At 67.3% G+C, this 57,671-nt stretch carries 41 protein-coding genes and 3 pseudogenes (1 of these 44 running past the window's edge); 22 read left to right on the top strand and 22 right to left on the bottom strand.

Annotation, left to right across the window (positions count from 1 at the left end; translation table 11 throughout):
- Positions 1–559: the 5' portion of a class I SAM-dependent methyltransferase gene (locus PSH25_RS04395; protein ID WP_238657775.1), read on the bottom strand. Its footprint begins 380 nt before the window's first position; only the first 559 of its 939 coding nucleotides appear in the window; the start codon lies at positions 557–559; its stop codon lies off the left edge, out of view.
- 34 nt (positions 560–593) lie between these two features.
- On the bottom strand, positions 594–1,586 hold the full coding sequence (locus PSH25_RS04390; protein ID WP_372492716.1) for a hypothetical protein: 993 nt from the start codon (positions 1,584–1,586) through the stop codon (positions 594–596).
- A 197-nt stretch (positions 1,587–1,783) separates the two neighbouring features.
- On the opposite strand from PSH25_RS04390, the gene PSH25_RS04385 reads away from it, so the two are divergent.
- Both PSH25_RS04385 and PSH25_RS04380 read left to right on the top strand, forming a co-directional pair.
- Positions 1,784–2,551: an AraC family transcriptional regulator gene (locus PSH25_RS04385; protein WP_238657773.1), complete on the top strand. Its 768-nt coding sequence runs from the start codon at positions 1,784–1,786 to the stop codon at positions 2,549–2,551.
- Between the two features lie 154 nt (positions 2,552–2,705).
- Complete coding sequence (locus PSH25_RS04380) at positions 2,706–3,461, top strand: pentapeptide repeat-containing protein (RefSeq protein WP_238657772.1); 756 nt, start codon at positions 2,706–2,708, stop codon at positions 3,459–3,461.
- Between the two features lie 257 nt (positions 3,462–3,718).
- On the opposite strand, the gene PSH25_RS04375 is transcribed toward PSH25_RS04380, so the two are convergent.
- Positions 3,719–4,693 carry a GlxA family transcriptional regulator gene (locus tag PSH25_RS04375; protein WP_238657771.1) on the bottom strand — a complete coding sequence of 325 codons (975 nt, stop codon included), beginning with the start codon at positions 4,691–4,693 and terminating at the stop codon, positions 3,719–3,721.
- 146 nt (positions 4,694–4,839) lie between these two features.
- On the opposite strand from PSH25_RS04375, the gene PSH25_RS04370 reads away from it, so the two are divergent.
- Positions 4,840–5,478, top strand: coding sequence for an HD domain-containing protein (locus PSH25_RS04370; RefSeq protein WP_238657770.1), 639 nt, complete (start codon positions 4,840–4,842; stop codon positions 5,476–5,478).
- A gap of 328 nt (positions 5,479–5,806) precedes the next feature.
- Here PSH25_RS04370 and PSH25_RS04365 read toward each other — a convergent pair whose 3' ends face one another.
- The 3 genes from PSH25_RS04365 to PSH25_RS04355 all read right to left on the bottom strand — a co-directional run bounded on the left by PSH25_RS04365 (position 5,807) and on the right by PSH25_RS04355 (position 10,673).
- The gene (locus PSH25_RS04365; RefSeq protein ID WP_238657769.1) at positions 5,807–8,356 is read right to left on the bottom strand and encodes an excinuclease ABC subunit UvrA; all 2,550 of its coding nucleotides are present in this window, start codon (positions 8,354–8,356) and stop codon (positions 5,807–5,809) included.
- A 197-nt stretch (positions 8,357–8,553) separates the two neighbouring features.
- On the bottom strand, positions 8,554–9,159 hold the full coding sequence (locus PSH25_RS04360) for a pyridoxamine 5'-phosphate oxidase family protein (RefSeq protein WP_238657768.1): 606 nt from the start codon (positions 9,157–9,159) through the stop codon (positions 8,554–8,556).
- A 959-nt stretch (positions 9,160–10,118) separates the two neighbouring features.
- Complete coding sequence (locus PSH25_RS04355) at positions 10,119–10,673, bottom strand: hypothetical protein (protein WP_238657767.1); 555 nt, start codon at positions 10,671–10,673, stop codon at positions 10,119–10,121.
- A 358-nt stretch (positions 10,674–11,031) separates the two neighbouring features.
- On the opposite strand from PSH25_RS04355, the pseudogene PSH25_RS04350 reads away from it, so the two are divergent.
- The 4 genes and pseudogenes from PSH25_RS04350 to PSH25_RS04335 form a co-directional block, all read left to right on the top strand.
- Positions 11,032–11,278 (top strand): annotated as a pseudogene (locus PSH25_RS04350) (transposase family protein); the annotation flags it as partial.
- 194 nt (positions 11,279–11,472) lie between these two features.
- Positions 11,473–12,303 (top strand): annotated as a pseudogene (locus PSH25_RS04345) (IS481 family transposase); the annotation flags it as partial.
- Positions 12,304–12,518: 215 nt separating this feature from the next.
- On the top strand, positions 12,519–13,589 hold the full coding sequence (locus tag PSH25_RS04340; protein WP_238657765.1) for an IS110 family RNA-guided transposase: 1,071 nt from the start codon (positions 12,519–12,521) through the stop codon (positions 13,587–13,589).
- 10 nt (positions 13,590–13,599) lie between these two features.
- Positions 13,600–13,788 (top strand): annotated as a pseudogene (locus PSH25_RS04335) (integrase core domain-containing protein); the annotation flags it as partial.
- An 85-nt stretch (positions 13,789–13,873) separates the two neighbouring features.
- Here the strand turns inward: PSH25_RS04335 and PSH25_RS04330 are convergent.
- Positions 13,874–15,169, bottom strand: coding sequence for a nucleoside monophosphate kinase (locus PSH25_RS04330; RefSeq protein ID WP_238657764.1), 1,296 nt, complete (start codon positions 15,167–15,169; stop codon positions 13,874–13,876).
- A 283-nt stretch (positions 15,170–15,452) separates the two neighbouring features.
- On the opposite strand from PSH25_RS04330, the gene PSH25_RS04325 reads away from it, so the two are divergent.
- Positions 15,453–16,226 carry a gamma-glutamyl-gamma-aminobutyrate hydrolase family protein gene (locus tag PSH25_RS04325; RefSeq protein WP_238657763.1) on the top strand — a complete coding sequence of 258 codons (774 nt, stop codon included), beginning with the start codon at positions 15,453–15,455 and terminating at the stop codon, positions 16,224–16,226.
- Between the two features lie 193 nt (positions 16,227–16,419).
- Positions 16,420–19,989 carry an nSTAND1 domain-containing NTPase gene (locus PSH25_RS33880; RefSeq protein ID WP_238657762.1) on the top strand — a complete coding sequence of 1,190 codons (3,570 nt, stop codon included), beginning with the start codon at positions 16,420–16,422 and terminating at the stop codon, positions 19,987–19,989.
- Positions 19,990–19,993: 4 nt separating this feature from the next.
- On the opposite strand, the gene PSH25_RS04315 is transcribed toward PSH25_RS33880, so the two are convergent.
- Positions 19,994–21,061, bottom strand: a complete 1,068-nt coding sequence (locus PSH25_RS04315) for a DUF1611 domain-containing protein (protein WP_238657761.1) — start codon at positions 21,059–21,061, stop codon at positions 19,994–19,996.
- Positions 21,062–21,240: 179 nt separating this feature from the next.
- On the opposite strand from PSH25_RS04315, the gene PSH25_RS04310 reads away from it, so the two are divergent.
- Positions 21,241–22,083 carry an aminotransferase class IV gene (locus PSH25_RS04310; protein WP_238657760.1) on the top strand — a complete coding sequence of 281 codons (843 nt, stop codon included), beginning with the start codon at positions 21,241–21,243 and terminating at the stop codon, positions 22,081–22,083.
- Between the two features lie 14 nt (positions 22,084–22,097).
- Here PSH25_RS04310 and PSH25_RS04305 read toward each other — a convergent pair whose 3' ends face one another.
- The gene (locus PSH25_RS04305; RefSeq protein ID WP_238657759.1) at positions 22,098–22,391 is read right to left on the bottom strand and encodes an NIPSNAP family protein; all 294 of its coding nucleotides are present in this window, start codon (positions 22,389–22,391) and stop codon (positions 22,098–22,100) included.
- Between the two features lie 440 nt (positions 22,392–22,831).
- On the opposite strand from PSH25_RS04305, the gene PSH25_RS33555 reads away from it, so the two are divergent.
- On the top strand, positions 22,832–22,966 hold the full coding sequence (locus PSH25_RS33555; protein ID WP_274526974.1) for a hypothetical protein: 135 nt from the start codon (positions 22,832–22,834) through the stop codon (positions 22,964–22,966).
- Between the two features lie 1,449 nt (positions 22,967–24,415).
- Here the strand turns inward: PSH25_RS33555 and PSH25_RS04300 are convergent.
- The 7 genes from PSH25_RS04300 to PSH25_RS04275 form a co-directional block, all read right to left on the bottom strand.
- On the bottom strand, positions 24,416–25,798 hold the full coding sequence (locus PSH25_RS04300; RefSeq protein WP_238657758.1) for an SAVED domain-containing protein: 1,383 nt from the start codon (positions 25,796–25,798) through the stop codon (positions 24,416–24,418).
- Between the two features lie 92 nt (positions 25,799–25,890).
- A complete protein-coding gene (locus PSH25_RS04295) occupies positions 25,891–26,403 on the bottom strand; it encodes a Mov34/MPN/PAD-1 family protein (RefSeq protein WP_238657757.1) in 513 nt (170 codons plus the stop codon).
- A complete protein-coding gene (locus PSH25_RS04290) occupies positions 26,400–27,683 on the bottom strand; it encodes a HesA/MoeB/ThiF family protein (protein WP_238657756.1) in 1,284 nt (427 codons plus the stop codon). The genes PSH25_RS04295 and PSH25_RS04290 overlap by 4 nt, the downstream gene beginning before the upstream one ends.
- Positions 27,680–28,249, bottom strand: a complete 570-nt coding sequence (locus PSH25_RS04285) for a hypothetical protein (protein WP_238657755.1) — start codon at positions 28,247–28,249, stop codon at positions 27,680–27,682. The genes PSH25_RS04290 and PSH25_RS04285 overlap by 4 nt, the downstream gene beginning before the upstream one ends.
- A 3-nt stretch (positions 28,250–28,252) precedes the next feature.
- On the bottom strand, positions 28,253–29,224 hold the full coding sequence (locus PSH25_RS04280) for a nucleotidyltransferase domain-containing protein (protein WP_238657754.1): 972 nt from the start codon (positions 29,222–29,224) through the stop codon (positions 28,253–28,255).
- Between the two features lie 216 nt (positions 29,225–29,440).
- Entirely contained in the window at positions 29,441–29,893 is a 453-nt protein-coding gene (locus PSH25_RS34150) for an NUDIX domain-containing protein (protein ID WP_372492711.1), read from the bottom strand.
- 54 nt (positions 29,894–29,947) lie between these two features.
- Positions 29,948–31,018, bottom strand: coding sequence for a restriction endonuclease (locus PSH25_RS04275; protein WP_238657753.1), 1,071 nt, complete (start codon positions 31,016–31,018; stop codon positions 29,948–29,950).
- A 475-nt stretch (positions 31,019–31,493) separates the two neighbouring features.
- Between PSH25_RS04275 and PSH25_RS04270 the strand changes: the two genes are divergently transcribed.
- Positions 31,494–31,967 carry a hypothetical protein gene (locus tag PSH25_RS04270; RefSeq protein WP_238657752.1) on the top strand — a complete coding sequence of 158 codons (474 nt, stop codon included), beginning with the start codon at positions 31,494–31,496 and terminating at the stop codon, positions 31,965–31,967.
- Positions 31,968–32,621: 654 nt separating this feature from the next.
- Positions 32,622–33,155 carry a GntR family transcriptional regulator gene (locus PSH25_RS04265; RefSeq protein ID WP_238657791.1) on the top strand — a complete coding sequence of 178 codons (534 nt, stop codon included), beginning with the start codon at positions 32,622–32,624 and terminating at the stop codon, positions 33,153–33,155.
- Between the two features lie 319 nt (positions 33,156–33,474).
- Here the strand turns inward: PSH25_RS04265 and PSH25_RS04260 are convergent, their stop codons facing one another.
- The 3 genes from PSH25_RS04260 to PSH25_RS04250 form a co-directional block, all read right to left on the bottom strand.
- Positions 33,475–34,761 carry an IS256 family transposase gene (locus tag PSH25_RS04260; RefSeq protein ID WP_238657751.1) on the bottom strand — a complete coding sequence of 429 codons (1,287 nt, stop codon included), beginning with the start codon at positions 34,759–34,761 and terminating at the stop codon, positions 33,475–33,477.
- A 709-nt stretch (positions 34,762–35,470) separates the two neighbouring features.
- Entirely contained in the window at positions 35,471–42,289 is a 6,819-nt protein-coding gene (locus PSH25_RS04255) for a polymorphic toxin-type HINT domain-containing protein (RefSeq protein ID WP_238657750.1), read from the bottom strand.
- Between the two features lie 243 nt (positions 42,290–42,532).
- Positions 42,533–42,889, bottom strand: coding sequence for a hypothetical protein (locus tag PSH25_RS04250; protein WP_238657749.1), 357 nt, complete (start codon positions 42,887–42,889; stop codon positions 42,533–42,535).
- 961 nt (positions 42,890–43,850) lie between these two features.
- Here PSH25_RS04250 and PSH25_RS04245 point away from each other — a divergent pair.
- The gene (locus tag PSH25_RS04245; protein ID WP_238657748.1) at positions 43,851–44,405 is read left to right on the top strand and encodes a DUF4352 domain-containing protein; all 555 of its coding nucleotides are present in this window, start codon (positions 43,851–43,853) and stop codon (positions 44,403–44,405) included.
- 828 nt (positions 44,406–45,233) lie between these two features.
- Entirely contained in the window at positions 45,234–45,557 is a 324-nt protein-coding gene (locus tag PSH25_RS04240; RefSeq protein ID WP_238657747.1) for a hypothetical protein, read from the top strand.
- Between the two features lie 313 nt (positions 45,558–45,870).
- On the opposite strand, the gene PSH25_RS04235 is transcribed toward PSH25_RS04240, so the two are convergent.
- Together PSH25_RS04235 and PSH25_RS34145 are read right to left on the bottom strand one after the other, a co-directional pair.
- A complete protein-coding gene (locus tag PSH25_RS04235; RefSeq protein ID WP_238657746.1) occupies positions 45,871–46,215 on the bottom strand; it encodes a DUF1801 domain-containing protein in 345 nt (114 codons plus the stop codon).
- An 11-nt stretch (positions 46,216–46,226) separates the two neighbouring features.
- Positions 46,227–46,586 carry a dihydrofolate reductase family protein gene (locus tag PSH25_RS34145; RefSeq protein ID WP_372492715.1) on the bottom strand — a complete coding sequence of 120 codons (360 nt, stop codon included), beginning with the start codon at positions 46,584–46,586 and terminating at the stop codon, positions 46,227–46,229.
- Positions 46,587–47,485: 899 nt separating this feature from the next.
- Here PSH25_RS34145 and PSH25_RS04230 point away from each other — a divergent pair.
- Positions 47,486–48,700: a S8 family peptidase gene (locus tag PSH25_RS04230; protein WP_238657745.1), complete on the top strand. Its 1,215-nt coding sequence runs from the start codon at positions 47,486–47,488 to the stop codon at positions 48,698–48,700.
- Between the two features lie 299 nt (positions 48,701–48,999).
- Here PSH25_RS04230 and PSH25_RS04225 read toward each other — a convergent pair whose 3' ends face one another.
- Entirely contained in the window at positions 49,000–50,511 is a 1,512-nt protein-coding gene (locus PSH25_RS04225; protein WP_238657744.1) for a sialidase family protein, read from the bottom strand.
- 774 nt (positions 50,512–51,285) lie between these two features.
- Between PSH25_RS04225 and PSH25_RS04220 the strand changes: the two genes are divergently transcribed.
- The 6 genes from PSH25_RS04220 to PSH25_RS04195 all read left to right on the top strand — a co-directional run.
- Positions 51,286–52,050, top strand: coding sequence for a hypothetical protein (locus PSH25_RS04220; RefSeq protein WP_238657743.1), 765 nt, complete (start codon positions 51,286–51,288; stop codon positions 52,048–52,050).
- Between the two features lie 333 nt (positions 52,051–52,383).
- A complete protein-coding gene (locus PSH25_RS04215; RefSeq protein WP_238657742.1) occupies positions 52,384–52,839 on the top strand; it encodes an SRPBCC family protein in 456 nt (151 codons plus the stop codon).
- Between the two features lie 657 nt (positions 52,840–53,496).
- A complete protein-coding gene (locus tag PSH25_RS04210) occupies positions 53,497–54,891 on the top strand; it encodes a tannase/feruloyl esterase family alpha/beta hydrolase (protein ID WP_238657741.1) in 1,395 nt (464 codons plus the stop codon).
- Positions 54,892–55,050: 159 nt separating this feature from the next.
- Entirely contained in the window at positions 55,051–55,323 is a 273-nt protein-coding gene (locus PSH25_RS04205) for a hypothetical protein (RefSeq protein ID WP_238657740.1), read from the top strand.
- Between the two features lie 109 nt (positions 55,324–55,432).
- Complete coding sequence (locus PSH25_RS04200; RefSeq protein WP_238657739.1) at positions 55,433–56,035, top strand: VOC family protein; 603 nt, start codon at positions 55,433–55,435, stop codon at positions 56,033–56,035.
- A 110-nt stretch (positions 56,036–56,145) separates the two neighbouring features.
- Positions 56,146–57,671: BREX system ATP-binding domain-containing protein (locus PSH25_RS04195; protein ID WP_238657738.1), on the top strand; the 1,526-nt coding region annotated here is incomplete at its 3' end.

Below are 57,671 nucleotides of genomic sequence, written 5' to 3'. Positions count from 1 at the left end.
CCAGGTTCAGCGGTGGTGCCGGCACGGGATCAAAGGCGTCAACCAGGTCCACGCCGACGAGGACCGTCCGCTCGGACAACCCTGCCAGCCGCAGCTCCTCGGCAGCTTGGATCAGCGCTCGACCAGTGCCGCAGCACAGATCCAACCAGCCAGCGGCTGCCACAGACTCGGCCCGGCCGGCGCCAACAGGGATGGCGGTGAGAACGTCAAGAGGGCTGAACCCCAACTCCCGGGTGTAGCTGTTGACCCCGGACAGCTGCCGCTCACGGTTCATGGCGCAGTTCGCCACCACCGCGGACCGCTCCAAGGCGTCGCTGCCAAGCAACTCGAGACTGGCGCGTTCGTCAACCACACCAACATCATCCCAGGAACAGCTCTTCAGGCCGGACCCTCGGTCAGCGGCATGAAGTGCGTTGTGTCCTGAGTGTGGGTGGTTGGCGTAAGCGCGCCTGCGATGATCGTCGGGTTGGCGCGGGAGGTCGGTCAAGGCATCGAGCTCGCCGGCCAGAGCGATCCGCCTCAGCTGGGCCTGGCCGTCATCGGTCTCGGCAGTGGTCACAGGTCGGCATGAGGCCAGCGCCGGCCTGCTGCTGCTAGAACCGTGCGGGTCGCCAGGACGGCCCCGCGATCTTCGGCGGTTTGGTGAGCGTGGGGATGATGGCGTGCCAGCTGGCGCGCCAGGCGCTGGGAGGAAGTGCCAAGGTGGAACACACCTCGCCCGCCAATTCCTCGGGGCTGCGGCCACGCCACGGGGTGTCGACGAAGATCTGGTAGTCACCGTCGAGCTGAAGGGCAACCCGGAACAACTCCTGATCGCGGTAGTCGTTGGCGGCCCAACTGGGCCTGAGGCCGTAGGAGAGCAACCGTTCGCGGTCCACGTCCGTCAGGACACGTCGTCCGGCCGCACGCTCGGACGTCTCCCACGAATGATCCGCGGCCATCCGTGCGACTTCCACGTCGTACTCCGCAGCTACGAACGACACGCCCCGCGTCATGGGCACCTCGAGCGACCAGTCCCAGTGCACCAGATCGCCATCCCGCGCGATGGTGACGTCTGTGGATCCACAGCCGTACACACCGCACTCGCATCGGGCGATCGCAACGGTGCACGGCTGGGAGGCGGCCACGAGACGATTGGTCGGAACAAGGATGTCGTACGGGTCCATCCCGAGACCCGCTCCGGCAGAGGTCATCTCCGTACCGTTGACGTAGACCTGCACCTGGAATCCGCCACCTGCGTCGCCGGGCAGCGGCGAGACCTCCAGACGGAGAGAGTCGGCTCCTGGCCGGCGGGCGACTCCTCCACCTGCTGCAAGGGCGAAGCCTGAAGGAACAGTACCCGGATGGGGAACCCCTAGTTCCCCAAGTGACTTGCCCACGAGTTCGCCGATATCCCAGGACGAGTCATGTACCGAAGCACCGGCGAGCTCACGCAACGTCGGCGAGTCCAGCCCGTCGATCAGCGCCTGACAAGCGGCATGGATCAGGTCGGCCAAGCCGTACCCGGTGTCGGTGTTCCAATGCGCCACAGCGTCGTACAGGCGTTGCTCCGCGGACCCGTTGCCCTCCTCTGTCACACCAACCATCATCCACAGCCCTTACGAGGACCGCACCACCGTTTCGCTCCGCCTCTGGTCAGCCGCACATCGGCGAGTCGACCGCGCGGCCGGTTTCTGGCGCTGGCGGGAAACCCACACGGGCTTCGGTGTCGCTGGTGATGCTTCGGCAGCTGACACCCCTTCCCCGTGCCGACCTAACCTGTTGAAGGCTCGTGAGACGTCGTTTGGAGGTGACGGTGGAAGTGGCGCTCACGCAAACCCACGGGATGCTCGGCCTGCCCGGCGTGCGGACCCAACGGTCGAGCGCCGGGTTGGGCTGGCCCGATCTCCTCGTCTCCACTCAGGTCGAGTCGCCGTTCGCGGAGAGTTTCGACGGCACGGACTCCCACCTGCTGGTCCTGCACCTCGACGGTCCGGTCACCGTGGGTCGGCGGGTCGGCGGGTCGTATCTCCGCCGACAGGTCCCCGCCGGAGGCCTGTTCCTGCATCCGGCGGGTCAGAACCTCACGGTCGAGCTGGGTGGCGAGCTGAACAGCGTCCACGTCTACCTGGCCGACGAGGCCCTGCGCGGTGTCGAGGCGACGGAGTTCCGGCTCACCGAGGAATACGGTCTGGTCGACCCACTCGTCGGACAGTTGGTGCTGGCGCTGGACAGCTTGATCAGGGAATGGACGCCGAGTGCCCGTACCTTCCTCGATCATCTGACCGGGTGCCTGGCCTCCCACCTGGCCCGTCGGTACGGCGATGGCCCGTCGGAAGGCTCGGGGCCTCCCCCGACCGCACGCGGACTTGCCGATCGCCAGTTCGCCGCTGTCCGGGAGCTGATGAATGCTCGGCTTGCCGGTCCGCTGCCGCTAGAAGTGTCCGAGCCAGCACCGGCACCGCCAACCGCTCGTGAATTAGAGGGATTAGAACCCACGACAACCTCATGTCAAACCTCCTCCACGTCGCCGCCGCCATGGTTCGAATTGCGTGGTGCTGGGTTCGTATAGTGACTGCGTGCGGTCTCAACGTCACATCGGTGATTGGCCCCCACGTCTCCCTGCGAGCGAGCAAGATGCCCGGAACGCCACAGTTCATGCCACAAGCATCGCTGAAGAGGCCCTGGGCCTCTCCCGGCGGCAGGCTCTACTTAGCGTTGCCGGTTTGGCCGTCGCGATCGGCACCGGCTACCTCGGCGTCGCCGCGACCAAGAACTACTGGCCGTTCGGGGATTCGTCGTCCGGAGATTCCATACGGGACCTCGCCGGGCAGCTTGAAGAGGCCAACAGCAGTGAGCAGCGCTTGGCGGTCTTGCAAGCCATTGGCGCCAAGGCGCGGATTGGGCACACGGACCGAGAGGCTGCGGTCAACGTGCTGACATCGTTCCTCCGAAATCAGGACGGCGTCGAAAAGCGTCCCCGTGACGCCGCTACGCGTGGCCACAAAGCGCCCGCTGAGGTCAGCCTGGCCTTCACGCTGCTTGGCAAGTCTGGCAACACCTACCTGGAGGCTGATCTCCGTGACGCCGACTTGTCGGGCATCGATGTAAAAGATCTTGATTTCTCGCGTGGCGTCACCCTCTACGGCGCGAACCTGACGGGAGCTGTGATCGTCCACTCAAACTTCGGCTCTTGCAACGCGGGGACAGCGAACTTGACCCGGGCATGGTTCGGGGGCTGCTTCCTCAGCGGACTCAACCTGATCGACGCAAAGCTTAGCGATGCCACGTTCCCCGGCACCCGGTTGTCTGGTTGCCAGTTCGCGGGCGCGGAGATCAGCGGTGTCGACTTCACAAAAGCGCAGCTTGACGAATGCGACTTCGCCGGCGATCGTCTCATAAGTTCAGGTCGCCGTAATGCCCGATGGAACTCCGGCAGCCCACCCAAGTGGCCAGCAGGATTCCGTCCGAACCTCAATTGACATCGCTAGACGCGGTATCAATTCCACCAACTCCACCAGCTCCCTTCCGCCCACCGCCCGGGGCTCGACGTGCGCGGGGTGGCCGCCTCCGGCACCGACGACGTACGCGGCAGCCGCCGTGCCGACGACGCCTCGGCGGTCTTCACGGTCGGCTCCGGCACGTACCGGTTCCGCCGGGGTTGACCGGCTGCCGAGCGCCTGGTCGTCGGTGGGTCGATCCGACCGGGCCCGACCCAGCGGGACCCGGGTCTGCGGAATCACCAGGCGGTGGTGGTTGTGGTCCGGAACCGGCGCTGGTAGACCGACGGCGGGATGCCGTACGACGCGGTGAAGGCCCGCCGCAGCGTTTCGTCGCTGCCGAACCCACTGCGCCGGGCCGCCTCGGTGACTGTGCCGCCCCGCTCCAGCAGCGCGCGGGCCGCCTCGACCCGGGCAAGTTCCAGGTAGCGCGCCGGGGTGAGCCCGAACTCCTGTTGGAAGAGCCGGCGCAGGTGGCGGGGGGTCATCGTCGCGTCGTGCGCCATCGCCTCGATCGGGTACGCCCGGGCCGGGTCGGTGGCGACCCGGTCGGCGACCCGGCGTAGCCGCTGGTCGAGGGTCGGCGGCAGGTCCTGGCGGACGGAGAACTGGGACTGCCCACCCGGCCGCTGCATGAACACCACGAGTTCCCGGGCGACCTCGCGGGCCAGGTCGGCACCGTGGTCCTCCTCGACCAGTGCGAGGGCGAGGTCGATCCCGGCGGTGACCCCGGCGCTGGTGGCGAACCGGCCGGAGCGGACGTGGATGGCGTCCGACCGGACCTCGATCTCCGGGAATTCGGCCTGTAGGCGGCCGGCGTGCCGCCAGTGGGTAGTGGCCGGGTGGCCGGCGAGCCAACCGGTCCGGGCCAGCACGAACGCGCCGGTACAGACCGCGGCGAGCCGGGTCGGCGGCCCGATCAGTGGACCCAGTCGGGCACGTAGGTCCTCGGCATCGGGCAGCGCGGTCAGGTCTTCGGCTCCGGTCAGCACGAGCGTGTCCAGCGGCGTGGACTCGGCCACGGTGGTGTCGGCGGACAAGCGGACCCCGGACGCGGTACGCACCGAATCCGACCGCCAGCCGAGCAGGGCCACCGCATAGTCGGCGCCGCGCCGGGTAGCTCCGGTGAAGACGTCCACCGGTCCGGAGACGTCGAGTAGCTGCACCCCGTCGAAGACGAGGACGCCGACCCGGTGTGACCGCCCTCGGCTCATCCGACCCGCTCCCTCCAGCCGATCCGATGTCCGCATCTGTGGGATGGCTGTCCTTCTGGACATGGTCCGGCCGAGTCTAGCCCGGCAGCATCGGTGGCGAACCTCAGCACCAGTAGGAACCTCCGTCGGAACAGGATGAGCACACCATGGCCGAAACCATCGCCGGGATCACCATCCCGGACACCCCGCTCGTGGCTGCCGCGACCGACCTCGTCCGGGCAGCCACCAACGACCTGTTGTTCCGGCACAGCCGCCGGGTGTTCCTGTTCGGCGCGCTCCAGGGTGAGCGGCGTGGTCTGAGCCCCGACCTCGAACTGCTGTACGTCGGTGCCATGTTCCACGATCTCGGCCTGACCGAGCGGTACGGCAGCACCGACCTGCGGTTCGAGGTCGATGGAGCACATGCCGCCGAGCGGTTCCTGCTCGACCATGGCCGACCTGCTACGCAGGCCCGCAAGGTCTGGCTGGCCATCGCGTTGCACACCACGCCGGGGGTGCCGGAGTTCCTCGACCCGGAGATCGCACTGGTCACCGCGGGAGTGGAGACCGACGTGCTGGGCATCGGCTACCGCGACCTCGATCCGGAACGGGTCGCCGAGGTCACCGCCGCCCATCCGCGCCCCGACTTCAAGCGGCAGATCCTGGCCGCCTTCAACCAGGGCAACAGGCACCGCCCGCAGACGACGTTCGGCAACGTCAACGCGGACGTGCTCGCCCACTTCGACCCGAACTTCGTCCGGGACGACTTCGTGGAGATCATCCTGCGCAACGACTGGCCGGAGTGACGGTCCGCTCGGAGGGAACGTCCGCTCGGGCCTGCCGACCTGTCCGGTGTCGGACGTTCGGCGACCGCCGGGGCGTTCCGGCTCGATTCGCGGCTCGGGCCGGCGTCCCATAGGTCCAGCGTGCTCGCCGATGCGGTCGACGACCAGGGTGCTGTTGCCAAGAAGCACCTATGAGGGGGTGAAAGGCCGGCCGCCGCGTAGCGTCGCGCACTGGGCCGTAGACCACGCGGCCGACTTCGGTCAGCGGCGGGGCCAGCGGCGATACGGCGGCGAACCCTTGGCCCTGCTGTGCGGCGGCGGCCGAAGGGCGCACGCTTCCGCACTGACCTCAGGTGTGGACGCTCCTCTTCGACTGGTACCTGGACAGGGGGGCAGGGTCCGCCTGGGCCTCTGGGCGCAGGTCTTCTCGTATCTCCAGGAGCGGTAGGCCGGCCGCGTACCGCCGGAAGAAGCTGGCGGTCGGGGTGTCGGCTGCCGCGACGGCCTCCGGGGTGCCCGCCGCGACCACCGCGCCCCCATCCGGCCCGGCTCCCGACCCCAGGTCGATCACCCAGTCCGCGGACGCGGCGACGGGGATGTCATGTTCGGCCACGACGACGGTGTTTCCCGAGTCCAGCAGCACGTCGAGCGCGTCCACCACACGCTGGATGTCAGACGGGTGCAGGCCCGAGACGGGCTCGTCGAGAACGACGAGACCAGCCTTGCGGCTCGCAGCACCTCGCTGGATCGCGGACGCCAGCTTCAGCCGCTGCGCCTCGCCGCCGGACAACTCTGTGGCGCTCTGCCCGAGTTGGAGATAGCCGAGCCCGACCTGGTTCAGAGCTCCCAGCGTCTCTGCGAGCTGCCGAGGCTCGGAGAACTGCTCCACGGCCTCGGCGACGGTGAGCTCCAGCACCTGATCGATGGCCAGTCCCCGGTACGTAACCTCCAACGCATCCGGCTTGTAGCGCCGGCCCTCGCACCCGTCGCACACCACCCACACGTCCGGCAGGAAGTGCATGTCGACCAGCTTGCGGCCATAACCGGTGCAGGTCGCGCAGCGGCCACCGCCTGCGGTGTTGAAGCTGAACCAGGAGGCGTCGACCCCCCGTCCGCGCGCCACGTCGGTCTCGGCGAACAGCTTGCGGACGATGTCGAACGCCTTGCTGTACGTAGCCGGGTTGGATCGCGGCGTCCGTCCGAGCGGTTCTTGATCGACGACGGCGACCCAGCTGAACCCCTCGATGCCGGTCACCTCCCGCACCGCGTCGGTCGCCGTTCCGTCCAGGGCGGCCCCCACGCTCGCCCCGAGCGCGGCGAGGAGGCTGCTCTTGCCGCTGCCGCTCACGCCGGTCAGGCAGGTGAGCCGACCGGCGGGGAACCGCACCCGGTTCGCGGTCACGTTGTGCGCACGCAGGCCGTGCAGCTCCACCCAGCCGGTGTCATTCCCTACCGGGCGGCGGGTCCGGTGCAGCCGCGGCCCCTCGCCGGCCAGATAGCGCCCGGTCAGCGACGTGGGATGAGCGGCCACGTCGGCGGGAGGCCCGGACACGAGGATCTCGCCGCCGAATCGGCCCGCGCCGGGCCCCATGTCGATCACCCAATCGGCTCGGGCGATCAGCTCAGGGTCGTGCTCGACGAGGAGCACGGTGTTGCCGGCCTCGCGCAGCTCCAGGGCGATGTCGAGCAGGTGTGCCTTGTCCGCCGGATGCAGCCCGGTGCCGGGCTCGTCCAGGACGAAGATGATGCCGCTCAGTTCGGTGCTGAGCTGCGCGGCGAGTCGGGTGCGCTGCAACTCACCCCCGGACAGCGTCGCTGCGCTCCGGGACAGTTGGAGATGAGCCAGGCCGAGCCGGTCAAGGATTCCGAGCCTTCGGCCGAGGTCCTGCAGCAGCGGGTCGCCCACCTCACGCTGTCGGGCGTCCAGCTCGTCCGCCACGCGTTTGGCCCAGTCGCGTACCTCCCGCACCTCCACCTCGAGCAGGTCGGGGTAGGTCAGCCCGCCGAGCTGCACGGACCGGGCCACCTGGTCGTATCCGCTGCCGCCGCAGGTGCCGCAGGGCTGCTTGCGCATGTACGGCAGGTAGCGCTGCTTGGCGCTGGACGTCTGGGCGTTCACGAACACCCGCTCCACCTCGGCGAGCGCGCCGCGCAGCGGCTGGCTCGAGGTGTATGTCACCAGGGCCCGCTCATTCCTGTTCGACATGTCGACGGTCGCCTCGATCTTCTCGTCACCAGTGCCATGGAGCACGCAGTGACGAAACTCCTCAGGCAGCGACTGCCACGACCGGCCGAGGTCCACGCCCCGCTTCTCGGCAAGCGCCGGCACGAACGCGTGTTCGCCGGAGCGCCACTTGGCATACCAGGGTGAGGCCCCCTCGAAGAGCGGAAGCTCCGGATGGGTGATGACCAGGTCCTCCTGCGCCTGCCAGCGCCCGCCCACCCCGTGGCAGTCCGCACAGCTCCCTTCGGGCGTATTGCGGTCGAAGTGAGCGGTCGTCAGATACTCGTTCCCACTCTCCCCCGCCGGATCTGCGCCGATCCCTGGAAGGCGCGAGTACAGCAGCCCCAGGTGCCCGTCAATGGCGGTGATCGTCGCGACGGTGGAACGGGGGTTACGGTTCAGGCGGCGCTGGTCGACCGCGAGCGTCGCGCCCAGGCCCAGGATACGGTCGACCTTCGGCCGATTGCGCTGCGTAATGTACTGCCGTACGAACGGCGAAAGCCCTTCCAGATACCGCAACTGGGCTTCGTTGTGCAGGGTGTCGATGGCCAGCGAGGTCTTGCCGCTGCCGCTCACTCCGGTGAAGGCGACGAGCTGCCCTTTGGGAATGCTCACGGACACGTCCCGCAAATTGTTGGTACGAGCTCCCACCACGTCGATGGTGTCGCGTCCCATCCTGGCGACACCCGATCCGATTTCAGTCAACCTTCGTCCACCCTCTCGCACACGAGGCAGGGCACGGGCGTGCAGCCCCTGCCCTGCCGAACGAACCGAACACGCGCTTCACCGCAGGTCACCGTTTAGGGACCTGCGCGGATGCCTCACCGATCTCTCAGGACGTGGCTGGTCCTGATCCGGCCGCTGCCGCCGGATCAGGACTGGGACAGCCCAGGAAGCTTCGCGATGTCCGGCGCGTAGGCGGCCATCCAGTGCGGTTGCAGTCGGTAGTAGACAACGTCGTTGTCCCAGTCGAAGGGGTCTTCGCCGTAGAAGTCCTTGAGGTACGCCAGCAGGTCCGGCCAGTCCTCGGCTGGCTCGCCGTCCTGTGGGTTGAGGATCTCGGCCCTGCCGTGCGTGAACACGCCCAGATCCTCACCGCGCATGTGCGCGGCGCTCACGGCGGGCCGCGCCGAGAGATGGCGCGCCTTGGCCGAGCCGCGCGCCGTGCCGAAGAGCCACCTGCCGTGCAGGAAATGCCCGTCCACACCGCTGATCCGTGGCTCTCCCTTCGCCGTCACGGTGGACAGGGCGAGGGTGCACATGCCGCCGAGGACGTGGGTGAGCTGCTGCGCGGTCAGGGTGCGCTCGGTGCTGATGATCGAGCGGAGGTGCGAGGTGGAACGCGACAGGGAGGCATCGAGGAGAGCCTGAAGCTCTGTGAGGTCTTCCGAAGTTTCTCGCACGAAGGTCCTTATCTGTTTGTATCTATCCGAATTCTCGGCGCACGTCGCACCATCGACGCCGGCCAGCAAACCCATGCTCGACCCAAAACCTGACACCTTGTGTCTTGTTTTCTTTCTCGGTTTTGCGGACACACTCGGACGGCACGGCCGGACGAACGACGCTCGCAGGAGTCCTGGCGGTGGAACCATCCACGTCGCAGCCCGCCCGAGGCACCGACGACGCTCGCCAGGCGGTGGCGGACGAGACGTCACGGCGGGCATCGGCCACCCCTTCTGACGGATCGTCGTGGTTGCCGTCGTCGGCTACTTGGCGGTTGAGGAGCTCCCGCACGGCGGCCGGGTATTGAGGTTGGTTGGGTGTGGTACGGCAAGTGACGTTCGACCGGTGGTGGCACGGTGTCCGCCGGATCGATGGTCATGGCGCGGGGATCGCGCAGCCGGACATCGACCGCCTCGACCGCCTCGACCGCCTCGGTCGCGCAGGGAAACGGCGCCTCGCGGTGGCGGCCGAAGACAGGTGCCCCGATCGCGTCGGTGTCCCGCCAGAGGTCGCGCCACCGCCAGTCGAGCCGTTCACCGAGTTCGCACAGCGTCTGCTGGCCGAAGTAGGCCGGGTAGAGGCGGGCGTAGATGCGCTGCAGCGGGCAGCCGGGCGTCTCTGGCCCCCAGCTAGGCCGTGTTTCCAAAGTTGGCGGGAGTGACGGGTCGCGGGGTTGAGCAGCAGCCTCACGTGTCGGTGATCGATACGCGGCGAGGTCTCCGGTAGATGGGTTATCGACCAAGACACTCGAGCAACACCGCGCCCTGGCAACCCGCTACGACAAGCTCGCGGTGCGATACGAGGTTGCTGCCAGCATCAGCATGGTCGACGTCTGGCTCCGACGCCTCGAGCGGCACTTGTGACGGCTCTTCGAAGTTAAGCGGGGTTGAGGTGTCCGCGGTGGCGGTGGTTGATCTCGGTGCGGGTGTGTAGGCGCTGATTCTCCGGGTTGCGGAAGCCGTGGGCGTCGGCCGGATCGAGCACGTAACTTTCGCTACGAGCAGTCGCAGAACGCGGTCGCCTGGACGATGCCCGCGACTTTCACGGTGACCGTCGGCGTCTCCGCGACGAGTCCGACGGCTTTCGCCATGTCGTCGGACCAGACGATGAGGTCATCGGCGCCGGGCGTCGGCCGGACGGCGGAGGTCGTGAGAATCGCCTTGATCTGGAACGTAGCGTTGACGGGCGGCTTTTGGACGTAGGCCAGAGCGACCCAGTCTCCACCGGGGACCTCTTTCGTGGAATCCCACTGGACGTAGTACTGCGGCGTGTCTCCGGGGCAGCATTCGCGCGCGATCAGCACATACGAATGCAGCCCAGTCGCAGCGCGCGTCTTGCCGCGCACCTCGACGGCGCAGGCGTCTTTCACACACTTCACGGTTGCGCCATCTGTTGACGTTGGCGTGAGGATCATGACAGGCGGTGGAGGGCTGGGCGACGGCGCAGGCGCCGAGGGCGACGCCGGGGGCGCGGACGCCGGGAGGCGGTCGGACTCGGCAGACTTGTCCGACAAAAGACTCGGCAGGCCGACGGCGAGCGCCACGATCACCCCGGCAGCGGTAGAGACTCCGGCCACGGCTTCCCACAGCCGCGACGGAGAGCGGGGCTGCCGCCCTTCGCTACCTCCTATGGCCGGGGGCGACGCGTCTTTGTCGAAGACACCATCTGAGCTGCCAGGTGGAGTACTCTCCTGGGCCTCTTCCTCGTTCACCCCATATCCCCCATACCATCTCAACGGTCGTCGCCAGAATATCGTGAATTCCACTATCGGCGATGGGGTCAATTGTCAGCTCGTCGAAGTAGAGCAGGATTCGTGGCCTAAGCCGACCCGAGTGTGAAAAGCTCTGTGGCCCATCGTGATCATTTGAGTGTCTAGGTCGGATAGTCCCAGGCAAACAGCTGCGGGCATGGTCGACGATACGACTCGGCTGCTGGGCCTGGCGGGGCCTGGTCGCCGTGAAGTTCGAACTGGACGCCGTGGGCGTCCCAGTGGTGAATCTGTCCACCGGTTGTGAGCAGACACGATGCTGTCCTGAGTGCGGTCAGTGGGCGGTGCGGGTGACGCAGTGGGCCACGACCCGGCCACGGGATCTGCCGGTCGCGGGTCGGCCGGTGAGGCTGCGGTGGTGTAAACGACGCTGGTACTGCCCGACGACTCTCCGCCGCCACCGCGGGCACCTCAACCCCGCTTAACTTCGAAGAGCCCTTATGACACATGGCCTAGCTGTGCTGTCCAGGGAGGTTGGTTGAGGTTGTGTGACGACACGGTTTGATGTCGTAGGTAGGTGAAGGCCTCCGGTTGTGGAGTGGAGCTGTCGAGGAACCGCTCCGCCAACCAGGAGGCCTTCATGTCCCACGCTAACGCTGCTTTGACTCCTCGCGCGCGTCTGCGCCTGGCGCGTCTGATCGTGGATGAGCGTTGGTCGGTCGCTGCGGCGGCGCGTCCTTTCGAGGTGTCCTGGCGCACTGCGGACCGGTGGGCTCAGCGATATCGGCAGCAGGGCGTCGAGGGCATGCAGGACCGTGCGTCGCGGCCGCACCGGAGTCCGGCGCGGACTCCGCGTCCGCTGGTGCGCAAGATCGTGCACTTGCGGTGGAAACAACGCCTCGGACCCGTGCAGATCGGCGGGCTGCTGGGCATGCCGGCCTCAACCGTGCACGCGGTGCTGACCCGCTGCCGGTTGCATCGGCTGTCACACATCGACCGGATCACCGGGGAACCGGTCCGCCGCTATGAGCACCCGCATCCGGGCGCGATGCTGCACGTGGATGTCACCAAGTACGGCAACATTCCCGACGGCGGCGGCTGGCGTTTCGTCGGCCGCCAGCAAGGCAAGCGCAACCGCCAGGCCACCGCTGGGCGCACCGGGGCACGCAACAGCGTCTACGAACCTCAGATAGGTACCGCGTTCGTGCACACCGTCATCGATGATCACTCCCGGGTCGCCTACGCCGAGATCCGTGACGACGAGAAAGCCACGACGGCTATCGAGGTGTTACGCAACGCGGTTGGCTGGTTCGCCGCCCGCGGCGTCACAGTCGAACGCGTCCTGTCCGACAACGGCTCGGCCTACAAGTCGCATGCCTGGCGTGACGCCTGCGCCGAGCTGGGGATCAGGCCGAAGAAGACCCGCCCCTACCGGCCACAGACCAACGGCAAGGTCTGTGAGTATCGACGCCGGTGCCGCGTCCTGCCGGTCTGACCCAGGCAAAGTCTGACCCTCGGTGTCTTTCGTTCGATTTGTCGACCGGCTGGGACGCGGCCCCGCTGGCATACCGACCGGGTGGCGCGTGACCTGATAGGAGCTTGGCAGAGCCCCGTCACAGGCTTGTCCGCCCACCCGGCCGGGATGTCGTCTCTCCGCCACCGGTCGACGACGGGAGCACGACCAGCATGACGACCAGTTCAGTCGATGTCATCCTCGGCGTCGACACGCACAAGCACACACATCACGCAGCGACGATTGACGCGCACGGACGCCTGCTCGACCATCGCGAGTTCGTCGCCACCGAACAGGGCCAACTCGAGCTTTTAGACTGGGCTGTCGGACAAGGGCAGGTCCGCGTTGCAGGTGTCGAGGGCCCAGGCAGTTACGGGGCCGGCCTGGCGCGTCTTCTGCGCCGCCGAGGCATCAAGGTGATCGACGTCAACCGGCCCAACCGGCAGGCACGACACCTCGCGGGCAAGAACGACGAACTCGATGCCGAGCAAGCCGCTCGCAGCGTGCTATCCGAAGTCGCCACTGCACAGCCGAAAACTCAGGATGGAGCCGTTGAGGTGATCCGCATGCTGCGGATCACGCGAAGCACCGCGATCAAAGCTCGCACTCAATCCATGAACGCCCTTCAGGCGATCATTGTCACCGCTCCGGACCCCCTCCGCGAACAGCTACGCACCCTCAGCGGCCGGAACCTGATCAAACGCTGCGCCAGCCTACGTCCGGAGGCCAGTGACTTGGTCCAACTCGTCGCGGCACCACAGCACCTGCTCCTGGCGGGAGCAAAGACAGCCTTACGTGAACTGGCTCAACGATGGACTGCTCTGGACCAGCAGATCAAGGCCCTGGACAAGCAACTCGTCGCCCTGGTCGAGCAGGCAGCGCCTCAGCTGCTGGCCCTGCCTGGAGTGGGTCCCGACAGCGCCGGACAGATGCTAGTAACCGCAGGAGACAACCCCGAGCGACTCAAGCACGAAGCTGCCTTCGCCCGCCTTTGCGGTGTCGCGCCGCAGCCAGCCAGCAGCGGCCGGACCACCGGACGGCACCGTCTCAGCCGAGGAGGCGACCGCGAAGCGAACCGAGCTCTCTACATGATCATCATCACGCGACTTCGCCGGCACGCTCCGACCAAGGCATATCTTGCACGTCGCACCAGCGAAGGACTCAGCAAGCGAGAGATCATCCGATGCTTGAAGCGCTACTTAGCCCGCGAGATTTATGCCGCACTGACCCGCACAACGACTTGACGAACATAGGAGCATCGAACGGTTCCACCGGACCCTGACCGACGGCTGGGCCATCGCCCGGTTCTACAGCTGCGAACAAGCCCGAAGGAAAGCCTTGCCGGCCTTCCTACATCACTACAATCACCACCGACCCCACACCGCCACCGGCGGCCTACCACCCATCACCAGGTTGACCAACGTCCCTGGACAGCACACCTAGCTCGACCACTGCCGGCGGGCCCTGGCCACCCCGGTGTACGGCCCGCCGATCCTGGCGCAGGCCGACAACGTGCTCATCGAACTGCTCAAGAGGTAGCCGGGCCAGCTTCAGCGTCTTCTGCGAGCAACAGCGCGGCGGTGCCGTCCGCCACCGAGCGGGACAGGTCTGCCAGGCGGTGCCGGGCCGTTTCGGCGCTGTCCGCGAGCACCACGATGTCGGCGCGCCCGGACGCCGCGAGATGACCGACGTTGTGCACGAGCAGATCACCACGCCCGGTGGACGGATTCCAGAGCCTGCCTTCCAGACGATCGATCAGGACGTCGAACGGAATCGAACGCAGCTGCGGATGCCGCAGGGCGCCGAAGGCGTACGGCCGTGATCTGTTGGGAAAGAGGCGGTCCAACATGGCTCCCAGCACCGAGCCGCCGCTCCACCTGGCATTGCAGTCGACGACCCGAACGTCCGCGTCCGCGAAGGACCGGCCGGTGACGATGAAGTCGAACGACAGACGTCCGAGATATCCCAGTGCTTGCAGGAGCACCGCGATCGTCGAAGCGTGGGAGCGCAGGCGGCGCACGATCTCGGGCGGAAGCGCGCCGGCGACGCCGCCGCCGAACTGGGACCGGTCGGCGTCGGTGAAGATCTGATCGATGACCCGGCCGCAGATCGGTGCCGCCCCCTCCCCCGGCGCTATCGTCACCTCGATGCTCGGTGCGGCGATTGTCTCCTCCCAGCTGGTCACCAGCACGGCCGAGTCATCTTGGAGACCGAGATCGCGGTAGACGTCAGCGGCCCAGGCAATGAGGGCCTGCCAATCGAGTCGACGCAGGACGTCAGTGGCGAAGACGCGCATGCCCAGACCGCCGGCGGAATCCGGTATCCGTACGGCGAGTTTGGGCGAGTGTCGGGAGATCTCCTCGATTGCGGCCGGGACGTCGGCGAGGCGGCGCGTCACCCGCAGCCGGGGGATGGCCTCGGCGCCGAGCAGGTCCGCGACCGTACTGAGGAACCAGGACTTGTCATTCGCCAACTGACACAAGCGGGCCGGCGGCCCGAGCACTGGCACCGACACATGGGCGGCACGGGACAGGCGATCAGCGAGCTGCCACGCCGCCTCGGACGCGTGGTAAGGATGCAGATAAGCGCCGCCGCGAGCGGCCTCGACCAGGGCCGCCGATATACGGCTGTCGCTCCACGCCGCCGAACACAGGTCGGTCGCGGAGTCGGGATGCAACCAGACCGGATCACCCAGCCCGAGGCGCCCTGAGTAGTACTCGTCGAATCCCGCTGGTGGCCGTGGCCGACAGACGATGATGTCGTCGCCTCCGGCGCGCAGCCGGGCTCTGAGTTGAAACCCGTCCGGATACGGGATCTGATTCATGAGTCGGATTGCGCTGTAGTCGTCGAACAGGACAGCCCGCCGAGCGATGGTCCACGCCCCGTGATCCTTCGTCGCTTCCTTCTGCGCGTGTAGTTCCGAGTCGCCGTGGAGAATGTCCGCCGCCAGCCGCTGCGGACCTGGTCCTTTCCGGGATTGCGATGATCGCATCTGTATTCCCATCTGCTCCCGTCGCCTCGAGGATAGAGGGGTCATCGATGGCAGTGAACCGCCCGCCGCCGCGTGGTCACCGCCGTTTGTCGCGTCAGGGCGAGAGGCTGACCACGTGAGATCACCAACAGGTAGCGCACCCGTCGTCGGCGTGCTTGCCTGTAGCAGTCAGAGCGCCACCGGCACCACCTACTCACACGTCAACAGGACGGTCGTACGTCAACTCGCTCGGCATGCCGACGTTGCCGCCGTTCTGATCCCGGCCACCGAGCCGGACAATGCCGGCGCCATCCTGTCGGTCCTCGACGGCCTCGTACTGCCCGGTGGTCCGTCCTTCCTGCACCCGGCCAGTTTCGACACCACCACACCGATCCAGCCGGACCGCGCCTACGACCCTGCGCGCGATGCCGTCGCCGGCGCGCTGCTCGCCGCCGCGGCCCACCTGCCCGACCTACCGGTGCTGGGCAGCTGCCGGGGGATGCAGGAGATCGCCGTGCACAGCGGCGGGCTGCTGCGCGAGACCGATCCCACCGGTAGCCACCGTCGGCTACCCGATGAGAACGACGACCGGTGGGGCCCGGCCCACCCGGTCACCCTCATCCCCGACGGCCACCTCGCCAATCTGCTCGGCCAGCCGCCCGACGCGGAGTTCATGGTCAACTCCCAACACTCGCAGATCGTCGACCGGCTGCCGACCAGCGTCGGCATCGAAGCGGTCGCGCCCGACGGCGTGATCGAAGCCATCGCCGTCGACCGGCCACACCGGTTCGTGCTCGGCGTTCAATGGCACTTCGAACAGCACACCGCCCGCAGCCCGCTGGACCTGGCTCTCCTGGCCGAGTTTGGCCGGCGCTGCCGGATCCGACACAACGGCGGGACCGCTCGCTGACACGGTCTGCCGCCCACCGGGTGCCGTGTCGGCCAGGGCGCCCAGGACGGCTTGGCGACACATGTCGCCTTGCGCCGCTGGCACATCGAAGCGATACCATGAGCGAGGCGTACGCATTCTCGGCTCCCGGTGCACTGACGACGGCGGCACGGGGTTCGCCTCTGGGGCACGTCCTGTTGGACTCGGAGTCGGCGTGAAGAGACAACGTGCACTCGCGCTGTATCTCAATGTCGCGCTGATTCTGGCCACGAGCCTGCTCGGTCTGATCGGCAACTATCTGACGAACCTGAGCGAACCGCCCACCTATTTGCGGGTCCTGCAGTCTGTGGCGATTCCGGCGTTCGTCGTGATCGTGGTTCTCCTCGTCGTCGGGCAGGTCGTTCTCCACGTGGCGGCGAATCCCAAGGCGAAACGCTCCGACTGGGACCCGCGCCGGCCGCCGTACCCGGGGTTGGAGCCCTTCCGGGAGGAGGACTCGGCCGTCTTCTTCGGTCGGGACCAGCAGATCTCGGACATCGTCCGGCGGATGCTCGCCGCTTCGGCGGACCCTCGGGAGCGGCTGCTGGTGGTGGTTGGCGCGTCCGGCGGCGGGAAGTCCTCGCTCGTGCAGGCAGGTGTCGTTCCGACGCTCAAGACCCGGCGGTGGATCAACCTGCCCACGATCAATCCGGGCAGCGCACCGGTGACGAATCTGGCCAAGGCCATCACCGAGGCGCTCCCGGAGCCGGTCGCCATACCGGTCATTGTCCGGGCGATACGCGAAAACCCGGTCAGCGCGGCGAACTACGTCGCCGAGATCCGCCGAGGAATGGGACGCCGGTTCGGCCACGTGCTCTTGGTGATCGACCAGTTGGAGGAGCTGTTCACGCTCTCCGGCGAGAGCGATCGGCACCTGTTCCTCGAGATCGTCGAGCGCCTGTTGGCCGCCGACTCCCGGTTGTCGGTGATCGCCAGCATGCGCATCGAATACCTCGCGCAGTTCCTCGACAGCGACATGGCGGCGCTGTTTCAGAACCCCGTCGCGATCGGTGCCATCAAGACGGAGTACCTCACTGCCATCATCGAGGAGCCGGCCCGGATCGCCGGCATGACGTTCGAGCCGTTGGTCGTCAACCGGATCATCGCCGACGTCGGCACGACCGACGCGCTGCCGCTGTTGGCGTACCTGTTGCAGGAGCTCTTCTTCGAGGTCCGGCCCGGAGCCGCGGTGAGCCTGAAGGCCTACCTCGCCACCGGCGGGGTCGGTGGCGCACTCACCCGGCAGGCCGACCAGGTCGTCACCGAGCTACGCGGGGAAGGCGGCATCGCCCCGATCCTGACGACCCTGCTGCGGTTCGTCTCGCTCGACTCGAGCGAGGCGACCAAACGACCGGTAGCTCTTCGGGAGCTGAGCTCCGAGCAGCGCCGTATCGTCGCCGCTTTCGTCGACGCGAGGCTGCTGGTCAGCAAGGTCCAGGACGGCGAACCGGTCGTGGAGGTGGCGCACGAGTCGCTGTTCCGACTCTGGGCGCCGCTGCGGCAGGAGGTCGAGACGCGCGCCGAGCACCTCCGTCGGCGCTCCGAGTTGGAGCGGTGGGCCGCCGACTGGCAGCACTCCGGGCGCAGCGACGACTACCTCCTGACCGGGCAGCGGCTGGTGCTGGCCGAGCAGTGGCTCACCGGCCTGGAGGCACTCGGCCAGGCGAGCGAGGTGGTCCGGGCCCTGATCGAGCAGTCGAAGCGCCGGGACCTGGCCTTCCTGCGTCGCGTGTCGGAGAACATCGGCCGGTACGTCCTCGCCAATGCCGAACGGTTCCCGGAGCTGTCGATCCTGCTTTCCATCGCGGCGATCGCCGAGGCGCCCATCACGCCGCTGATCGAACGCGCCCTCATGTCCGCGCTCGCCTTCAGCCACCTGCGACGGGTGCTCTCCGGGCACACCGACACCGTACGGTCGATCGCCTGGTCCCCGGACGGCCGCCTGATCGCCACCGGCTCCCGGGACAACTCCATCCGCGTGTGGGACCCCGACTCCGGCCGGACGATCGCCGAGTTCACCGGTCACGACGCCATGGTGGAGGCCATCGCCTGGGCACCCGACTCGCGCCGCGTCGCGAGCGGTTCCCGGGACCGTACGGTCAAGTTGTGGCGGGTGGGCGCGGACGACCCGCCGCCGACCCTCTACGGCGCCGACGACCTGATCCGTGGCATGGCCTGGTCGCCGGACGGCGAGCACGTCGCCGCAGGCGCACAGGACCACCACATCCACGTGTGGCGGACGGACACCGGCGACCACACGGCGACCCTGCGCGGGCACACCGGCGACGTCTACGGTCTCGCCTGGTCACCGGACGGCACGCTGCTCGCCTCAACGTCGCACGACCGCACCGCCGTCGTGTGGGACTTCGCCACCGGTGAGCAGCAGACCGTGCTGCGGGGGCACACCGACTTCATCGAGGGCCTGTCGTGGTGCCCGGACGGGCGACGGCTCGCCACGGCCTCGGGCGACCAGACGATCCGGATCTGGGATGTCACCGACGGCCGTCAACTGCTGCTGATCCGTGGGCACACCGATTTCGTCTGGGACGTGTCCTGGTCACCCGACGGACGGTCGCTGGCCTCCGCCTCCAGCGACCGCACCGTACGGATCTGGGACGTCAGCGACGCCCGGGAGGTCGCCGCGCTGCGCGGTCACGAGGACGCCGTGTGGGGCGTGGCCTGGTCACCCGACGGCACCGCGCTCGCCTCGGCCTCCAGCGATCACACCGCGCGGGTCTGGTCGATACTGCCCCGCGGCGCCGAACGACAGGCGTTCACCGGGCACACCGGCGGGGTCCGCGCGGCGGCGTGGGCCGCGGACGGGTCCCGGGTCGCGACCGCCTCGGACGACGGGTCGGTCCGGGTCTGGAACGTGGCGTCCGGGGTCGGCAGCACCTTCACCGGGCACGCCGGCACCGTCTGGGGGGTGGCGTGGGCACCCGACGGGCAGCGCCTCGGCTCGTGCTCGAACGACGGCTCGGTGCAACTGTGGCGCCCGGACAGCCTCCAGCCATACCGCCGGCTGGACGAAGAGACGATCTGCGAGGGCCTCATGTGGGCTCCGGACAACACGCGGATCGCCACGGCCTGCCGGGACGGCACGGCCTCGATCTGGAACGCCACGACCGGCCGTCGACTGCTGCAACTGCGCGGCCACAGCGACTGGGTGGTCCGCGTCGCCTGGTCGCCGAGTGGGCGGATGATCGCCACGACCTCGGACGACCGTACCGCCCGGGTCTGGGACAGCTCCACCGGCGAGGAACTCGCCGTCCTTCGCGGCCACCACAACTGGGTGGACGGCGTGGCCTGGTCGCCGGACGAACAGTTCGTCGTCACCTGCTCCGCGGACTGGACCTCCCGGATTTGGGCACCCCGCACCGGCCGGCACATCCGGACCCTGGAAGGCCACGAAGGGCGGGTACGAACGGTCGCCTGGTCGCCGTCCGGCGACCAGATCGCCACCGGCTCCTACGACCGCACCGTCCGGGTCTGGAGCGCGCTGGACGACGCGGAGCCGCGGGTGGTCGGCGTACACGTGGATCGGGTGACGTCGGTCGCCTGGTCGGCCGACGGGCAGACGCTGCTCACCGCCTCGCTGGACAAGTCGGCCCGACTCTGGCCGGTTCAGCCCGACATTGACGACCTTCGGAGCCGAGCCCGGCACCGGGTGTTCCGAAATCTGTCCGCGGGCGAACGTCAGTCGCACATGCTCTCTCTGCCGGACGAATCGCCCGGGCAGCAGTGACCCCTCATCGTCGGTCGCGCTCGGTGTGCCGAGTCAGCCGCAGGACGGAGTCCAGCAGGATGGCGGCGGCACCGGAGGCCCGGGTGTCGACCACCGGCACGGGATAGCGATCCCCCTCGTGGAACGGGCTGCCACCGAAGACCGAGAACCCGGCCAGCGTGGCGGCAATGCCGACTCGGCGACAAAGGTCCGCGATCGTCTGGAGTTCGTCGGTCACCGGCGGGACCGGCAGCCCGGGGAACATCGCCCGGACCTGACGATCGGTGTCGTGGCACATGATGATCGCGTCTGGCGCCGCTCCATAGAGGAGGTTGACCGAGTTGCCACCGTAGACGCGGTGCAGCGTCGCCGCCTGCCCCTCGACGACAACCAGTTCGTGCCCCGCGTCGGCCAGGCGGTGGACGGCACGCTGCACGGAGCCGGTGATGAAGTCCGCGAAGATGCGGTCGACCTGCACCACCGCGTCCGCGCCACACATGGCCGCGATCTGCCCGGTCGCCAAAACGGCGCTACGCATGCCCCGGGAGAGCGCCTCGCGGTGTACCGCGAGGGCCGTCGTCATCTTTCCGACGGCGCAGTCGGTGCCGGTCGTCAGCAGCACCGTCGCGTCAACCGACAGGTCGGCCGAGAGCGTTTCCCGGGGGCCGTCGCCCCGCACGTCGACCAATTCGACACCGGCCGCAGTGGCCAAGGCGACCAGGTCCGGATCGTCGTTCAGCCGGGCGTGTGTGCTGCAGATGACGTTGAGCCCGTGCCGGACCACGTCGACGGCCACGGCCTTCAGCCGGGCGGGGACGACCGTGTGCGCGTCCATCGAGTTGACGCCGATCACCACGCTACGGGCACCGGCTCGCGAAGCGGCGGCGAGATCCGGCACCACGGGCACGCCAAGCGGCCCGACGCCGAGGACCACGCCGGCATCGGCGCCGGCGTGGCGTGCGTCCACCACGCAGGCGACCGTCCACCGCGTGCCGGTCAGGATCAGGCCGGACGCCGTCTTGGTGCCAGGCAGACCCAGCCGACCATCGGTCCAGACGGCAACGGGATCCAGAGCGGAGGAAGTCGCTTCCATGTTCCCAGTGGGTGCTTCCATCAGTCACCAATTTGCTGAGCGCGAAGTGGCTGGGGCCTGTCATAGCATAGGCCAGCGGCAATGCGGCCGAGCGGCGCACTCGGCGGCGGCGGCGCTCCGATCGAGGGCATGTCAGGGCTGTACGCACACTCCTGGCAGTGGCGAAGGAGTGGTCGGCAATGGACCGGCTTGTGGCAGTTTTCGGCATCGGCCTGGTCGAGCCGGCCGCGCCGATCGTCCATGCCGACGACCCGGGGCTGCTGCGTGGCGACGGGGCGTTCGAGGCGTGGCTCCTGGCTGCTGGCGAGCCCGTACTGCTACCCGCCCACCTGAACCGGATGTCCCGATCGGCGCTCAGCCTGGCGCTGCCGCTACCGGAGCTGGACGCGCTGCGCACCTTCGTCCTCGACGTCGCGGCGGCCTGGCCCCGCGATGTCGAGGCGGTCCAACGCCTGGTGTGCACCCGGGGGCGAGCCGGCACTGGCCGGCCCACCATCTTCACCACCGTGGAGCCCGTGCCGCCCTGGACGTCGGTCAACCGGAAGCGCGGCCTTCGTCTCGTCACGGGCACCGTCGGGTTCCCGGTCCGCGAACGCGCGAAGGCCCCGTGGCTGTTGGGCGGCGTGAAGTCCCTGTCGTACGCCGTGCACACCGCCAGCCAGCGGTGGGCCGCCAGCCGGGGCGCTCAGGAAATGCTCTGGCTCAGTTCCGATGGCTACGCGCTGGAGTGCCCCAGCTTCAACCTGGTCTGGATCCGGTCCTCGACCATGTTCACCGTGCCGGACTGGTCGGGCATCATCGCCGGCACCACATCGGGCGCGCTCATCGGGCAGGCGGCCGCACTCGGCTTGGGCACCGACGAGGCCCTGGTGACCCCCGACGAGTTGGTGCACGCGGACGGCGTGTGGCTGACCGGGTCACTGAGCGGGATCCTGGCCGCCACCGAAATCGACGGGCGTCCGCTGACGCGATCCCCGCTCCTGGGCGAGGCCAGACGGTTGATCGGCTATCCCGAGATCTGACGGGCCGCCCGCCGTCACAGCACCGGGTCGACCGTGCGGATCTCCTCGCTCAGCAGGTAATCCTGGGGGTCCAGGCCCATCGCGACACGCTCCGGCGAGCGCCAGTAATCGACGTTGGCCTCCTCGAACGACTGCGGACCGGGGTGCGACACGAGCCAGATGTGCTGCTGACGCTCGACATCGACCCAGGACCCCGAGATCTCGAAGCCGAAGCGCCGGCGCAGTGGCACGACGAGCGTCCGCCAAGCCGCCACCCACGCGTCGAGCCGCCCCGGCCGGACGGTGTAGATCCGCAATTGCGTCGTCACGTCCCACCGCCACCTCGGCACACCTCGACACCCGCGAGCCCTGACGATACGCCGTCCCCAACGTCCCCGATTCCGGCTCGGCGGTCAGTCGGCGAGGATGACGCTGTGGAGGTTGGCGATTCCGGAAGCGGCGTTGGCCAATGTCCGGGCGGCGCTGCGGTCGTCGCGCATGATCTTGAAGCATTTCACCCTGGACAGGGGTGTGCTCGATCCCTGCGCGGACCGTACCGCCGGCATGGGGGGTACGAGTCGGTGAGCGACACGAACCATTGCCCCACCGCCGGCGATGCACTTCCAAACATCGGCAAGAGCTGGAACAGCGTAGAGTTGGCGTGCAGTGAAGATCCCGCGCACGCCGCGCGGGTCATCCGTCACCTGCAGGCCGCGATCAGGCGAGTAACACGCTGCACGTTCACCGACCTGCTCCAGGAGGTTCGATCATGTCCAAGGACTCGACGACCAAGGCGAACGTCAAGAAGAAGGGTAAGACGATCAAGGAGAAGCAGACTGCGAAGCGCCTGAAGCGCGACGAGCAGAGCGGCCGTTCCTCAAACATCGTGCCCACCGGGCGCTGACGCTGGCAGCATCGCTCAATTGCCCGAATGCGGCGATGAAGTTGAGGGCTGAACGATCGTCGGATTCTCACCTGCAGCTGCGGCGTAGAGCTGCGGCAGGGCCGCTCAGTGGTGCACAGGGGACAGGGTTCCCGGCACGGACCTGCACGGTACGGGCGTGAGCGTGACAAGCCATGAACTGCAGCGCATGGATGACAAACGTGGTTGCCGACCCCCGTAAATGAGGTTTCGGGGCGGTTCAAAACCCCATAGACAAACTCCAAGCCCTGACCAGCGTTTCCGCTGGTCAGGGCTCTTGCGTGTCGGGACGGCCGGATTCGAACCGACGACCCCTTGTTACCACCCGTAACGAAATCGAGCTTGTCATTGATTGTCAAAAATAGGCGTTGAGCTGCACAGACACGATCAAACGCTGGCCGCTTCTTGTCACTGATTGTCAACGGCAGACGGGGGTTTTCGGGGGGTAAACGGGGGGCCGGCATACATGACAGTGCTGGGTCCCACCGCGCCCCGCTCCCCCACCATCGGGGACGTGCCGTCACCAGGAAACAGCGTGCGCCCGCCCGTCGCGACTCGCCTACCCCGGGCAAGGAGTTCGTGTCGGTGGACCGCCACGGACCGATGCCCGACGTGGGATACGCCTTATCGGCGCCATCCGCTCAGCTGAAGATCAGCCCACCTTGACGGGTCCCGAGGCAGGCGTTCGGGACCCGTCTTTATCACGAGCCCTCTCAGCCAGACGCGCCTCCACGACTCGACGCGGTGCGCGCGCATAGCCGAAAAGAGTGTGTTGCCGCGAATTTCCCATGGCCGACATCCGCTATCCCGACTCACGGCGTAGCGGGCAACCCGGCCCGGCACAGCTCAAGAGCGTCTCGAGCACCGCGCAGGGCTGCGATCACATTGGGCGAGGGCCACACGTGCACTTCAGGAAAGTTGAGACCGGCCGATCCGTTGGTGATCGGGTAGGCCAGTTGCTCACTCGCGCTCGTCCATGGAATAGCGGCTCATCAGAACTCTCCCCTTCGGGCGGAGCCCACACGCTCCGGCTGTGAACGTGATCTTGCCGATTTAGGCACGAGCGTGGCCACCGAAGATCATCGGGTCTGTGAAGACAACGAATGACCAAACGGCGGCCGCAGGTCACAGCGTAGATGCGGAACGATGGCAGCGATGTTCGAGGGCCTGATGAGCCGTGTCGCGGGTCGGTTCACCCGGGTCGAGCCCCGCCGCACGGCACGCTCGCTGGTGTCGGGGGTCGGTCGTAAGTTCTGCAGCCCGGCGTACGCGGCGAGTTGCGGTAGGGGCTGCGCCGTTCCAGCGGACCTCCACGCCGGGCAGGTAGAGGGTGCGGCCGGTGGCGTCGCGGCGTAGGAGCCGGTTGCTGTCGGCGTCGTAGGTGTTGCTGCCTGCGAAGGACAGGGCGAAGCCGACACCGCCGACCGCCAGTTAAGCATCAACCTCGAACGCAGGAACGTAGCCGTGGCCGGCGCCCAGATCTTCATAGACGGCTGTCGGGGCAACCCTGTTCCAGCGGTGCCCGAGCAGCAATGCGAGGCCGCCTGGTCCGGCGAGGAAGAGGTGAACGCGGGTGGCAGGGTCGCGTTCGAGTTCTTGCCGGATGGCGCTACGCAGGGCTTGGGCATAGGAGACGGCCTCGCCGGGGCCGGCGACGGATTGGTCGTGGGCACCGTCGGCGGGCAGGAGCGTGAGGATTCTGCCGATCGGGAGGTTCGCGTCGGTGATGTAGCGGGTCACCGCGGTGGTCGGGTCGGCGCTCATGCCGATGGCCACGGCAAGGTCCTTGCCCGCGCCGATGGTGGTGGTGATGTTGCTGGGCGCGAGGACCGGAACGTGCTTGGCGTTCGAGGCCCAGGCGGCACCGTTCTGTAGGTAGGTGATGGTGGTGCCGGTGACTTGGGCGAAGCGGGCCCCGACGGTGAAAAAGGTCGCCTGACGCATGTAGCCGCGCAGCACGATGTCCTTGGGGCCCTGCAGAGCGATGGTCTCGACGGCTTGGTCGATCTCGTCGCTCATGGTCGCCCAGTCCGCCGGATCACGGGGTCGGCGTCGCAGGGGTGCTGTGTCGCCCTCGTACAGATCGACCCAGTCGAGGACGACGGTGGCGTCATCCGGATGCGGGTCGTGTTTGATCGCCTGCACGAGGAGTACGGCGCGGGGATCGTCGGCGTGCAGACTCACTCGCTCCATCTCCGTGCGGATGTCCTCGGGGCTGAGGACTCTCCTGCCTTCGCGTACCCATTCGGCGACGAGGCCGACTCCGCGGTCAAGGGCGTCCTTGTCGGAGAGCAGACCGTTGGCGAGCATGAGGGTCCGTGCCCGGTCTTCCTCGCTGCTCACGGTCAGGCCAACCTTGAAGAAGAGAGCGTCGAGCATGGCGAGAACCTCGTCGCGGTCGCACTTCAGAAGTTTCGCCCAGTCGTCGATGCGGCGGCCCGCGTCGGAGGCGGGATCTGCGAGGCGGGCTAACGGGTTGAGGCAGTCGGTGCGCCCGTCGACGAGGCTCAGCAGCGGGTCAGCAGGGTCGAGCGCCCGGTTGGTGGTCAGTTCCATGATCGGCGGGGCGTCGTCACGGTGGCGCAACAGTTTCCAACTCGCGTGGAACTTGGTCAGCAGCGCCTTGCCCGTCTTGCTCGGCGGGACGGTCAGGTAGGCGTCGTTGATGAGGTCGGCAGTCTGGGCTGCCCACTTCACCTGCGCGTACCGGTGCCGGTCGGCGTTGGCGCGGAGGATGACGTCGTCCACGTTGCCGGCACCATTGGATTCGATCTCCAGTTGGCTGTACGGGCTGCGGGGCTGGATGACGCGCATCGCCGCCGACCACGCGATGAGGTCCTGGTAGTGGAACCCGGATCGCAAGTTTCCGACCCGGGACCGCGAGCCAGCGGCAGGACGTGGCCCGTTCATCGGTGTTCCTCCGTTGCGGTTGGGCAGTATTCGTCGGTGGAAAGGATCAGGGGGACGGCGACCGCTTGGTCGCCGAAGCAGGTCCAGGCGTACGCCGCCGGCCGATCCCACCCTGGGTTCGCGACGGCGATGATCGAAACGATGGCCTCGAAGCCGAGATCGGGGTCGGCGAGCAGCCGTGCGTACGTGGCGAGATCGCGTTCGCTGGGGACTGGGGCTGCGGCGAGGTGGGTGTGCCATTCGCCGATCCAGATGCTGCCGTCCCGGGTGAAGGCGTCGTGAGCGAGCTGCCGAGCGTGTCCTAGATCGCGGAGGAAGAAGTCGGGCTGCCGTACTGCCGTCGGCCCGGGATCGCCGGCGACCCGGACTTCCGCCACGCCCTCGTGGAGGTGGCCGAGCAGGATGCCTCCGGTCTCGTTGCCGTCCAGGGAGCGACCGCATTCTCGGCTGAAGACGGTGTGGGCGGCAGGCGTGAGATGGACGCGCTGGACCGGCGACTCGACGGTCACGGTTCCTCGCAGGTCGGGCAACCGGGTACAGGCGGGCGAGCGTCCAGCCAGCGCAGTTCTCCGGCGCGTGCCAGGTCGAACGGCGGCGGCCAGCCGGGTTTCGGGCGGAGCGCGAGCAGCCCGTGGTCACCGGGCAGCCGCTGGTCCGGGTGGCCCGCACGTTCCAGCAGCGTAGCGACGGTGGCCTTGGCGGCGAGTTGGCCGACCAGGTGAAGGTCGGACCCGACTGCGGTCATGGGTCGGTGGCGGGTGCCGGTGCCGTAGCCGGCGTCCAGGGCGGGTTCGGGGTCGATGGCTCCGGCGTCGGAGAGTGCCTGCCGTTGGCAGACCAGGCATCCCCGGTCCGGCCACGGCCGTAGTCGCAGGATCTCGCCGATGCCGCCGTCCTCCAGCACGCAGGCGAGTACGGCGTCCAGCCCGGCGCGGCGGCCTAAGTGGCTGACGACCCGGCGCGGGGCAACGCCATCGGCGGTGCACACGACGAGGTCGCTGCGGGCCAGGAGCGGCCGGACCTTGTCGGCGTCACGGATGACGTCGAGGGCGTGCGGCTCGACGCTCGTGCCGGGCCGCATTCGTTCGAGGTCGTCACGGAGGGCGAAGACCTTCATCTTGCCGACCTGTGCCGGGCCGCTGACGTGACGCACGAGGTTGTGCCAGAGCAGGCGGTCAGGGTCGACGAGCACCAGCCGGCCTACACCGTAATCAGCGAGGGCGTGCACCGTAGCGCCGCCGATGCTGCCGGCCCCGACCACGGTTACCGTTGCCGCAGCCAGGCTGTCGACCGGCCACTGCGGGGCGAGTTGCGCGTGGCCGACGACCTGCGGTTCGCAGGCCACGTCCAAGGGCTCAACGCCGTCGGCGGCAACGCGCCAGGCCGCGAACTCGATGATCCCAGCACCGGGATAGTCGGCTTCCACGTCGGGCGCATACGTCAACGCGATGTAGTCGCTGCGGCCCGGGTTCTTGAACCCGGAGCGTATTTGCTCGGCGAAGTACGCGACGGTCAGCGCGCTCTGGCGGTGTCCCGCGGCCACCCCATGGACGTGGAGGTCCGCTGTGGCTCGGTACCAGAAGCCCCCTTGGCGAGCTTCGCCGGAGTTCAGGAAATGCGTTCGCGGCGTCATTCCTACGGGGAGGGTCAGCCCCTCCTTCACGGAGATCGCGCACAGGAAGCCGACGTTCTCGGCGTCGGAGACCCTGAAGGTCGCACTTCCGTGGCTGCCTGCGGCACGCAGTCGGTCAACGCCCTCGCGCGGGACCATGACCAGTAGCCGGTTCACGTGGCGACATCCAGTTCACGCTCTGCCTGTTGATCACCGAAAGCCTTGATGGCCTTGGCCGCGACCGCGACCAGGTGATCGGACTGCGCGTCGTCGACGATGCCGTGCAAGGTCATTGCCTCGATCACACCAGCCTTCATCAGCGCGTACTCCACCCGCCAGCCAGCCGCTTTCAGCAGCAGGTCCAGCACGGACCCGTGGCCGTTCCAGGTGGCATCGTCCTGCAGCAGACACAGGCTGCCGTTGCCGTTGACGTGCCACTTGTGGTCCGTGCGCTGGGCGATCCCCGGTCTCGGATCTCCTGGATAGATCAACGGCGCGACCATCGGGTAGGCGTGCCCGTACACGAGAAGGGCCTCCAGACCCTCCTCGCCAACCAGCACCGGCAGGCCGGCGGGCTCCGGCCGGTCGAACGGCCACCGAGGCAGCCGCCCAACCCATCCGCCCGCGCCCCCGTCAACCCACTGCAATCCGGGGAACAATTCGCCGATCTCGGCCTTGTCACGGGCAAGTCGACGCGGCTCGCACTGCCACCACGTCACCGCGTCGCCATCGTCAGATGTCATCGGTCAGCCCTGCGGGGCGTCCTTGATCGGCCGAGGAACGATCAACGCGGGTCCGGTCACGACCGGGCTGACCTCTTTTTTCGACGGTGCCGGGAAGCCATCGCCGAAGATCTCCTGCCAGGCCCGGAGCGCGTCGTCCGTGTCGCCAGCCGCCGCATGTTCGCACGCGCGCGTGGCGATCTCCGACGCCTCCTCCAGCGCGGTCCGCAGGCCGATCTTGTCCAGGTCGGGCTGGATCAGGCCGCAGTGGCCCGCCGGGTCCTCGATCGACGTGTTCACCCGCACCGCGGCGGACGTGAAGAAGGCCCGCAACGCCTCAGCCCGGCTCCCAGAGCGGGGCAGGCATTCGAGAGCTAGGACCTCGATCAGCAGTGACTTGATCTTGCCCTCGACCTTCACGGATCGTCGCCAGTCCTTGAGGACGCGCACGATCGGCCGGAAGTACGCCCAATCCGCCTGATGGCTGGCCACGCGCCGGATGAGGTCCTCCGGGTCCGCGGTCACCCACGTCTGCGACAGCGCCTCCGGGATCAGCAGCGTGCCGTCGACCTGTCGAAGCGCCGGCATCGTGTCGACGGTGAATGCCTCCGGGTCGTCCGGGTCGTCGATGAAGCACTTCACCGCGTGGTTGCGCCAGCGGGCCAGCCGAACCAACTTGTCGATGGTGCCGTTGGTCGCCCCCAGCAACGCGTTGACCCGCCCCCGCGTATAGTCCAGGGCCTCCTCGGCCGAGTCGCCGGGCTGGCCCCAATCCGGGTGGTCGTCCTCCACGTACACGACCACCAGGTCCACGTCGTGGATCGGCTTGAGCTGCGTGCTGCGTCGCAGCGAACCCGACCCGAACACCTCCGCGACGTCACTCTCGGCCTCGAACGCCTCCTTGAAGGTGTCACGCCGAGCGCGGGCCAACACCACCTGCATCCGCTCGGCGTCCACGGTCTTCTGGAACTCGCCAAACGCCTCGTCTACGCCCATCTCTCTCCTATACGGTCAAACCATCGCATCGGTGGGCGACCGCCGGACTCGCACGTAACCCACGGTCACCAACCTCGCTGGCGGGCCGTCCATTCCCGACTTCGCGTCGAAGATGCTGACCGTATCGCCGGGGTACGACATCCAGTCCGGGATCACGCTTCCATCGGCGGAGATCCGGGCTCGGTGCACCTCACCCGGCGAGGCCACCCACTGCCCCTAACCCCGACGACGCCCTCTACGCGCTCGGGCGTCGCCACTACAGCCAGCCACTGAGGAGCAGCCCCATCTCACCACGCCGCGACGGCAGCTCCGGTGATGCGTACGTATTCGTTGGCAAGCGGGAGGCCGATAGCATTCGATCTCCGCGCACTTGTGCGGTTCGGCGTTGACCGGCTGGCCGTAGCGTGCGGGCTCGTACACAGCGGCGAAGACCAGCCCCACGCGACCCTGGCCAGCCCAGCCGCGGTGATGATCCATGGCGGCGAGTCGCACCATGCCGCGGTCCAGCCACGCGCCGATCTCCTCCGACGTCTCGCGCACGACTGCGGTGACCACGCCCTCACCGGCTTCGAGTTTGCCGCTCGGCAGCACCCGTCGACCGTCGGCATACCCCGTCCCCTGTCGAAGACCGAGCAGGACACGATCGCCGTCAGCGGTTCTGTCTGCCATCGCGACGACCGAGATCGGGCGGCAGCGTCTGCTCTTGCGATCAGGCGGTCCAGGTCAGAAGCCAGCGTCCGAAAGCATCCATACCCTGCGCAGCGGTACCTGGGCGCGGATCTCTTCCGGCAGCCGGTCATACGTACGCAGCACGGCATCGACCACGTCAGCTGCCTCCCACACCCTCACCCGCAGGTGCTGGTTCTTCAGGGTGTCGCGGGCTGGCTTCGTCAGGCCGCCCCAGGCGACGAGCAGGCCCTGCTCGGCGCCGTGCGTCGTCATAACTCCGTGGAGCTGCGCGACGATGGGTGACCCGATCTGCGAGCCGGACTTGACCTGGGCGAGCAGGCGGGGGCTGTCGAGACCAAGCGGGCCGCGTCCGGCAGTGATGTCGATGCCGCCGTCCGGACCGGGGGGTGCCAGTGTGCAGTGGAAGCCTTCTGCGGTGAGGATCGCGGTGACGAGCGTCGCCAGATCGTGGCCAGCAAACTCCTCTGCGATGCGGGCGGTGATCTGATCGAGGGCGACCTGCTCGATGTCGGCCGCCAGCTCCGGCTCGTCGACGTCCGTCTGCGCGGCGGTATCGCTGGCCTGGCTAGTCGCGGCGGTCTTCGGCGTGGTGCCACTCAACGCGGCGTTGCCGGGATCGGTGCCGTACGTAAGCAAGTGCTCCAGCCGAGCGGTGGCGTTGTTCTTGCTCGGCGCGAAGATGGACATGGCACTGCCGAGGGTGAACAGCAGATCCTGCTTGACCGCAGCGCGTGGCAAGTCGATGCGTTGCCAGTCGACGGTGACGACATGCCGGCGGTCGGCCTCCCCCTCGTCGGCGCGATAGTGGTAGCCGCCGGTCACGCGTCCGAGGGCGATCTGCTTCGTCGTCTTCAGCGGCATGACCAGTAGATCCTTGGGACGGATGCGGGACCGCAGGGCCCACAGCTGCCCGGTAAAGTTGTGCCGCTTGCCCACCGACGCGCCCGGCCACGTTGCCTCAACGACCTTCGCAACGTCCTCACGGCTCGCGCAGTGGCTCAGGTCGGGGACCTCGCGCCATCCGCCGCCTGAGAACCCGTTGACCAGAGCCCACTGGTCACGCTCACCATGCCGCCCGGACCGAATCACCCACGCATTCGCCATGCGGTGCATCCTCCTACCTCGGTTGTCGCACGTCGACCGCCTGCCGCAAAAGCGACGTTCGCCGGGACGGCGGGGCGAGGTCGCCCAGCACGGCGTGAAGAGCGACCTGGCTTCGCCTGAGCCCTCGCTGTAGGGCGCGCTCCCGGCCGGAGTCGCAACCTCCGCCGACGGCCACGAGGTCCGCGCTGGGCCTGCGGACCGTGACACCGACGTCCGGCCTTGGCCACAACGGCTGATGTCAGACGTGGATGCCAACGGCCAGACTGGGGGTGTGGCGACAGTAGAAGGGTGGCCACTTGGCGGACCTTCCAAGGGACGACTGGTCCCGGCCGAGGCCGCCGCCGAGGGTAGCCCACCCGATGCGGATCCGTCGTTTGACCAGCTCCGCGGTGCCATATGCGCTTCGGTTCATGACCTATACACCCATGACTTAGACCTACTGGGAACCACTGAGCGGGTAGTGGTCGGGCGCTTGATGATCTACCTCAACAGGCACCTGACCGGCCTGTCACTGAACGGCTTAGTACTCGACCAGGACTACGAGCGCGCCGGCCAAGTGACAAAGAGGCTGATCGGTGCAGGACTCAGTCGCAAGATCATCCCGGACATGATTGTCCACCGACGACACGAGCTGGGCCCCGCAGGCAACCTGCTCGCGATTGAAGTCAAGACCCACAACCGCGAGGACGGGAGGCTCCACGACTTCGCCAAGCTCTCGGTTCTCACCGGGCACGCCGCCGAGGCGATGGCCTACGACAAGTGCCTGCGCTTGCTGCCGAGCAACCCAGTCCCGAGTGACCAGAACTTCCGGGGCCACGTCAGCCTTCCCGCCAGCATGTGTCCCTACAAGCATGGCCTCTGGCTGCTCCTTGAACCCGATGGACCCCAGTACTGGTGGTGGTCCAGCGGGAGCGGCCCCCGGCGACTCGGCTGCGACATCGAGCCTTAGCAGCTCCACCGGTCGGCCCCTTCTCAGGCGTCATGCCAAAGGGACGTCGCGCCGGTGGTGGCGACATCGATAATCGTTGATCACGACTGCCTCACCGGCGTCGGCGAGGACCTGCATCTGAGGTGCGCGTGGAGCAGGAGATCGACAAGATTGGCGGTCCGCGCCTGGGTGAGTCGTGCATCGAGCCCGGCCGAGTCTCGCCGCAGAACAACAGGCGACCAGCCGGATTGCAGATCTGAGGTTCCCCGGCGACTCGGAGGCTTCGCGCCAAGCCGCGCTCCACGGTAAAGTTCCCAGGCTCCAGACTCCCTGTCTCGCTCCTCCTACTAGGCTGCGGCTACCGTGACTGCCAGGTAGTCCTCGTGGGAACGAGGAGATTCGAACCCAGGAGTACCTCTTGTCGAGCCTCGTTCAGGGCTTGTCATTGCTTGTCAAAACCCCTTGTTACCATCCGCAACCATCCCGACTTTGTCATTAACTCTCAGAACTAGGCGCTGAACTGCACAGACCACGAACAAGCAGTGGTCACTTCTTGTCACTGGTTGTCAACCTCAGCCGGGGGTTTTCGGGGGGTAAACGGGGGCCTACCCAGAACGCGCAAGGTCTGAACGCACCCGCTTCCTCTGCCGCCGGAGGCCTGCGCATCTCACAGCCCTGCTCCAGCAGGTCGTCGACGACATCCTCGACCAGATCCGCGACGGACGCCTCAACCCCAACGACCCACTACCGTCCGCCCGCAAAATGGCCGATCTCTACGGCGTGGCCTCCATGACCGCCCAACGCGCACTACGCGAACTCCAACACCGGCGCATCACCTACAGCGTCGCCGGCAAAGGCACCTTCGTGCACCCCGACGCCTTCGACCTCCTACGCGGCGGCACCCTCCGCGAACCCATCGACGACCCCGACCTCCGCCGCAGAGTCGCCGCCTACCTCGCCGACGAGCAGGCCATCACCATCCGCTACCACCACGCCCGCACCGCCGACGACAAGAACGCAGCCCTGCACGACCTGCTGCGCCACGCCGACACCACCAACGACCTCATCGACGACGTGATCAAATACCAGGCCGACCGAGGCAACCTCGCCCAGCAGCCCGAGCACCTCCAACGGGCCAGCGACGGCGACCAGCCCTCGCCGCCCGCCAAGCGTCCCCGCAGCAGCCGCAACCGCGCACCTAAGCAATGAGCCAGCCGGACCAAGGCCCTCGACCGAGATCCGATTGGCTCAAAACTGCTCTACAGGATCAAGACGGCGCGCACGCGCTACAGCCGTTCCGGCCCCGCGCGCACACGCCCACACAACAAAACCATGAACCTCCAGCGATCAAGAGCCTTCGCGGTTGAGGGCCGCAACGATCGCTTCACGCCCCCAGCTCTCCACGCGCTACCGGCGATCGACGCCGCACCGCTGACGCGGCGCGCCACCGCGCAATCCCCGACCATAATCACAAGTTGTGGCAGCGAGCGAGGGCCTGTCTCGCTAACGGTGTTTCCGGCGATCTTGGTTAGTAGGTTTCAGCGGCTGGGAAGCGGTCGCTGAAGGTGATGGCGAAGGCGTTCAGGGCGGGTTTCCAGCGCGTCGTCCATCGGGTTCTTCCTGCTCCGGTGGGGTCCAGGGATCGGGTCACCAGGTACAGACACTTCAACGCGGCCTGCTCGTTGGGGAAGTGGCCGCGGGCCTTCACCGCCCGGCGGTAGCGGGCGTTGAGCGACTCGATCGCGTTCGTGGAGCAGATGACGGTGCGGATCTCCACGTCGTAGTCGAGGAACGGGATGAACTCCGCCCAGGCGTTGTCCCACAGCCGGATCACCGCCGGATACCGCCCGCCCCACTTCTCGGCTAGGTCGTCGAACGCGGCCCTGGCCGCTTGGGCGTTGACGGCGGTGTAGATCGGTTTGATGTCGTGCTTCAGCGCGTCCCAGTACTTGCGTGAGGTGAGCCGGAAGGTGTTGCGGATCAGATGGATGATGCAGGTCTGCACCACCGTGCGGGGCCACACGTTCGTCACGACCTCTGGCAGGCCTTTGAGCCCGTCGCAGACGAGGAAGAACACGTCCTTCACGCCTCGGTTGCGCAGGTCGGTCAGCACACTCATCCAGAACTTCGCGCCCTCACCACCGGTGCCGGCCCACAGCCCGAGGATGTCTTTCTCCCCGTCGAGGGTGACCCCGATCGCTGCGTAGAACGGCCGGTTCGCGACCTGCCCATCCCGAACTTTGACCACGATCGCGTCGATGAACACCGCCGCGTAAATCTCGTCCAACGGCCGGTGCGACCAGTCGGTCATTTCCTCGATCACCTTGTCGGTGATCCGCGAGATCGTCTCCTTACTGACTGAAGCCCCATAGATCTCGGCGAAGTGGGCCGAGATCTCGCCCGTGGTCAGCCCTTTGGCATACAGCGACAACACGACCTCGTCGACCCCGGACAGGCGGCGCTGCCGCTTACGGACGATCTGCGGCTCGAACGTGCCCGCCCGATCCCGCGGCACATCGATGGGAACCGGCCCGGACGCGTCGGTCAGCACCGTTTTCGGCCTGGTTCCGTTGCGGATGTTGCCCGCACCGGCGCCGGCCGGATCGTGTTTCTCGTAGCCGAGGTGATCGGTCATCTCCTCGTTCAACGCGGTCTCCAGGACCGTCTTGGTCAACTGCTTCAACAGCCCATCCGGGCCGGTCAGCGACAGGCCCTGTTCCTTCGCCGCCCGGACCAGCTCGGCTGCGGCTTTCGCCTCGGCCGACGGCTCGGGCCGCTTCTTGCGTCCGGTCTGGTTGTTCAGTGTCGCGGTCATCACGGCACCCTCCTCACCAGGCACAACGCCCGGCAGGTCAGGCCGGAAACACCCTTAGATCCACAGACCCGCGAGCGAAGACACGCATCGAGGTACGCGTATGGGTGGTGCATCGATGACGGCAACCGTGACGGCAACGCGGGCCGACCACGAGCAACCTGTACGACCACCCGTCACCCTCCGGCTTCGTAGCCACTCCGTCGCACCATCGAAAATGCGATCTCGTTGGCCTCAACCTCTCATAATCCGCCTTGATCCTGAAATACCGCCATCCGATCTCTGCGGCTCAACGCACTACCTCAAAGCACTCAACCGATAACCGTCGACAAGTAGGCGAACCGCCTTCATAAGTTGAAGCCGATCATCCAACTCCCGAAGCGCTAGGAACGAGTCGCGCCGGATGTCCAGCAGCGACACCGTGGCTTCTCCGTCTCGTTCCACAAACCAGAGATGACATCGCCATGTCTCAGGAAGAGCGACTGAGCCGCCATTTTTAATAGTTGGAATCACGATTGCGTTTGTACTCTCACCCACCTGGGAGATGAGAGCCGCTTCGGAGCTCCATGTGGCCGACGATCCGTCCACCTTAGCCTCAGCATGCAACCTGACCAGCACAGATACGGGGGCTAGCCTGACACTGAAGGAGGGGTCATCAACTGCTATCGTTAACTGCTGACGAATTTCCGATGAGCTCACAACCGGATCCATGTCAGTCCCAGAACCCATCGCTCGGCATCTGTCGCTGGTATTCATCGATGCGCACCCGCATCCCCGGAGTAATAGTACTGTTTGGGTCATTCATACGCCGCTGAAGCTCTGCAATTCTGTGGTGACCGTTCATAATCGTTCCATCTCTCGTGACTAGCACGGCACCGCCATCCGCCGGATTATTGAATGACCTCAGGAGATCTTCGTCGCTAAGCTGCCGAAGGCTAGCCGCCTTGTTGGGATCGATCCCGTGGATCGGCTTTAGATCACCCAACTCGCTCGCCGCGCGTGTTCCGCACCCTGTGTTGTGCACGAGGACGGGCGTGTTGCCGGCCATCACATAGTACGTGTGGATGTCGGCAACGGTTAGGTCACGCATGGCGCGCGAGCCGGCGTAGTTGTCAACGCCTGTCACCCGAACGACTGCACCACCGTTGGAAAGGAGTCCTTCGCCCGGACGCAGGTCCTTCGCTTCTATCCAGTCGCTGCGGTCGATGCTCCAGAACGGATGGTTTTGGGTCGTCTCCAGAACTTCTACGGGCTGGCTCGCCGGTTGAACAGTGACGTTGGCGAGGTCGGTGTCTTGGTTCAGGTGGAGCTGTTCGACCTGCTCGGTGTCGGTCTCACCGGTTTCTGGATCGTACGCGAGTACTTCGTCGCCGATTTTGACGTCGCCGATCGGGCGGGTCGTGCCATCGGCGAGGAGGACTAGTGTCTGTGGGGCGAAGCTGTGACAGCCGCTTCCGGGCACGGGTTTGCCGCTCGACATGCCGGCGCTGCGGGACGCGTTGGTGCTCACGCTGCCGGCAATTCTGGCGGCGACGACGGTGACGAGGGCACGGCCGGCGGCCACCAATATTTCAGATATGACCATGCCAAGCGCAATCTCACCGGCGTGCATCATTGATTCGGGGCACTTTGCGACGCCGCAGTCCCACTCCCAGCCGTACTGGTTGAGGCAGCTGGTGTAGTCCGAGAACTTGCCGGCGCAGAGGATCTGAATCTCGGCTTTGATTGGGTCGTAGTCTTGCTCAATCACTGCCATGCGATACGTAAGGCAGTCGCCTTTGTGAGCCTTGCAGTTGATGTTGTCGTCGGTGTAGGTCGCGAGGAAGACACCCTTGGCTGCAAGACGTGCCGCCTTTTCGTTGCCGCCGCCAGGGGGTGAGGGGTTTGCCGCCTCTTCTTCTTCTCTTTCTTGGTCGATTCGCTGGCCGCCGCCCGGGTCGAGGCCGCTGGGGTCGGAGAGGGTGATGGGGCTGTTGTTGGCGTAGGAGTAGCCGTTCCAGTGCTGTGGGTCGGTCAGGTCCATGAGCGGGTCGACTGAGATGAAGCGGCCCAGTGTTCGGTCGTACTGTCGGGCGCCGATGTTGATCAGGCCGGTGGGGTCGTTGTCGCCGCCGACGAAGCCCTTGCTGTTGGGCCAGGTGGGGTTCGTTCCGCGTGGGGTGCCGTAGGGGGTTTGCCTACGGATGTCCACTGTTTGGGTGCCGGCGTTGACGGCGACCTGTTGGGTACCTTGGTGGTCACTGTAGAGCCAGGTCAGATCGGTGACCGCCGACCCCGCAGTGCGGCTGGCAATGGTCGTGCCGGCGAAGTCGTAGTAGCGGGTGCCGGTCGCTACGCCGCCCTGGAAGCGAATCTCCTGGCCGGGGAGGTACAGGGTGGTGCCGGTGGTGTCTTTGCGGATGAGCCTTACACCGTCGGTGTCATAGATGTTGGTCTCGATGGGGTTCCCGGCGACGCTGACGGTGGCGAGCTTGCCTTCGGCATCCCAGCCGAGGATGTGGTTGTTGGCGCTGGTGAAGCAGTTGTTGCTGGCGCGGTTGAAGCTGGGCCGGCAGGTAGTGTTGCCTGACTTGTCGTATTCGTACTTGTTGCTGGTGGTCGTCCGATCAGGGTTTACGGTCTTCACGTTGGTGACGGCGTGGGGTCGTACGACTCCCGGGCCACCGTCGGGCACGGTATAGCTGCGGGTGGTTTTTCCGCTGCTGTCGTTGCTGGTTTCGGTGCGCCGGCTGCCGGTGTCGGTGAAGGTCCAGTCCAGCCAGTACGGTGCCGGCCCGCCGAGGTTGGCGAGGACGGGATCGACGTCGCAGGAAACGCCGGCCTTCGGGGTCCAGGCGGTCGTCAAGCGCCCCAGGGCGTCGTCGCGGAAGCATTGAGCGTCCGCCTCACCGACCTGTGGGCTGTCGGTGATCGACTCGAGGTTGCCGGCGTCCTGGTAGGAGTAGCGGCGGTCCGAGACCGTGCCGGCAACCGTCGAGCGCTCGATGATGGTCCGGTCGACGCGGCGGGTTGCCCCATCGCGGTAGACGGTGTCCTGGGTGAAGTTGCCGCTCCCGGGGATTTTGTAGATCGAACCGCTACGTTCGCCGTACGCGGTGTAACTGGCGGTCGCAATGGTGCCCACGAAGCCGGTGAGGCTGGTGTCGAGGCGCACGGGCATGCCGGTCGTGGAGTCGTAGTCGGTGGTCAGCTGCTCGTTGACGAGGCCGCCGCCAGCCGGGTAGGCGATTTTCGTGGGGGCGCCGGTGAACTGGGAGTAGCTGTACCCGAAGCCGTAGGTGTCGCCGAGGTCGGAGTTCCACGGCATCACGTAGTCGACGCCGGTCGGTTGGTAGCGCTCGTTGAAGTTGCCGACGTGCCACTCGTACTTGCTGGCGGTGCCGGCGGAATCGTAGTCGTAGCGGATCTTCTGGGTGAGCTGCCCTTTGAATCTGGGGTTCGGCTCGCCGTAGAGGGTGTCGTATTTCCACTCGGAGCGCAGGCGTCCGGAGGCGGAGTCGTCGCGGAGTTGTGTCTTGCGGCCCAGTTGGTCGTAGACGTACCAGAGTGCCTCGCCGCGGGCGTCGACTGTCTGCTTCAACGCGTTGTCGTCGTAGAAGGCGCTGGTCGTGGTGCCCTTGTCCGGGTCGGTAGTGCGCCAGAGGCGGCCCTTGGCGTCGTACTCGTTGATCCACTCGTTTCCGGCGGAGTCGGTGTTCTTCGTCGCCTGGCCCTTGCGGTTGAAGGCGTAGGTGCTTTCCAGGTAAGGGCCGTTGACGCCGGAGGGCGTGGTGTGTTGCCGAAGTCCGACGGTGCGGCCCTCGACGTCGGTGACGGTGGTGGTGGGAGTGCCACCCTCCGGCGGGGTGACCTTGGTCAGGTCACCCTCGTAGCTGCTGACGGTGCGCCACTTCTCCAGCAGATTCGTGACGTTGTCGCCGGCCAGGAAGATGCTGTTCGTGGGGCGGGACGCCTGGTCGTAGACGGTCCGGGACACCGCGGGTACGGACCAGTCCGGTTCCGACCAGAGGACGCCTGACGGGGCGCCGGGCTCGGCGTGGGCGGCGTAGCTTGCCGCCTCGCGCCCGTACGCGTCGTAGAGGGTGTCGGTGACGACCCGGTCGCTGCCGCCGCCCAGCGACGGCGACTGGGTTTGCCGCGGACGCAGCAGTCCGTCGAGGATCTGCTGCGAGGTGACGTAGACGCCGTCGGCGTTCAGGGTCTTCGACGTGACGTAGGGGTAGCTGTCGCGTCCCGCAGCGAACGTGTAGGTGTACTGCGCCGAGGGTGTGTTCGGGTTCGCGGCGCTGGTCCACCCCAGGGTCCATACCTTGGCCACGCGGCCGAGCGCGTCGTACTGGACTGTTGAGGTGACGTTCGCGTTGGGGTCGGTGGTCTGTGTGGTCGAGCCCCAGTAGGGGTTCGTCTGCACCGTCGACGACCAGTTCAGCTGGTTGGTGCTGGTGACCCGGGTGATGGGTCCGCCGACGGCGGGGGTGTATGCGGTGGTGGTGATGTTGCCCTTGATGTCGGTCGAGGTCAGTTGCTTGCCGGCGACGTCGTAGGTGGCCTGGGAGGTCGTCTGCCACGTCGTCCCGGTGCCGGACGTCCAGTCCTTGAGCTGCTCGGTCTTGGTCCCGGAGCCGAACGTGGGTGCGGTGTCGGCGCTGGTCGCGCCGTCGTAGTAGACGCGGGCGTCGGAGATGACGTCATCGACACTGGTGGGGGCGGTACCGCAGGCCAAGGCGGTGGTCGTGGTCTGCTTGACCAGCTGTGTGAGGTTCTTGCCCAGATTCTGGTTGTAGGTGTACGTGGTGCACTTCTCGTCGCCGGCCTTCAAGTATTCGCCGTCGTCCTGCGACCACTTGACTGTGCCGTACGTGTGGTCGTAATCGCTCGTCCGGCGCGAGGTGCGCCACCCTCGGGAACCATCGACGCCCAGCGCGGTGCCGGCGTAGGTCGCCTGGGTCTTGACGAACCGCGCTTCAACAAGATCGCCGTTGATGGTGCGGCTCGCGGTAGGGTTCGACCGCCAAGGCACGTTCACCGTCTTCGACACCGGCTTGGTGTCGACGCCGTTAAAGACGACCTGCTCGCGGATCTGCCCGGCGAACTGGTCCTCGTCGTAGACGGTCTCCGAGCCTAGCGACGCTGGCACGGGCACGCTGCGGGTACCGCCCGATGGGCTGAGCTTGTCACCGTGCATGCCGCGCAGGAACGTCGTTTCGGTCAACGTCTGCGGGTTGCCGCTGTCCCCGACCCGGGTGTTGACCTTGTCGTAGCCGCGCCACTGTCCCCACGTCTTGCGCTCCGGCCTGGTCAGGCCGTCATCATCGTCGAAGTGCCACGCCGGGGAACCGGGATAGTCATACCAGGTGTGCGTGGTCGGCGACTTCCCCTTGGGAAGCTGCACGTCGTCCTGGGCCACGTGCTCGACGCGGTACTTGTGCCACCACTCGGTGACCAGCGTGTTGCCCGTCGGGTCCTGCGGGTCGGGCACCTTCACGGGGTAGCAGCGCCGGGTGTTGCTGTGCGGCGCCAGCGCGGCGACGATGGCGGCGGTGCACTCGGCCGGCGAGTAGTCGACCTTGATGCGGGCGCCGGTCTCCGTGACGATGCTCGACAGGCGGAGCCAGTTGTCGGTGGGACTGTGCTCGGTGTACACCCGGTTCGGTTTTGACTCCGCACCGAAAGTCACCTGCGGGAGGTTGATGGCGGTGGTGCCGACCAGGCCCGCGTGGTCGATGCGGTCCAGCCACAGGCCCTCGTGGGTGGAGTCGGCCGTCGCCGAGAAGGTGTGCCCCAGGGTCCAGGACTCGACGGGCTGCCAGTCCGGGGTTGATTTGGTGGTGTCCCACACCTGGGTGGTGACCGTCTTCAGCCGCTTGGTGGTCCAGAACGTCGGCGTGTACTGCTGCGGGCAGGACGTGGCCGATGCCTTGCAGTCCTGGTCCCAGGGGGTGTCCTTCCAACTCGCGGTCACCGGGGCGGCCTCGGTGCCACAGGTGGTGAAGCAGCGCATGTCCGTGGTGAACAGGACCTGCGCGTACGGGGTGGTGCTGCGTTCGGTGACGCCGTGCGTCGCAGAGGTTCGGTCGTAGGTGCCGTAGTCGATGCGGGTGAGGTAGCCGGCCCGGTCATAGGTCACGTCGTCGGAGTCGGTGACGTTGCGGGCGTACTTGTTGGTCTCCTTGCCGTACCAGAGCGACATGGTGTTACCGCGCACGTCGACGACGTAGTCCAGGTTCCACCGCCACGCCTGCACGCAGTCCGATCCGGCGAACGTGCCCTTCGCGCACGGCTCATCGGTGTGGTTGCCGAACACCGGCACCGTGAGGGTGGAGTTCGTTACGGTCGTCTGGCCGGGCAGGTTGTGCCGGCCGAAGAAGTACTGGGTGCCATCGGTGGTGGTCACCTTCCAGTACTCACCCACGTCACCGTAAGCCGGGTCGCCGCTGTCGCCGTTGGTCGCACCGGTCAGCTTCTCGATCTTCGAGCCGTCCTCAACGCGGGAGTGCCAGCCCTTACCAGCCTGGTAGATGAGCTCGCCACCGCTGCCGTTGAGGCTCATCGTGGCGTTGTCGGAGCGCCAGCACTGGTCGCCGGTCCTCGTAGTGTTGGTCGCCCCGTTCTTCATGTCCTCGGCACAGGGCACGTACCGCCGCTCGATGAAACCGGACGAATAGTCGAAGCCCTCGCCGATCCACGACGGCTGATTGTTCGTCACCTCCGACCGGCCGTCGACAGTGGATGACGAGTAGCTCAGGGCGACCGACGGGGCCGGGCCGGTCGCCGGCGGCATGCGCAGCGGGTAGTTCCACGAGAAGTCACCAGCGCTACCGCCGCTGGACCAGGTGGACGAGGGGGCGAGGCTGGTCGCGCCGAAGTCACCGTCGGCCCCGGCAGACGCAGCGGCCAGCATGAGAAAGGAGCCGGATGGCGCAGTGGCCGACGCGACGCTCACGTCCGCGGTGGCGATTCCGGCGTTGGCGTCGTTCACGGTGTGCAGCGGCAACGACCGGCAGCTAGGGCTGGTGGGGTTGCTCATCGCGCACTGCGGCACCTGCCACAGACGCAGACGCGACGCCCAGGACCCACCGGCCGCGTACCGGAAGGAGTCGTAGTTGACCGACACCTTCGCCACACCGGTCGGTGCGCCCTGCGGGGCGGTCACCTGCAGCATGAGGCCGTCGCGCCACGCCTGCGGGAGGGTTGCCCGGTCCACGATCTTCACGTCGAGTTGGACCAGCGGCTCGCCGGCCTTGCCGGCGCCCCGCTCGACCCAGACCGGCAGCGAGCCGGCCCGCACGCCGCGGCTGCTGGCCGCACGGGCTCTGGCCGCACGGGCTGAGGTCGCGGCGAGGTCGACCCGCGCGGCCGCCGCAGCGGGCCATTTCGCTGCCGGTGAGGGGGCGGAGGTCACCCTGTTCTGCTGCCAGGCTTTGCCACCGGTTACCGGGCCGCCGTCGCGGTCGAGCTTCTCCGCGGGCGGCTTCGACGGCTGGCGCGGTGCCGCCGCCTGCGCCGGCACGTACGGCACCAGGGACAGCACCAAAGTAGCGATCACCGACCCGACCAACGGCCAGCGCCGGCCGTTCGTACCGTGAAGACGCCGGCGGACCCGCCGTGGGCCGCGCACAGACCGTGCCGACATGAACTGTTCCTCTCCGACGACCACTACAAAGCTTTGGGGGAATTCGACAGGAGCGACCGGCTGTTGCCAGACCGGCGGACCTCGACCTCTCCTGCTCGGCCTGGCGGGGCCAGGCCGAGCGGGAGATGGTTTACGGCCGGGTCACCGGTGCCATATGACGGTTCCGCCGGGGTCGAGGAGCACCAAGTCGCCGTTGTCTCGCAGCACTAGTTGGCTCGCGTTCGAGCCACGGGTGTTGGTGTGCCACACCGGCGTGCCATCCCGGCTGTAGACAACCAAGTTGCCGTCGGTCTGCAGGATGACATGGGCGCCGGGATTGCCCCGGGTTTCGGTGTCCCACAGGGGGAAACCTGCCTGGGTGAGGACGAGGTTGCTGTCGACACCCCGTTCGGGCTGCGCCACCACCTGGGCGAGTTCTGTGCGGGAGCCGTCCACGGATACCGGCTCGGCACAGGCCGCGGCCGGCGCCGATGCCTCGGCCTCCGACCGGGGCGACACCCGTACACGCTGGAGCCGCCCCAGCGGCGGGCACGGAGGCAGGAACGACGAGCGAACTGCCGGTGACAGCAGCGGCTACCCAGGCTGCCAGCCCACGACGGCACCGACGACCCATGCCACACGTCCAATCGATCAAGGAGCAGTGGCAGAGACGATAGGGCTAGCGATCCCTTCGCTTGGTCTCCTTGGGCCGCGCACAGGCTGACCGGCTCCACATCGGACCTCGCTGTCATCGCACGTTATCTATGACAATGCCTCCCTGAGCTTGATTCACTACGCCACGTAACCGATGTCAGTTAAACGTGCCGATCGCGTGATGTGCGTCATAGCCGTATCGGCGGAATCGTGCGGTCCACTGCTCGGCTGACCCTCGGCATCGATGTCGGAATGGGTGTGGCCGCCTAGTACTCCAACGTCATTTGGTGTCGGCGTACCGGCTCCGGTGCAGAGACAGGTACGGCTTGACGACAAAGTTGCATCGGGAGCGGGCCCCTTGCCGATGGTCGACTGCCTCGACGGCTGCGGGACTGACCGACAGGCCCAGTCAGTGACGTTGCGTAACGAGCGACCACCCAACACGGCGCGGCGCTCGGCTTCCGCATCTGCCGATGAGCGGATGGTTCGTCGATACCGGCAGTGACATGATCAAACCTATAGCGGACTGTTTACTTCCGGGCCCTCCGCCTTCGACCAGCATGGGCGAGGTTGTACATGTGGCATACGGGGCCGACCCTGTTAATCCTCATCGCCGCCACGGTCTTCCTGGTCCGCCTCGCAAGACCCTGACGACCTGCCTCGACCCCCAGGGAAGATAGTCGATGGGCTATCTTCCCTAGCTAGCCGCGATCCGCCGGCCCTCCCTCCCGTCGGTAGATGTCCCCGAAGGTCGTCCTTGGCTGGGCGTCGAGGAGCGGCCGACCGGCAGTACATAGATCGTCAAGCTGAGCATAGGAGCAAAAGGGTGCACTTGAGGCAGACCATGATCCCCTCCATCGCGGTCGCGGTGGCCATGACAGTGGCGGGATGCGGAGGAGCCACCGAGTCCACCGCGGCGAGCGCTCCGAGCCAAAGCGCCAGCGCGGTCCCATCGACCCCGCCGTCCTCGGCACCCGCAGGGAACAAGCTTGGCGATGCGATTCCCTTTGACGAAAACACCTCGACCATCACGTTCTACGGTTACAAGCACAACGCCACGCAATTCGGAAATCCATCAGACAGTGCCTATGTCTATGGCGCGATCGACCTCAAATACTGCCTCAAAAAACTACCCAAGGGATACTCCGCTGTCTCGATTGGCACCTCAAACTGGGTATTGAAATTCGGGGACGCTTCAATCAAGAGCACTGGCCACGCTGGCAGCAACGGCATGAAGCCCGAGTATCCCGACCGGAAGGAAATCAAGGTCGGGACCTGCGTTCGTGGTTGGCTTGAGTTCAAGGTACCTAAGGACGGAAAGCCGACTGCGGTGGAATATACGCCAGCAGGGGCTCCCGAACCAATCACTTGGACTCCGTGACGTTACCGTTCCAGCACCTGCGGCTGAGCGCCGGCCGAGGCACCCGGCCCGACACGGGCGCGAATCATCGACCTGACCCGGACGACCCCACCTTGAGATTGTTTACTTGGGGCAGGTGTGTTTGGGTACAGTTATTGCGGTTGGGGCAGCAATAACTGTACCCAAACCCCTTCGACTCGACGGGGTAGCAGGACGTGTCCGAGTCGCTCGCCTATGGCTCCCAAATTCGGGTGCCCAGACGCTGCCCAAGATCGGTGCGGGTCCGGCATACTGCCGCGTACCAAGCTCGGAACACCACTCCGTCACTGACGTGAGCGGCGCCCCTCGCAAAAACTCGGGCCGGTGGATCGACCGTGCCTTCAGCCAACCACCGCCCACGGTCGAGAACGACCTGGCGGCGCTGCGCATTCAGCGACGGCGGGGCGGTTTGCCGAGGAAATCATCGACCACGCCTGGTCCTGTACGCCGATCATGCTGTAGCAATCCAACAACGAGCGGGATCCCGACGGCGACGCGACGGGATCGCTGCGGTAATGGCGATGCGGCCGAGCCTGCTGTGCCGCACACTCGCCCGCATGGCCACGTCAGCGAGCAGCGTCGCCGAGCTGACTGGCGAGATGCTAGCCGTGGTGCCGCTCGATGGGCTCAACGAGCTCGATCGAAACAAGCCAACAAGAATCCGACATCGATTGGGCACGATCGTCCCTCACAGATGCCGCCCACCCCGGGCCGGCACGGAGTCGTCGGCGTCGAGACGGTGCCGCGAGAAGGGAGGACCGAGCCTTGTCTCTGCCGAAAAAGGCCGTCGCTGTGGGCGCCGCTGTGGGCATGACCGCAGCCACACTTGCCGTGGCTGCCCCGGCCAGCGCGGCGTCCAACGACATCCTCAACGGCAGCAAAATCGGCGTGGGGGTCATCCACGTTCGGGACGGCAACTACACGCGCGGAAACTACGACACCGTCCTCGCCGCAGGCCACCGTACGAGCGAGTTCTGGGCGAACGCCGCCGCTACTACATCGGTCCCGGCTACTGCGGTTACGAATGGACCCTCACCGGCGGGGAGCTGGCTCCTGACCGACGACAGCCTGGACCCTGGCCAGCACTACATTCCCACCACGGAAACCATCCAAGTGCCCGCGGCGCGTAGCTGACCGACCGATGACCAGGAGGGCACCCAAGCAGGGACCGCGGTGGGGTGTGCGCGAAAGGCCCCACCGCGAGCGGGCGCCGAACCGACCCGGACACCAGCCGCGTCAACCAGGCCGGCTCAGCGCGCCGCGAAAGTGGACGGATCGCCGGCCGCAGCCTTGGTAGTGGACTCGGGCGCGACCGGCGTGAACTCGTGTGGGGCAGTGTGAGGTGGTGGCCGGGTGGCCCCGCCTCCATTAGCGCAAACGGAGGTGCACTCACGCTGATCGGCCGGATCAGGTGGGCAAGTTCCCCGTCACGGCGGACACGCTGCGCCTACAAGGCCGCCGTGGTCTTGCCCAGGAAACCGGCGAGCGTGCCGTAGTCGACGTCTTGTCCCTCCGTGATGTCGACGGTCTTGCGTTCACCGTTTCCCATCGCCCGCAGGAATCCCTTGACCTCGGGGATGTCCGCTGCGTTGAAGACCATGAACGAGACCTTGGACTTGGCCACCGCGATGACGGCCGCGTGATGGCCGTTCTTGAAGTAGTGCGGCTTGCCGTACTGAAGCCGCTCCTCGACACCTGGAATAGTTTCGTCGATCATCGCACGCAGCTTTTCGCATACGTCGATCTGCCACGGCTGCGTCTTGTTGATGTACTGGGTGACGTCGTCGTTCACGGTCTTCCCCTTCATGGTGTCCGTAAAAGGCAGGTGCCTATCGTGCGTGTAGTGGACGAGGGTGGACTGCGCCTGCGCTCTCGCCCTTCATCGTTGGGGACCCCGGGCTCCTGACCCCACCCGACGAGCTTCTCCCCGGCCGGAGCGTAGTTCAGCAAGGCCACTCCCGAATCGAACGCCTGCGTGCCGACCAGTCGGAGGACCGCTGGCTCGTCCGAATCCTCGAAGAGACGCACGCCACCGCCCATCACGACGGGGTAGGTGACCAGCCGCAGTTCGTCGACGAGTTCGTTGCGCAGCAACCATCTGACCAGTGCGAGGTTGCCGTAGATCAGGATGTCGCCGTTTACCTCCGCCTTCAGCCTGGTGATCAGTCCGGCGACGTTGTCGCTGATGACTGTGGTGTTGCTTCACTCGCCCGGGTGCCGGCTGCGCTCGATGACCACCCGTGGCTGGTGGCTGACGACAGGGGCAGGAACGAGCGGCACCGCTCGCCGTGCGCGGGTCATTGGCGGGAGTCCGGGGCTCGGCGTGATTCCGGGCGGGGCATCCGGCTTGGACTCGACCGTGTGGGCGAGGTAGCAGGGATAAACGAACAAGCGAGGTGCTCAAGGGCTTGGGTAGGCCGTGTCATGACGACATGACAGCGCGACTGCCCGACACACCTACGGCCGGCACGTAGAGGGCTTGGACTGGCGATGGGCGCTTGAGACGACGATTTCGTGTTGCTGCGTACCGCGATGAGGACGAAATGGACGGCCGGCCGCGCCGCCACTACCGCCTGTCCCGCGCCGGCGACACCACGCTCAGCGAGGAGACCGATCGGCTGCGCGAAACGTCTGCCGGAACGCGCCTGGCGATTCCGACATGGCCCACCCGCGCCAGGCTGTAGCCCACCGCGATCGGCCTGATCGGGGTCATGACCCGCGTTGTCGCCGCGGGATCCTCCTCAGCGGCCTGACGTACGAGCGCGGGACTCGGGTGTCTCCGTCCACTCACGGACCCCTCTCGCTCCCACTGACTCGACGGCCTCCGCCTGCCTGCTCGACGCCAGGAGCCCGTGGTGAAACGCGGACGGGTCAGCCGCCGCTATCCCGGAAGGAGCGTCCGCGACCCGATGTCCACGACGTCGGGGCCGTCATTATGCGCGATTTGCTGCTATTTATATATTTATAGTAACGAATGGTGTTTCCTTCTGGTCGGGGCCGCGCATCCCCGTGCAGGCTGCCGGTGGGCCAACAGCCCCCTGCCACACGTGGAGAGGAACCCCATGCGCAGAACGCTCTGTGTCGCGATGCTCACCGGCATCGTCGTCGCCTCCGCCGCAGCGACGGGCGCCACCGCAGCCCCCGCTGACGCGACAAGCGGCTACATCGTCGTCCTCCGCGCGGACGCCGACTCGCCGTCCGTCGCGGCCACGCACGCCCGCGCGAACGGCGCGACGGTCGGCTACGTCTACCAGCACGCGCTGCGTGGCTACTCGGCCAAGATGAGCGCCACCGCCGCCGAGCGGATCGCCCGGGATTCGCGAGTGTTGTTCGTGCAGGCTGACGGGGTGGCGACCACCGCGGCGCAGTCGACCCCCACCGGTATCAACCGGGCCGACGCCGAGCTCAGCCCGACCGCGAAGATCAACGGTGTGGACGAGCGGGTGAACGTGGACGTCGCCGTCATCGACACCGGCGTCGATCTGGACCACCCGGACCTGAACGTCTACACCACCGGTGCGAAGAACTGCAGCACCGGGCGCACCGCGGACGACGGCAACGGGCACGGTACCCACGTCGCCGGCACCATCGGCGCGCTGGACAACAGCACCGGTGTGGTCGGCGTCGCCCCGGGCGCCCGGATCTGGCCCGTGCGGGTATTGAGCAACTCGGGCAGCGGCAGCTTCTCTGACATCATCTGCGGCATCGACTACGTGACCGCGAACGCGGACAAGATCGAGGTAGCCAACATGAGCCTCGGCGGCTCCGGCTCCGACAGCGCCTGTGGCAGCAACAAGGACGCCATGCACGAGGCGATCTGCCGCTCGGTCGCCGCCGGTGTCACGTACGTCGTCGCGGCCGGCAACAGCTCCGCTGACTCCAGCACGTTCGTGCCCGCCGCGTACGACGAGGTGATCACCGTCAGCGCCCTCGCCGACTTCAACGGCCTTCCCGGCGGCGGTGCCTCCGCCACCTGCCGCAGCGACGTCGACGACACCCTCGCCGACTTCTCCAACTACGGCGCTGACGTCGACCTCATCGCCCCCGGTGTCTGCATCGAGTCGACCTGGAAGGGCGGCGGCTACGACACCATCTCCGGCACCTCGATGGCCAGCCCGCACGTCGCCGGCGGCGCCGCCCTCTACAAGGCCACCCACCCCATCGCCTCGCCCGGCACCGTCAAGTCCGCCCTCCAGGCCGCCGGCACGACGGACTGGAACAACGTCGGCGACCCGGACGGCGTCAAGGAGAAGCTTCTCAACGTCGCCACCTTCTAAGAAAGGCCGGCACCGGCGACGGTGCCGACATCCTCGACCCTTCCCACCCCGACTCCTCGCCGCGCGTCCCGTGCTGCGGGAGCCACGAACCGAGCACCGGCCGCTCCTTGCTCCCCAGCAAGCGGCCGGTGCTTGGCTCATGCCGTGCACGCCCGATCTGACGGCGGCACAGCCGACACCTATCGCCGCCGTCGCCGCAGTGTTGATCTTCCGATTCACATGGTCCGTACCGCGCGTCCGCGGCGGCGCCGCGGCCCTGGGGCTGACGGCCGGCCTGCTCACTGCCCCGGAGGGTGTGGTCAGAACCCGAGCGGGGTGTGGGTATACATCGCCTGGTTGTAGCCGCCTCCGCTGGGTGGTGTCAGGGCGACGGGGAAGACCGCGATCGCGCTCGAGTTGGCGATGGACAGGCCGAGGTACTCGCCCAACATCCGTCCCTGGGTGCTGTTGGCCATGTGTGTGATGGGCATCGGTCCGGCCAGGGCGTCGCGGTACTCCCGCCAGTTGTGGCCGCCGTCCGTGGAGCTCTTGTATTGGACGGTGACGGAGCCGCCGAAGTAGTCGTTGTAGATCATCGCGATGCGTCCGGGCTGGCGTGGGTCGACGGCGATCGAGGGGGCGAACCTGTCGCTGGTGGAACACAGTCCCTGGTCCGGGCAGTTGATCGGTACCACGGTCGGCGGGCCCCAGGTCAGCCCGTCGGTGGAGCTGCTGAAGAGTACGTCGTTGTACTGGCAGGGTGGACTGCTGGCGAGGCATCCGTGCCAGGTGGCGTAGACGCGGCCGGTGCTGTCGACGTCGGCGGAGATGACCGCGACGTCGCGCAGCATGTCTACGTTGCGGGAGAGACCGTGGTGCAGGGATCTTGGGGTGCTCCAGGTGGTGCCGGCACCGTCGATGGTGAAGACGCTGTACCAACCGTTGACACCGTAGGGGATCACCAGGCGGCCGTCCGGGCGGACGACCGGGGCGGTGCCGTTACCCGACGGGCTGACGCTGGGGCCGGACGGGTTGGGAACAGTCACCCACGTCTGCCCCCCATCGACGGAACGGGCCAGTTCGATCCGCCCGTTGAGGCTCAGGTTGGTGATGGTGAGGTAGCAGGTGCCGTAGTGCGGGCTGCTGGTCCAGTTGTCGCACACCACCCATTCCTTGTCCCACGGTTGCCCGTCGTTGCCGATCGCCCAGACCGGAGCGCCCCACGTGCGGCCGTCGGTGGAACGGCTGATGAGTGCCCCGTCGCCCGCCGCGTTGATGGGCAGGGTCGCGATCAGCCAGGCGCCGTGTTTGGCGCTGTACCCGACGACCGGGTCACTCGCGCGCTGGTGGGGACCGCTCTCGGCGCGGGTGATGCCGGGCACGTTGCCGCTGGTCCAGGTGAGGCCGGCGTCGTAGGAAACGGTGAAGCCGATGTTGGTGGCGCCCATCGTGGTGGCCGATCGACCAACCTGGTACGCGGCGACGACGGTCTTGCCCCAGGCGTACGAGTCGGATTCCACCGCCGTCGCGTGCTGCGTATCCGGACCGGTGTACTGGTCGCTGCCGACCAGGTGGCGTCCGGCGGTGTAGGTGCGGCAGCCCAGTCCGACCTCCGATGGGCGGTGGGGGAAGCCGCCGTAGACGTTGACCGCGGCCACGCAGATCGTGTGCGGCCCGGGGGTGGCAGCCGGCAGCGGCTGGTCAAACCCGTGTGCCCCGACATCGGAGCGCCACAGATTCGCGGTGATCGACAGGACCTGCACACCGTCTCGGCGTACCCGAACGCTAGTCGTGGCGCCGGCCGCGTCCTGGTCGGTCGTCCATCCGGACACCCGAACCTCACCGAAACCACCCTCGAGGGCGTCGAAGGCTCCGGTCGGGGCCTGATCAGGGGCTGGCTCCGGATCCTCGAAGCAGATCGGTGGCGGGTTCGGCCTGTCACAGAAGGGTTCGGCCCCCGCTGGCGTTGCGGCGGACAGGGCGCTCAGACAGGCAAGGACAGCCGCGAGTACGGCCGCCACGGATCGTCGACGGACGGGAGCGACACGCATCAGATACCTCCACGAATTGGTTGGCGCTGAGCATCGGGTGCAGCGCTCCCGGACACTGCCGTGAACCCGACCAACCCGCCCGCCAACCTCCGCCCCACCTCGGAGCAACCGCTGGTCACCCACCTGCCACTCGTGGCGGATGTGAAAGGATCGGACCGCGTGGTGGACCGCATTGTGTACCGGCGGGTAATAAGCGATGTCCGGGTGGATGAACCGGTTTTCCTAGGACCGCGAGCGGCCATTCGTGGCGCCCTGCGGGACGTACAACCCTTCAGGAGTTCGTGCACGGCGGCCGCCGCCACTACCTCATCGGCTACGGGGTGGATAACACCGGCGCGTACACCTCGGAGGCGTCGGACGTCGAAGCCACTGCTCGGGGATAACCAGAACCTGCCCAGCGGTGATTCGTAGGGGCCGATGGCCGCCGCCACCGTGGTCGCCAGACGTCCTGCCGAGACGCCATCGTCGTTCCTCCTCGGGTCGGAATGGGCCGGCCGTGTCGCCTTGCTGTCCGTCGATGGACTCCCGTTCCGCCACCTTTCTACTGTGTGGAGCATGGCCGATGGCGAGTACGGAAACGATCCCGTGATGAAAACTGCAGAATCTCGGGAGTCCGGCGGCTCCATCTTCGACGATCTGCGCTGGCTCCGGCATGCCCATGCCGGTTCAGGCGCGGGTACCGGTTCTGCCGGGCCGACAGCCCACGACACGGTGTTCCTGGTCGACTCGTCCGGCCGTGTGGTGGGGACCGCGCACCACAACCCCGAGACAGGCGTCCTGGAGACCGACACCAGGGAGACGATGACGGTCTACCGGACCTCCCATCCGGACATCGTTCCGTTCGTACCAGCCACCGTTCCCGCGGACCTACCCATCCCGCAGCAGGCCGAGGCTCCCAAACACCACCCCGAGCCGGTCGCGCAACCGCAGGAGTCGGGCGAGGAGACGCCAACCACCGATGTCGTCGATCCCAGTGTTTTCCTCTTTCGGGCCACGGGGGAGAACTGGCAGGAGACCGGCTGCGTGAGAGCGGTGGTCTTCCACCACGGCGGCTCGGCCTTCGCTCCGCCGACAGAAATCGTGGTGGGCGTGAACATCGGAGTGCCGCGGCGACTTCGCGACGGTACGCCGGTGACCTGGCAGGAGGCGCAGATCGACTCCGGGGTTGCCGCGCAGGGCGCCGCCGACAAGATCAAGGCACTGCTGAACACCCACGCGATCGTCCCGTCCCAGGTGCAGCCACTGTTTGCCGGGTACATGGGCGGAGCGCTAATGGCCCACGGGATCGGATACCGCCTCAATCAGTGCTGGCCTGGCTGAGCTGCGCGGCCCATTCCGGGCGCGGCCACGTCAGCCACTGCCCCTCACCGGGCACCGGCAGCCGAAAGGCCGGATTGCGGTGCCAACGCCACGATGGTCAGCGGGGCACGTCGATTGAGGCCGGCCACCCTGTCGGCACCAGGCGAAAGCCGGCACGCAGGAGGCCACCACAGGGCGAGCAAGCGACCCGCTCCTCGACAACCACCCATGGCCGGGCCACTGGCGTCGACCAGTGAGTTGGAACGGAGAACCAGGGTAGGACACGGGCTCGCCAGGCTCCGCGGTCGGGAACTCTGAGAGGACGTCAGTCCGCGGGAGATCCAGGAGAACGCCATGTCCGTGATTCACTTCGTTCAGAGAACCACCGCGACGCCGGAGCAGGTTCTTGCCGCACTCACCGACTTCGGACCGGGCCGCTCGGAGGTGTTCGGCAACAGCGCCGACGAGTATCTGACGGTGCACAGCCAGGGCCCTGGCTGGGCTGACGTCACAGAAGGCTCGGGCGGTATCTGGGAGCGTCTGCGCTATGACTGGTCGAACCCCCGCCGCATCACCATGACGACGACCGATTCCAACATCTGGGGCGGCAGGTCAGGTCACACCTATACGTTGCGGCCGGAGCGGGACGGGACGACGGTCCTGGACGTCGTGGTGGTCCGCGAGGGCAAAAACTTCAAGGGCCGATTGACAGGCGTCGTGCTGGGCTCGGTCGGCAAGGGCGTGCTGGGTAAGGCGTTGAAGAACACGGTCGAAGCCATCGAAGCCCGCAGCATGGCCATCGGTGGTTGACCGGACGTTCCGAGGTGCGGGCGTGGCACGGCCGCACCCTCTGGCCAGCCGACGGTGCACGCCTGATCGGTCAGGCGTCGGCTGACACCACGAAGGATCTGCCCTTCCCCCGGTTGCTGGACCACCCCGGCATCGGGCGCCAACTGACCTGGCACCCGCAGGGTCTCTCCCCTGCCGGACTAGGACTGCGGCAACTCCGGTTCCGTCTCTGAATCGACGCCGCCGACGCGGACCACCTGAACGTCGGTAGCCCATTTCGTGCGCTGGGTGCCGCTTACGGTTTGCGCGGCCCGGATTCTTCGCCGGTTCTACCCCGCAGACACCATGCTCAGCCACTCACCATCGCCTCGGTAAACCGGGTCGGGAAGCAGCCCGGCCACGGGAACGGAACCATCCCGCGGGCCGTCACGGAGCGCGCGAGTGCCTCGGGTCCTCGGCCAGGGTGCACACCAGTGCCTCACCCTGGGGTGAGGTCGTCCCGGTTAGGCGAGGGTTTTGGGTATGAAGCGACGCTTGATGATTCTGATGGCCGCGGCAGTACCACTAGCGGCCTCCCTCACGCCCGTAGCTGTCAACGCCGCTACCCGCGACGGCGGCACGACCGCCGCTACCACCTGCGCCGCCGTTCCCGTTTCCGCGCCGTCTGGCACGTCAGTGGTGTCGGTCAAGGCTGTCTCCAAGGCCGGCGGCGACTTCACGTTCCCGTCCACCCCGGGGCTCCCGCAGAATCCGCCGATCAACGCCGTGCCTGCCTGGTGCGACATCACTGTGGTCGTGACCCACCCGGGCGCGAATGACACCGTCACCATCAAGGTCTCGCTCCCCCAGGATGCGAAGAACTGGAACGGACGCTTCCAGGCCACCGGCGGCAGCGCCTACTCCGCCGGCGACCTCAGCGATCTGAGCGTCCCGCTGATCAGCGCGGTCAAGGGCGGATACGTCGGCGCGGCCACCGACGCCGGCGTCAAGGGCGGCCTCGACGCCAGCTGGGGGCTGACCGACGGCAAGATCAACACCGGACTGCTCACCAACTTCGCCTCCCGCTCTGTGCACGACATGGCGGTCATCGGCAAGGACGTGGCCAACAAGTTCTACCAGCGCACGGTGAAGTACTCGTACTTCACCGGCTGCTCGACCGGTGGCCGCCAAGGCTACGCCGAGGCACAGAACTACCCGACGGACTTCCAGGGCATCCTCGCGAACGCGCCGGCGATCGAGTGGAACCGGTTCGAGATCGCCACGCTGTGGTCGCAGGCCGTCTACAACGAAGAGAAGGTCGCCCCGTCGCAGTGCGAACTGGCCGCCTTCAACACCGCCGCAGTCACGGCCTGCGACCCCCTCGACGGTGTCAAGGACGGCGTCATCCACAACCCACAGGACTGTAAGTGGGACGCCCGTCGCCTGGTCGGCAAGAAGGTCGTCTGTGAAGGCGAGGAAATCACCATCACCAAGGCGGTCGCCGACGCGGTCAACAAGATCTGGGCCGGCCCGGTCTCACCGTCCGGCCAGCAGCTCTGGTACGGCCAGAACAAGGGCTCCGCGTTCAACTTCATCGCCAACCCCGGCGCGCCCTTCCCAGTTCCCGACCAGTGGGCCAAGTACTTCGTGACGAAGAACCCGTCGTTCGACAGCACCAAGCTCACCTACACCACATTCACGCAGCTCTTCACCTCGGCGACCAAGCAGTACGACGACATCATCGCCAACAACAACCCGAACCTGTCGACCTTCGGCAAGGCTGGCGGCAAGCTGCTCACCTGGCACGGCCAATCAGACCAGCTGATCCCGACCCAGGGCACGGTCGACTACCGCAAGCACGTCAACGCCGCCCTCGGCGGTAGCCAGCGCGTCGACAACTTCTACCGCCTCTTCCTGCTGCCCGGCGTCGACCACTGCGGAACGCCGCTCTTCAGCACCGGCCCGCTGGTCAACCCGGGCGCCGACCTCGACGCCCTGGTCAACTGGGTGGAAAACGGCCAAGCCCCGGAGACCCTCCCCGCCACGTCCGTAGACGGCACAACCACCAGCAACATCCACCACTACCCTCGGTGACCCGCCACAGCGGCCGCAACAACACCAAGGCGGCGAAGTGTCGCCGCGTCGCGGCCTGAACTGAACCGGATCAACACGGCGGCCCCGGATTGACATCCGGGGCCGCCGCACGAGCTTCACTATCGAGGCGCGAGAGTTACGTTCAGCATCGCGGGTGTCGTGCTGCCCCTGCACGGCCGGCCCGATGACAGTCACAGCTTCCTCGACGTCGTGCCTCTGCTGACGGCTGGCACCAGCAGATTCCTCGTCGATGAGGACCGTGACGTGCTGGTCGGTCTGACCATCACCGGTACCGCCGTCGTCGAATTCCTCCACGCGGCCACGATCGCGATCGTCGGGGAGGTTCCGCTCCGGCGGTTGCGCCACGCGATTCCCGCGTTCCCCACCCGGAGCGACATCTGGCTGCACCTGTTCAACGCGCTGGGCCGGTGAGGCCCAGGGCACCGGCCAGGGGTTCTCCCTGGGGCGACACCCGAGTCCGGTGCGCGACGGTGAGGACCGGACGTCGAACGGCGTCCTGCGCTGCGGAGGAGTAAAGGTCGTGGATTTCAAGCTCGAGGTCATCGTCCTGCCGGTTTCGGACGTGGACCGGGCCAGGGATTTTTACCAGAAGATCGGCTTCCGGCAGGACGTGGACTTTGTCGCCCCGGACGGATTCCGCGTCGTGCACTTCACCCCGCCCGGCTCGGCTTCCTCCCTGATCATCGGGGAGGGGGTGTCCGACGCCGCGCCGGGATCGGTGCAGGGCGTACACCTCGTGGTGGACGATGTCGTCGCCGCCCGGGCGGAGCTGGTCGCCCGTGGGATCGAGGTGAGCGAGGTCTTCCACGACGCCGGTGGCGTGTTCCACCACGCCGGCACCCGCGACCGGGTGACCGGCCCACAGCCTGATCGGCGGTCGTACAGCTCGTTCGCGTCGTTCAGCGACCCGGACGGCAACGGCTTCGTGCTCCAGGAGGTCACCGCACGGCATCCGGGACGTATCACCCACGTTGTCTACGGCTCGGTGCCCGAGGTGGAACAGGCTCTGCGCGACGCCGCTGTGGCGCACGGCCGACACGAGGCGGAACTCGGTCACGAGGACCCGGACTGGGCGAGCTGGTACGCCGACTACATGGCGCGGGCCGCCGGCCTCGGCTCGTGACTCCGGCACGGTCCCTCGCGCTGTCGGCGCGTGAGGGACCGCAGCCCTGAGCAGGCCGTACGCGGGGTTGGTGATCTCAGTCGGTGTACTGTCCGTCGGGGAGGGGTGACGTGCCGGGTAACACCGACAGTTTCGTATTGCGGGGGCGGCGGCGCGAGCGGGAGACGCTCGACCGGCTGCTGCGCGACGTCCGTGCCGGACACAGCCGGGTGCTGGTGCTCCGCGGCGAGGCGGGTGCCGGTAAGAGCGCACTACTGGACTACCTGAGCGAGAACGCTTCGGCCGGTCAGGTCACCCGGGCCGCCGGGGTGGAGCCAGAGTCCGAAATCGCGTACTCGGCACTGCAGCAACTCTGCGCACCGCTGCTCGGTCACCTCGACGCGTTGCCGCAGCCGCAACGAGTCGCCCTCGCCACCGCCTTCGGGCTGAGCCCCGGCGACCCGCCGGAAGGGCTGCTCATCGGCCTCGCTGTGCTCGGTCTGCTCGCGGAGGCCGCGTCGGAACGGCCGCTGGTCTGCATCGTGGACGACGTGCAGTGGATGGACCGGATGTCGGAGGTCATTCTCACCTTCGTCGCCCGCCGGCTGGACGAGGAGTCGATCGCGCTGGTCTTCGCCTCCCGCAGCCCGGGGGACGAACAGATCCTCGGCAGCCTGCCGGAACTGCGCGTCGACGGGTTGCCGGCCGCGGAGGCGCGGGCGCTGTTGGACTCGGTGTTGTCCGGGCCGGTCGACAACCGGGTCCGCGAACGGATCGTCGCCGAGACGCGCGGCAACCCGCTCGCACTGCTCGAACTGCCGCGCGGCCTGACGCCAGCGCAGCTGGCGTTCGGCTTCGGCGGACAGGCCACGACGCCCTTGGTGAACCGGATGGAAGAGGGCTTTCAACGGCGCATCGCCGCGCTTCCGGCGAACACGCGCCGGCTCCTGCTCGCCGCAGCGGTCGAACCGGTGGGTGACGTGACCTTGCTGTGGCGCGCCCTCGATCGGTTGCGGGTCGGGCCCGACGCCGCCGCGCCGGCCGAGGCTGCCGGGCTCGTCGAGTTCGGGGCCCGGGTACGGTTTCGTCACCCGCTGGTGCGTTCGGCCGCCTGGCGGTCGGCCGAGGCCGCGGAGCTGCGTGAGGTGCACCGCGCACTCGCCGAGGCGACCGACCCGGAGCACGATCCCGACCGCCGCGCCTGGCACCGGGCGCACGCCGCCCTCGGCCCGGACGAGGAGGTCGCCGGTGAACTGGAGCGTTCGGCCGGACGGGCGCTCGCCAGGGGCGGCCGGTCCGCCGCCGCGTCCTTCCTTGAGCGCGCCGCCGAGCTGACCCCGGACCCGAAGTCGCGCGCCGCACGCGCGTTGGGCGCCGCGCGGGCCCGACTCGAGGCCGGGGAGCTGAATCAGGTGCCGGATCTGCTGGCGGCGGCTGAGTCGGGTCCACTCGAACCGTTGCAGCAGGCCGGGGTGGAGCGTCTGCGGGCGCAAGCCGCCTTCGCGCTCAACCCCGGCAGGGCCGCCGGGCCGCCACTGCTCGCGGCTGCTCGCCGCCTCGAAAAACTCGATCTCCGTGCGGCGCGGATGACGTACCTCTCGGCGGTGGGTGCCGCCGTGCACGCCGGCCGCCTCGGTGGCGGTGACCTGCGCCGGGC

It is taken from the genome of Micromonospora foliorum, assembly GCF_022229015.1.
Classification (GTDB): Bacteria; Actinomycetota; Actinomycetes; order Mycobacteriales; family Micromonosporaceae; genus Micromonospora; species Micromonospora foliorum.
The sequence above is the reverse complement of the archived record's forward strand: the minus strand, read 5'-3'. Positions and strand labels throughout refer to the sequence as shown.

Excerpts from the sequence above, each read along its gene's own strand:
- PSH25_RS04390 (WP_372492716.1), bottom strand. The coding sequence starts at position 1,586 with ATGGTTGGTGTGACAGAGGAGGGCAACGGGTCCGCGGAGCAACGCCTG.
- PSH25_RS04375 (WP_238657771.1), bottom strand. The coding sequence starts at position 4,693 with ATGAGCCGAGGGCGGTCACACCGGGTCGGCGTCCTCGTCTTCGACGGG.
- PSH25_RS04370 (WP_238657770.1), top strand. The coding sequence starts at position 4,840 with ATGGCCGAAACCATCGCCGGGATCACCATCCCGGACACCCCGCTCGTG.
- PSH25_RS04365 (WP_238657769.1), bottom strand. The coding sequence starts at position 8,356 with ATGGGACGCGACACCATCGACGTGGTGGGAGCTCGTACCAACAATTTG.
- PSH25_RS04360 (WP_238657768.1), bottom strand. The coding sequence starts at position 9,159 with ATGGGTTTGCTGGCCGGCGTCGATGGTGCGACGTGCGCCGAGAATTCG.
- PSH25_RS04340 (WP_238657765.1), top strand. The coding sequence starts at position 12,519 with ATGACGACCAGTTCAGTCGATGTCATCCTCGGCGTCGACACGCACAAG.
- PSH25_RS04330 (WP_238657764.1), bottom strand. The coding sequence starts at position 15,169 with ATGAATCAGATCCCGTATCCGGACGGGTTTCAACTCAGAGCCCGGCTG.
- PSH25_RS04315 (WP_238657761.1), bottom strand. The coding sequence starts at position 21,061 with ATGGAAGCGACTTCCTCCGCTCTGGATCCCGTTGCCGTCTGGACCGAT.
- PSH25_RS04310 (WP_238657760.1), top strand. The coding sequence starts at position 21,241 with ATGGACCGGCTTGTGGCAGTTTTCGGCATCGGCCTGGTCGAGCCGGCC.
- PSH25_RS33555 (WP_274526974.1), top strand. The coding sequence starts at position 22,832 with ATGTCCAAGGACTCGACGACCAAGGCGAACGTCAAGAAGAAGGGTAAG.
- PSH25_RS04300 (WP_238657758.1), bottom strand. The coding sequence starts at position 25,798 with ATGCGCGTCATCCAGCCCCGCAGCCCGTACAGCCAACTGGAGATCGAA.
- PSH25_RS04285 (WP_238657755.1), bottom strand. The coding sequence starts at position 28,249 with ATGACATCTGACGATGGCGACGCGGTGACGTGGTGGCAGTGCGAGCCG.
- PSH25_RS04280 (WP_238657754.1), bottom strand. The coding sequence starts at position 29,224 with ATGGGCGTAGACGAGGCGTTTGGCGAGTTCCAGAAGACCGTGGACGCC.
- PSH25_RS34150 (WP_372492711.1), bottom strand. The coding sequence starts at position 29,893 with ATGGCAGACAGAACCGCTGACGGCGATCGTGTCCTGCTCGGTCTTCGA.
- PSH25_RS04275 (WP_238657753.1), bottom strand. The coding sequence starts at position 31,018 with ATGGCGAATGCGTGGGTGATTCGGTCCGGGCGGCATGGTGAGCGTGAC.
- PSH25_RS04270 (WP_238657752.1), top strand. The coding sequence starts at position 31,494 with ATGATCTACCTCAACAGGCACCTGACCGGCCTGTCACTGAACGGCTTA.
- PSH25_RS04260 (WP_238657751.1), bottom strand. The coding sequence starts at position 34,761 with ATGACCGCGACACTGAACAACCAGACCGGACGCAAGAAGCGGCCCGAG.
- PSH25_RS04240 (WP_238657747.1), top strand. The coding sequence starts at position 45,234 with ATGACCGCAGCCACACTTGCCGTGGCTGCCCCGGCCAGCGCGGCGTCC.
- PSH25_RS04230 (WP_238657745.1), top strand. The coding sequence starts at position 47,486 with ATGCGCAGAACGCTCTGTGTCGCGATGCTCACCGGCATCGTCGTCGCC.
- PSH25_RS04220 (WP_238657743.1), top strand. The coding sequence starts at position 51,286 with ATGGCCGATGGCGAGTACGGAAACGATCCCGTGATGAAAACTGCAGAA.
- PSH25_RS04215 (WP_238657742.1), top strand. The coding sequence starts at position 52,384 with ATGTCCGTGATTCACTTCGTTCAGAGAACCACCGCGACGCCGGAGCAG.